Source organism: Bacteroidales bacterium (genome assembly GCA_016707785.1).
GTDB lineage: Bacteria > Bacteroidota > Bacteroidia > Bacteroidales > UBA4417 > UBA4417.
Window position 1 is genome coordinate 1 of the sequence record JADJGZ010000013.1, and the last position, 57,671, is coordinate 57,671.

Genomic DNA, 57,671 nt, shown 5'->3' on the forward strand with positions numbered 1-57,671 from the left:
TATGGTAATCTTACTCAACAATTGCAGATTATTCAGATGTCGCTGTAATCATATTGGTAGATGCATCTTTACACATCAGGATAAGAATTCCATTCCAGGGAATAACATCTGTTGCCTTGATATCGCCAAAGGTATGAAGGAGGTGCTCATCAATCCGAAGCGGATCAGTGGCATCATATACTTTCAATCCGGAGCCATCGCAGACAAAGTTTCTTATTATCGATACCTACTCCATGGGGCTCAGTCATCGCATAACTTTTCACCAGCTGAGGGCTTGTCATCACATGAAGGTCAACCACATCCATTGCATTCTGGAAGTTCCCGCAATTGTTGCCGGCCCTCATTGTAATATAAGCATAATGATCCTGCACCACCACCGGGTCGCAGCTCTGGAAGTGATTAAATTGGGTCACAAAGCCCGGATTGGCCGGGTTATCAAGGGAATAAACCAACATACCTGTCTGAGTGCCGATATAGAGGTTTGAACCTTCAATAAAAACAGTTTCCACCATTCTTTGCATTTCGATCTTGTTCCCAGCAACCGGTGCTGTAGGCTGGGTGATATCAATAACCTGCATGTCTGTCTGGTTTAATCCATAGAAATGATCCCCATAAATTATGAATCTCGCCAGGGATCCTCCAACGCCAATGGTTTGCATTCCTGAAGAACTTGCACCGATGCTTTCTGAAAATACATTTAGACCTTTATCATAATAGTAATAGCGATAACTGCCTCCTTCTGGTAATTCTTCGGTTACGGATTTAACCTCCCAACCGGTGATCACTCCTTTTTCCTCATCAATCCCATAAATAGGATAGCTGAAATCAACCTCCGGGATTGTATAAGGGAAAATATTCTCAATCCTTGCTATTTCAGTCGGATTATTGATATCCCTTATATTGATAACAACCAGGTCCACATAGCTGTCGGCATAAAGAAAACTGCCATTCACGGCCAGGTCCACATTTCCGGGAATATCAATAAATCCCAGGTTCTGGGGTGCTGATGGATTAGAATTGTCAAAAATATGTATGCCTTTATATTTCTCATTTACAAAGAGATACTGGTCTTTAATATATATTTTTCCAGGTACTGAAACCTCTGAAGCAGATTTGAGTTTTACGGCAGCCCTCATCTCTTCATAGGACATGTAGGTTGGAACGAATGCTGTATAGGTTCTTTTTCTACCATGGTATCCTTTGCAGGAAAGCAAGCCAGCAAGCATCATCAGGACTAAAGAAGCAAACAGCTGGAATCGGATGGTTTTCATGATATAAGTTGTTAGTATTGTTAAGGATTAAAAGAGGGGCCCTAAGGAGACGGTGATCCTGTTCAGACCATCAATTCTCTCATCAATCTGCGAATTATTGCCAGAATACCAATATTGATAAGTGGTAACAGTGCGAAGTTTCTGGTAACGGTATCCCACAGCAAAAATGAGGGAAATATGTTCGGAAATCGATTTTTGAATTCCCCCTCCTGCAGCAGCCAGAATGCCTCCTTTATATTCAACATGACTGTAGTCATTTACCTGGGCTTTAGAAAGCGGGAAACTGTAGCCAAAACGACCAAAAAGGTAAGGAGAGAAATTTCCCCTAAATATTTTATACCTGAAATCTCCATAAACAGGGAGAACCTGGTATTCAAAAAACTCTACTCCGGTGCCGACACCTGCGGAACCCCATGAACAAAACTTATAGGCAGAAGCGATCGTAAATCCTGCAGAATTATTACTGCCACCAAGAAAACTGATTTCAGTTACCAATTGTATAGGCAGCTTTGAAGGTTTCCCGGTTTTTTCAATCTTCAGAATTTCAGTCCTGGGGAAGACCAGTTGATTATTACCAATTATCTTAACCTTAATGGAGTTAGTTTCAGGCATATCGGTTACTTCTCCATATAATATGCTTCCATTCTTCAGATATACAATATCATTACCCTCAGCCTGCGCAAAAAGTAAGCATGGTGAAAGAAATAAGAATGAAGTGATGATAAAAAATAAAAGAGGTTTCATTTCCCGGGGTTAATTGATCATAGATCAATTAAAGATGGGGGAGGATTCAAAGAAAAGGTTGTATGTAAAGATTTTTTATTTTGCTTGTCAGGGTAAAACCGTTTAGGATTGTCTTATATATGAACCATTTTTCAGATAATTCAGCCGAAAATGTAGTCATATATTACTCATGTGAATTTATTTTGCTGAATATACTGATGGTGAGAGTGAAGGAAAAGTCTTGCTTTTGAATAAGATAGCAGGAAATTAAGATCAAGGTTGATTAATGTAAATGGCTTTACAAATAGATGTAAAGCCATTTTTTTTAAGAATAGAATTCACATAAACTGATTTATCATTATCTTTATATATACCGATGTTGTATTATTTTGCGAATCTTTTCCACCTGGATTCCCGGTATGACTGAACCTGCGAACAAATTGCGCTGGTCAAAGTCTTTTCCAAAGGACGCAGTCTGACCACTTATTGCATTTGTCAGGTGATTCTGTAAGAGTGAAGTAATCAGTGCATAATTCAATACTATTTAAGTTCGATTTTAATTAATAACCCTTTACCAGAGATCATTAGATACTTTTTATCTGCAAACTCAATTATTTACTAAGGATGCCAACTATTAAACCTGTCCCCGGAATTACAATAACCAAAAACTTCGCATTAAGGATAACGGTTATTTATATCATCCTTGGTGTGTTATGGATTGTTTTTTCCGACAAATTCATGTTTATACTTTTCGAAGATACACATACCCTGAACCTTGTTTCCACTTATAAAGGATGGTTTTATGTTCTTTTCACCGGCTGGCTTCTTTTCTTACTGATTCGACAGGAACTGAGAAAACGAAATGCCATCCAGAAGCAATTAACAGAGGCCAGGAACAAAGCAGAAGAGTCTGAAAAACTTAAAACGGCTTTTCTTAATAATATCTCCCATGAAGTAAGGACTCCTTTAAATGCGATCCTTGGATTTTCAGAGCTTATTGTAAATCCTGACCTTACTGATGATCAGAAAGAAGCCTTCTCCGGTTTTATTAAAAGAGGCACCTCTGACCTGGTAGATACCATTGAGGATATCCTTATTGTTTCCAGTATCCAGGTAGGACAAGTTAAAGTTGAAATAAGCAGGGATAATGTAAACCACCTGGCTCGGTCAATCATTGAATATCATGCGGCCCAGTTAAAGAATCAGAATAAAAAGAAGGATATCAAAATGCATTTCCATTCAGACCTTGAAGATGGAGATTCCTTTATAAAAACAGATTTCAGGCATCTGAAGCAAATTCTGAATAAGTTGATAGGGAATGCTATCAAGTTTACAGATAAAGGAAGTATAGAATTATTTATTAAAAGAAAATCTGAAACAGAATTACTTTTTGAGGTAAGTGATACCGGCTGTGGCATCCCTGTTTCAAAGAAAGATGTGGTATTCAATCCTTTCAGACAGGCTGAGGAGAATAGCCTGAACCGTAAAACAGGTGGATCCGGAATTGGGCTTTCTATTGCTAAGGGTTTGGTTGAACTGATGTCCGGACAGCTCTGGTTCGAATCAGAGGAAGGGAAAGGAAGCCGTTTTTATTTTACAATTAAAGAGAACTGAGTTTGAGGTGCTGAGTGCCCCGAAGGGGAGCCTTTGGCTCTGAGTGCCCCGAAGGGGAGTCTTTGGTTCTGGGGCCCGAAGGGGCCCGAGGGCCCCCGAAGGGGGTTTGGTTCTGAGTGCCCCGAATGGGAGCATTAGGCTCACTTGATCGATTGAGTAAATTTTCATTTAAATTGAAAAACTCCCTCGGTCTGACGGGTTTTTCATTTTTCATTTTTCATTTTGCATTTTTCATTTTTTTTGCATTCTTTCCCCAACTTTAGCTCACTCTAGTTCCATTTAAAGTGCCGGGCCCGCCTGACCGATAGAGTTTAGCTTAGAAGTGCAAAAATTGTATCAGTCGGGCAGGTGCCGGGTGCCCCGAAGGGGAGTCTTTGGTTCTGAGTGCCCCGAATGGGAGCATTAGGCTCACTTGATCGATTGAGTAAATTTTCATTTAAATTGAAAAACTCCCTCGGTCTGACGGGTTTTTCATTTTTCATTCTGCATTTTTCATTTTGCATTCTATTTTTTTCATTTTGCATTTTTTCCTCAACTTTAGCCACTCTAGTTCAATTTAAAGTGCCGGGTGCCCCGAAGTGGAGCCGTTGGCTTTGGGTGATGGGTATTAAATTCCAAATCTCAAGTCCCACCCGCCAGTTGGCGGACCAAAGTCAAAAATCTAAAATCCGAGCCAAAGGCTTCCCTTTGGGACAATCCGAAATCAAACATCAAACATCCGACATTCCCCATTCTAATGAGCTTCCAGCCAATTCACCCCGGTACTCATTTCTACCTCAATGGGAACTTCCATACTGAGCGCTGATGTCATCAGCTGATGAACAATAGGCTGAACGATTTCCACTTCAGTTTTATGTACATCGAAAACCAATTCGTCATGAACCTGCATAATCATCTTACTTTTCAGGTTCTTTCTGTTGAATTCATCAAAGATGCTGATCATGGCAATCTTGATCATATCCGCCGCTGATCCCTGAATAGGTGCATTAATAGCATTTCGTTCTGCAAACCCCCGCATCACCCCATTGCCGGAATTGATATCCCGGATATATCTCCTTCTGCCACATAATGTTTCAACATATTCCTTTTCCCTGGCCAGTTTGATGGTAGAATCCATATAGGTTTTAATCCCCGGAAATTTCAGGAAATACTGTTCGATGATTTCTGCTGCTTCTTTCCTTGGGATGCCAAGGTTTTCACTCAAACCAAAGGCTGAAATACCATAAATTATCCCGAAATTCACACTCTTTGCATTTCGCCTTTGATCCCGGCTCACTTCTTCGGGGCTGATTCCATAAATGTTAGCAGCAGTTGCTGTATGAATATCCATCCCTTTCCTGAACGCTTCAATCATGGCTTCATCTTTACTCATGGAGGCGATAATCCTAAGCTCGATTTGTGAATAGTCTGCCGATAGTAAAGTGTATTCCTCATTCCGTGGGACGAATGCTTTCCTGATTTCCCGGCCTCTTTCTGTCCGGATTGGGATATTCTGCAGGTTAGGATTATTGGAACTCAGTCGCTTGGTAGCTGCCACAGCCTGGTTGTATGAAGTGTGAACCCGGCCTGTCTTTGTATTCACCAGCGAGGGGAGGGAATCCACATAGGTAGATTTTAGTTTGGTAAGTGAACGATAATCAAGGACGGTCTGTACTATTGGGTGTTTATGAGCGAGTTTGGCTAAAACATCTTCTGCGGTTGAATATTGCTTGGTGGCAGTTTTTTTAGCATTCTCACTGATTTTTAAGCGATCAAAGAGTACCTCCCCCAATTGCCGGGGTGACTGGATATTAAAACTGCTTCCTGCCATTTCCCATATCTGGGTCTGGATTTCATTAATTTCAATACCAAGCTGGATCGAAAATTCAGCGAGCGCTGTTGAATCAAGCCTGACCCCTTCCTGTTCAATGGAAGCCAGAACAGGAACCAAAGGCATTTCGATCTCATCAAAAAGTTTCCTGGTAGAAGTGTTGTCAAGCCTGGGCTCAAAAACAGTTCGCAGTTGCAAGGTAATATCAGCATCTTCTGCAGCATACTCCTTAACCTGATCTATAGGTACCTGCCGCATATCCAGCTGTCCTTTCCCCTTTTTTCCAATAAGGGTTTCAATACTTACCGGTTTATATTTCAGGTAGGTTTCGGAAAGCAAATCCATATTATGACGCATATCCGGTTCAAGGAGGTAATGGGCAAGCATAGTGTCAAATAGTTTTCCCTTCACCTGAATGCCGTAATTAGCGAGCATCTGCATATCAAACTTCATATTCTGCCCAGGTCTTCCTAATATTTGCATCTTCAAAAACAGGTTTGAACTTATTTAAAAGATCAATGGCTTTATTTCGTTCTGATGGTACCGGGACATACCAGCCTTTTAGTGGATTCTGTCGAAAAGGAGAGCCCAACAATTTCTGAGTTGATAATATCAAGTCCTGTAGTCTCAGAGTCGAAGCAGAAGGAGGGAACAGATCGTAATGTATTTATAAGATTATCAATCTGTTCACCTGTTTCAGCCAGGATATATTCGTGCGGAGTACTCTCAATATTCTGATAGCCTGAAGACAGGCCTGCATCTTCAGGGTCCATCTCACTGAATAGATCTTGAGTGCCGGAAGAGGCCTGTGATTTAGCCGCAGTTTCTTTTTTCGGTGCAGGCAGAGCCCCACTCCCTCCCAGGGAAAGGTCGGTCAAGACTCTTTGTGCCAGCTGTCTGAATTCCAGTTCTTCAAACAAAACTTTCAATTCATCCACATTGGGAGGATCAAGATGAAGCTTTTCCTCATTAAATTCGATAGGTACATCCAGGATGATGGTTGCCAGCTCTTTCGACATTATTCCCTTATCTTTTCCGGCTTCAACTTTTGAGCGGATATTATCACTCTTGATTTTATCTACATTGGCAAGAACACCTTCCAGGGATTCGAATTCCTTGAGTAGATTCCTGGCACCCACTTCACCGATGCCAGGAATACCTGGGATATTGTCTGCGGAATCTCCCATAATTCCAAGCATATCAATGACCTGCAAAGGATTTTTGATGCCAAATTTCTCACAGACTTCTGCCGGTCCCATAATCACCGGTTTTTCACCACCTTTGGCAGGCTTATACATGAAGATATTCTCACTTACCAACTGCCCAAAATCCTTATCAGGAGTAACCATATATACTGTAAAACCGGCTTGTTCAGCTTCCTTGGCAAGTGTGCCAATTACATCATCAGCCTCATATCCGTCAACATAAAGAGTAGGGATATTAAAGCCATGGATTAGTTGCTTGATATAGGGAATAGAAAGGGCCAGGTCTTCAGGCATTTTTTCTCTGTTTGCTTTGTATTCAATATAACCTTCATGGCGTGCAGTTGGGGCAATGGTATCAAAGGCAACACCAATGTGGGTTGGTTTCTCGTTTTTCAACAATTCTAAAAGAGTGTTTGCAAATCCAAGGATGGCGGATGTATTAAGCCCTTCTTGAATTGAACGGGGAGTGCGTTGCATGGCAAAAAAGGCACGATATATCAATGCCATGCCATCAAGGAGGAATAATTTCTTCACGGTATTTACTTTAAAATAAAGGTTAAAAGTAGGCAAATCCGGGGGAACTCCGGTTTATAAAAGCCCACTCAACAGAACAAAGCAAGCTCTGCAAAGTTGATGACAACCTTAAAATCAAGGAAAGATACCCGGCAGGGTAGAAAGTTCAATGCATCAGTCCTTTCATTTAAGGCATAACTTCATCTTTATACCTCCATTTTACATATACAACTTAATAGAATATGGAGTATGTAAAGGAACATTTCCACATAATTCTTTGTATCTTTATACTAATTGAAGAGTTTATATAACCAAATCTATTGTTTTCAAAGAGGTCAATGCCGGAATATTATGTTTGCTTGGTATTTTAATAATAAATCCTAATGTGAATGCCTCCAGGAGTTTACTTTGTTCAAAAAATCTTAGTTTGGATTCATTTCTGCTTTGAAGTACAGATTTTTCCCCCGGCTGGCGGATTACAAATAAAGTAGAAATGGTATAACGTATTAATTTAGAGCAAAAAGATGAAAAAAGTTCTATGGTTATTAGTTTTAAGTTTCCCATTCCTCCTGCAAGCACAGTTTCTTCATGAAGCCCCGGTAGGTGTTGCTCTTTTTAATAATGCTACACTTCTACCCCCTGGTTCATTTACAGCGGTTTTTAATCAACCGATCCATCCGGGTATCTCTGTAAGTTATGAGTTCGGTTGGAAAAAGAAAGAATACAGCAAATGGTTCCAGGATGCATCCCTGGGATTTTTCAACCATCGGTATGCCTACAAGGCAATTCTCCTTGTTTCGAAAGCCGGTTATAGAAGAAATCTCGGGCACCTGTCCATGGAGGCATCTGTCCATGCCGGGTATATGCATATGATACTAAATACTGACCGACTGGTGAAAAACGATGACGGCACTTATGAAGCCAAAAAGGGATTTGGCCGGCCCCAGTTTGTGACCGGTGCCGGGCTGGGTCTCGGGTATAATATTGGTGACAGGGAGTTGGGCCGTCGTATTTTCCTTACCTATGATGTAAGGCTGCAAATGCCCTTTGTAAAAAGTTATGTTCCAATATTGCCTAATGGAATTGTTGCATTAGGGTATCAGTTCAGGATTGATTAATGAACCATTTAATTCAGATTAAGCGATGAATCGATTCAGTTTTATCATATTCATGTTGTTATTTGGCGCTTCTGTTGTTACTTCCTGCAGAAAGGATGAAGTGAAACGGCCCGCAACCATTGATTGCCCGATCCAGGATAACCCCGATTTCAAGACTAATCCGAAATCTGATCAGTACCAGGCTTTAATCGATGAATATGTCGGTAAAGGCCTGCCCGGAGTGATCCTTTTGATTAAGGACCCGGAAGGGTTCTATATTGGATCATCAGGAATGGCAGATATAAAAGAAGGAATAAAGATGCAACCCTGCCATGTCTCAAAGATTGCAAGCATCACTAAATTCATGATAGGGGTATCAATTATGAGGATGCAGGAAAAGGGCCAGTTGTCACTGGATGATCCTATAAGTAAATACATCCCTCAGAATACCCTTGATCAGATTGAAAACTGCGATCAGAACCTTACCATCCGTAATCTGATGAACCATACTTCCGGCATTTATGATGTGATCGACGATCAGGGCTTTTACCTCCAGGTACTGAATAATCCTTCCAGGCATTGGAAACAGGAGGATCTGTTAAAATATGTTTTTGGGAAGCCGGCTTTGTTTAGTTTCAATCCGGCCGATACCGCAGGATATTCGAATACTAATTATGTTTTGTTGAGTATGATTATGGAAGAAGCCTCCGGGAAAACTCATGATAAGGTACTACATGAAGAAGTGATCGATTTCCTTGGGCTGACAGATACCTATTATTTCTGGCACGATCCTTTGCCGGAAGACCGGATCGTACAGGGTTATTACGACCTTTATAATAACGGGAACCTCGAAAACCTGACCAATTGGAATACCGGAAGTGGCAATGCTTATGGCGGCGTTTATTCTACAGTTTGGGATATGTACCTGTTTGCAAATGCACTCTTTGTTCAGAAAAGCCTGTTAAATGATGAATCCCTTAACCAGATGCTGCAATTCCACCACACCATTGAATCGCGTAAACACCTTGGGGTGTCTTGCTATCAAGACTTTATCGACATTGGAGCAGCAAACGATTTCGCATGGGGCCATCGGGGCAGGGACTTAAGTTATAGTGCTGACCTGTTTTATTTCCCCCATCACGATGCTGTAATGTCACTGATTGTAAACTACGGAACGGATGGCGACACTCCCTTAAAGTCCGTTTTTAATGAAATGCGCGATAAAATAGCCGTGTTAATCACTCAGCCATAAAGTATTCTTCTTTCCTGCCTTTAAGTTAAGGAACCCTGTCGATTATTTTCGGGAGTTTAACTGAATGCTTAATATTAAACCATTCCCATGTTGATAGATTTTTCATTGCCCTTTGTTTACCTGTATCTCCCGGTGCTCTTAGGCATTGCAATTTTGATTATCAAGGCTGGCTTGCATTTGAAGTACCCAATAACTTCTGTGGCAACCATGGTAGTTTTTTTGATGACCCTGTTCATCATAGGACTGAAACTGTTTAGCTTCCCGATGAATGAATGGCTGGACATTATCCTGCATAAGGTGAATCCTGCGACACAAAAAATCTTTCTGCCCGGTGGTTTGCTATTTGCTGCGATAGGGTTATTGATCCTGAAAAACTACCTGAAACTGAAAGGTTCTATACTCGATACGGTCATATGGGGATTGCCACTATTGGGAATTGTACAGAGAACCGGCTGCCTGCTGAATGGCTGCTGCTATGGAATGCCAGCTAATCTGCCCTGGTCCGTTCATTACCCGGCATTATCTGAACCCTGGCATCATCATATCGAAAGTGGACTCATTCAGGCAGATGCGTCAGCTTCATTAGCAGTCCATCCAACCCAGCTGTACTACATTATTGGATATATCATAGTCCTTCTTTTGTTGTTAAAGATTGGGAAAAGCATCAAAAGGCCCGGGAATCTTGCACTTTCAGGATTTTTAATGTTAGGAATACTAAGGTTTGTCATTGAGTTTTTCAGGGAACCCAACACCGGGAAATGGTTTCACTTTATTTTCTTTGGCATCAATAGTATTCAATGGACAATTTTGCTGGTTTCTATTATCGCAGCCATTTACCTGTTCAAAAGAGAAAAACAGATACCTGCTTCGGTTCCCGGCTCATTACAGTTTAAGGATTTCCCTTTTCGAAGGAGCCTTCTGCTTCTGCTTTCAACTCTTTTAATCTGGAATGCCCGCGCTATCCTCATTTTCCCTGAGTACTTCCTGCTAGTGCTATTGTTGACCATTTGCCTGCTGATTTCTATTTGGGAAGTTTTACAAAAAGGGGTTCCTCTGAAGTTCCGCTACCCCGTCTTCATAGTCTTTTTCATAGCCGTTTTTACCATGAGTCAGACAATACCCGATACAACTCTTTTACTGACTCCCAAAAATGTTGTTAAAAAATGGATCAGTCTCGACGCCGGATTCAGCGGCGGGCAATATGACCGGATTAATTATAGTTGTAGTGGAAACGAAACAAGCAGGCAAAGTTCAGCTTATTCCAATTGGTCAACAGGGATTGGTTTTCATCATTCTGATTGGAAAGGCAATCATGTTCAGGCAGGGTTAAAATTTGCAAGGATGAATGATTATACCTTGCAAGGTGATCAGGTAAGATACCTCACAACAACCGTTGCTCCTTTTATTAAAGTTGATTTCAGGAAGATTGGATTTGGCGGGGGATATGCACTTCAATGGGGAGAGAACCGTGTAGGTTTGCCCATAATTATGTTAAGACTTGGAAACAAGGATAAGTTCTTCTTTGATGCGAATCTCATGGAAAACTATTCTTTATTGGGTGTCCCGGGAATCTGGCAAGTTGGATTCGGAAGCAGCTTTGGTCCTTCACATCAAAACCTTTTCCGGTTTGGGATCTCTTCAATTGAGGGAAAAACAATTGGATATGTTTCAGGTGCTTTCGATGTTACCAGGAACCTGGGAGTGGTCACAAACCTCGGACTGGGAAATACAATTCATGGTTCATTGGGATTGCAGTATCGGTTTAATTTGAAAAAAGAATAGACAGACTAGCTTTTAGGACTATTGATGGTTTATATGTAAAGCCCTCCGCTACTGAAGTATGATGGAATAACAGTGTTCACCGAACAATTCATTGCATAGCCCGTTGAAATAATAAAACTACATGGCAATAATACTGGTTACTGGTGCCAACAGGGGTATCGGGTTTGAAATTTGCCGGCAATTATCTGGCTTGGGTCATGATGTGATCATAAGTGCCCGTGATCCTGAAAAATGCAAGGCGGCAGCAGAGCAGCTTTCTGCTGAAGGTTTTGTTGTTACTCCTTTTGCACTGGATGTGAATAGCGAGGCGGATATTCAATCCCTTTTTAGCTGGATTAAAGAAAAATACGGCAAATTGGATGTACTGATCAACAATGCAGCCATCATGCTTAAACCTGACCATTCCCTGTTAAATAATGAAGATGCCTTGCTGTTACAGACCTTACAGACCAATGCACTTTCTCCCCTTGTGTTGTGTCGGAAATTAATACCCCTGATGCAAGCAGGTAGCAGGATCATCATGATGAGCAGTGGGGGAGGCAGTATGGTAGATCCTGTGGGGGGATGGTCACCCGCATATTGTGTTTCGAAATCATTATTGAACGCTATTACCAGGCAACTTGCATATGAGTTATCTGAAAAGAGAATACTCGTGAATGCCATGTGTCCCGGATGGGTTAAAACCGAAATGGGGGGACCTTCTGCCCCAAGAAGTGTTCAGAAAGGAGCTGAAACTGCTGTCTGGCTTTCAACAATTCAACACCTGGAAAGTGGGAAATTCTGGCGTGATATGAAAATCATCCCCTGGTGATCAAATTCCACACTTTTGATTATTCATATTCAACACGGGCCAGTTTCTTAATGAAATCCGGGGTCGTCGGTTCTCCGATGAAAAAATCTTTTTTATATCCCCTGGTAATAGCCCAGCGATGCAACCAGGAAATCCCATTGGATTTGTAATAAGTATCCTCCGACTGATAGGCAGGATCTTTCAGGATATCTTCCAGGCTTACAAAAGAATATTGGTTGCGAAGGAGCATAGCCGCAAGTTCATCCAGGTAATCCCCATTGAGAGCATTGGCATGGATGAGAAGGATGTGGCTGATGTTTCTGCCAAATAATTCCTGGCTCTGTTTTTCAAAGTGATGAAGTTTGGATTCCATATAATCCACATATTCCTTTCCAATGATTTCCATCAACCCTGTATTACCGGATAATTTAGCACTATCATAGGCAGAGGCAAAAATCCATTCTGAATTGTCGATCGTCACAGGAGCCTCAATTAACCCGATTGCTTTCAGGTGTCGTTCCAGTGAATCCACTTTAGACTTACTGTTACCCCTGTGCAGGTAAGGATGCCTGAAATACCTGACAGGCCGGTGGAACTGTGTACATAATTCATCAGTAATAATTTGCCCTTTGCTGATTTCTTCCTTAAAGACTTCAAAATTTACATTGTTGTAGTCGGGATGCGAATAAGTATGATTACCCAGTTCCATTCCATTCTCAAGCCATTGGACCAATAAATCCTTTCTGTTTTTGTCTGTTTGCTCATTCACCATGAGCTTATTCTCATTAACAAAGCCGATGGCCGGAATTTGATATTCTTTTAATGAAGATAGTATTCCTGTAGTGATTGATTTATGCTCATCAGGATTGTATTTACTTAATCGGGAGAGTGGAAGATCGTCGATGGTAAAGCAAATCTTATTGGTTTGCGCCTGCGACAAAAAGCCAAAACTGAGCAAAAAATAGAATAAGGTTAAACGATAGTTCATATCTCAATTTTCCTTGAGAAATAGGAAGAATAATCACGCATGCTTCGTTCATAAGGATGTTCCAATAAAGGAGAAGAGATGAGAAAGTCAGCTGTGGACCGGTTGCAGGCTGTCGGGATATTATAAAGCACGGAGATGCGCTCCAGGGCTTTTACATCAACTTCATGAGGATGAGGTTGCATGGGGTCCCAGAAGAAAATCAAAATATCCACTTTGCCTTCTGAAATCATTGCCCCTAACTGCTGATCTCCACCAAATGGCCCTGATTTGAGACGGAGAAGCCTGATCGGAAACCGAAGGCCTTTTTCATCATGTATTTTCTTCTTCAAAGTCTCTTCCACAAGGATGCCCGTAGTACCGGTGCAAATCAGTTCATGATTGATAAGTGACTCCCAGTTCCACTCCACCCATTCTACCATATCTTTTTTGCAATTATCATGAGCCACAAGGGCAATCCGTTTTGATGCTTTCATAATAACTTCTTTAGCAATAGATTAAATAAACTTTAGTATAGTGTTTTTATGAATCTTTTGGTTGGATCAAAGCGCTGTATTTCACCATTTCATCAATACAACAACCATTTTTTAAGCCTGCAAAGTTAGTCCATACTTATGAAACCCGACTCTTCGATTATTATCTTTCGATTTCCGGATTGAAAAGTTATTAACAGCCAATCTAGAATCAGCCTTCTTGAATTATTTTTGTATTCTTAATTATCATCTTTTCATATTAGATCTGTCCCTCATAGAAAGGAGGTGTCCGGGGTTCAGTAAACGGTTATTACAATTGAATATTTATGTTTTATTATTTAAAATTCATGTTTTATGAACACGTTACGTAACAATGTCAAATTGCTTGGCCGTTTAGGCCAGGATCCGGAAATCCGCATTTTGGAAAAAGGGAATAAAGTGGCTAATTTCTCGCTTGCCACAGGGGATAAATACAAGGACAAAGACGGAAATCAAAAAGATCAGACGGAATGGCACAATATTGTTGCCTGGGGTAACCTTGCTGAACGCTGCGAAAAATACCTCAAGAAAGGAAAGGAAGTCCTTATCGATGGACGTCTCACACATCGCAGCTGGGAAGATAAGAATGGTGTAAAACACCAGACAACAGAAGTCGTGGTGAATGAACTGTTGTTTATTGGCACCAAGCAGGAAGAAAAGCAATAGCCTTTCTTAGTTGTGACTGAACAGATTGTCTCAAAAGCAAGTGTTTTGACATTCAGCCATTTTACTGACCAACAAAGGAATAAGGTCATAGAAATAGCCGGGCAGCTTGAATATAGCACAAACTTTTGAGGCAGTCTTTTCATTTAATTGATCACTACCGGACGGCTGGCAACGACTAGTTGATGGCTGTCTTTCAGTTTTACATAATACACTCCTTTTGGGAATCCCTTAAATCTGAATCGCCAGTTAAGTGTTGTAACCATAGGCCTTTCAATGGTTTTATCCTCAAAAAATCTGCCGATAATTTCACCGGCTTCATTTTCCATTGAGAAGGAATAAGTCTCTTTCCCCTTATTCTCAAAAACAATCTCACCGGATACCATACCTTCTGCATATTCTATCCTGTGTGGTGCCGGGGGAATCTTTTTTCCGGTAAGTTTAGAAACCAGCTGCTGCAATTGATTAAATTCTTTATCATCGCCCGAATAGATACTTCCCAGGTCGTTATTATCCGTTATAACCCAAATGGCTTCCTGTCCGGCCAGCCCCTGGTAATGGTTCTTTCCTATAAAACGGGTGAGTTCCAATAAACTGCCATCTGCCATTTTACCAAAGGCTAAAAGAGATTCTTCTCCCGGTGACCGGTCATGCATCTGGGTACACATAGCATACACTTGTATTTCCTTCTTCTTACCCGGTAACAAGGTGATGAGTTCCTGCTGGGTAACTATCATCCGCTGTTCATTGGTATCCGCTGTTTCCAAAAATCTCCCATTCTCCAGTTCAAGATGCAACGTATTCCGACCTTTATTTTCCACCTGCATCAGTAAACAGGGTCCGTAATAACCACTGATAAAACGATTGGAATCCTTGTTGTTTCCCGAGAGTTGAACCTGTATCAGGCCTTTTTTACTGGCCTCAGCAATGCTGATATTTTCAGCCATACTTTGATGGATGAAGAACAGATTCGTAAAAATCAAGAACAGGAAAGAGTTTTTGTTCATAAATCATGGATTTGAAGTATAACGCTAACATTCTGTTTTTTATTGAATCAATAATTTCTTATATTTATGATCCATTCAATACTCCTATAATTATGTCCCGAATCTTCCTGTCATTATCGATTTTACTTTTTCTTCAATCCTGTTCCATGAATAAAAATACTCCAACCGTAGTTTCCTCAGTCGACCTCGAACGTTATGCCGGTAAATGGTATGAAATAGCCTCATACCCTGTCTCATTTCAAAAGGATTGTTATTGCATTCAGGCAGATTATACCCTTACTGACAAAGGATATGTCAGGGTGTTTAATTCCTGCAAAAAAGGCAGCATCAATGGGAAACCGGGTTCAATCAGTGGTAAGGCTTTCGTTGTAGAAGGAACGAATAATGCAAAACTAAAGGTCCAGTTTTTCTGGCCATTCAAAGCCCCATACTGGATCATCGGACTGGCAGATGATTATTCATGGGCAATTGTTTCCGGCCCCTCAAGGAAATATTTATGGATTTTAAGCAGAACCCCGCAAATGAACCCTGAAGTGTATGAAATGCTGTTGGAAAAATTAAAAAATGATGGTTTCGACCTTCAAAAACTCAAAAAAGGAGTGCAGGGTTGTGATTAAAATCTGACAGATCTTCATCAAAATAAAAATTTCTGCTTATTACCCCGGGAGTCAAAACTGATACCCATTCCGTCTCTTCATGTTCATAACTTTTTGATATTATTAACACCCCTTCAGGTGAATCGGGGTAAACAATATTTTATTTTGTACGTATCGATTGCCTTATCAGTATTATCCACTAAACTGTGCTCATATGCCCGTAAAAACTGTTTCAAAGGCCAAACAAAAAAAGATCTTTGTTCTCGATACCAGTGTTATATTATATAACCATAATGCTATCAATAGTTTCGATGATAACGATGTTGCTATCCCTATAACTGTTCTCGAGGAACTGGACAATTTCAAAAAAGGAAATGACAACATCAATTTTGAGGCCCGTGAATTCATCCGGATCATCGATAAATTATCGGATAAGAGAACATTAAGCCGCTGGATAGCCCTGCCCAAATCAAAAGGTGGCAAGTTCAGGGTGATTATGAATGAATCCAGCGAATTGGATGCCCGGGTAGTATTTGGGGATAACAAGCCTGATCACAGGATCCTGAATGCGGCACTTTCACTCTCAGTAGAACATAAGGACTGTAAAGTTATCCTTGTTTCAAAAGATGTGAACCTTCGGTTAAAGGCAAAGGCTCTGAATTTATCGGCTGAGGACTTCCTGACAGGTAAGATTAAAGATGTTGAAGGTCTTTATACTGGCAAAACAACAATTGAAGGGTTGCCTTCAAAAGTGATTGATTCCATTTATCAGAATGGCTGGTGTGAACCTTCGGAAATAGGAATCACACAACCGATAGCAAATCATTACTATATCCTAAAGAATACCAAGAATTCAGCTTTGGGATTCTATAACCAGGTTACCAACCGTATCGAAAGAATAGATAAAAAGCCCGCATACCGGATCATGCCCAGGAATGCTGAGCAGGTTTTTGCACTGCATGCCATTATGAATCCTGCAATTAAACTGGTGACCCTACAAGGGGTGGCCGGAACAGGAAAAACATTGCTGGCTTTGGCAGGTGCGATGGAGCAACGCAGAGATTTCAAACAGATCTATCTTGCCCGTCCCATCGTTCCTTTAAGTAATAAGGAGATAGGTTTCCTTCCGGGAGATATCAAGGAAAAGATTGGCCCCTATATGGAACCACTCTATGATAACCTGAAATTCATTCAAAGTCAGTATGGGGAGAAGGATAAAGAAGCCAAAGTGGTAACTGATTCCTTGCAAAATGAGAAACTCGTTGTAACTCCATTGGCTTATATCCGGGGCAGAAGCATTTCCAATGTATTTTTTATCGTGGATGAAGCCCAGAATCTGACCCCTCATGAGGTGAAAACAATCATAACACGTGCCGGGGAAAATACCAAAATTGTATTTACAGGTGACATCTACCAAATCGATACTCCATACCTCGATGCACAGAGTAATGGTTTATCCTATCTCATTGATAAGATCAAGCACCATCCTCTCTACGCCCACGTAAGACTGGAAAAAGGGGAGCGCTCTGAACTGGCGAACCTGGCGAATGATTTGCTGTAAGAGTTGCAGAATTGTTTAGGTGTGATTGTCGGATGTCGAATGTCGGATTGCAGATTGTTCTTAATTCTGAATTCGTTAATCTTCAATCGTTAATCAAGATTGCCCATGAATTTGGATTGTCGATTAACGAGTTTTGATTTTTGAAGTGAAAATAGCCACAAGTAGTGCAGTGTAAATCAGCGTAATGATCCGTTTTGTCCGCGTTCCATTTGCCGAACCAGAATAAAGTGTTGAGGGGTCGGGGGTGGGTTCACAGGGAAACATTCTCATCATATTACACTCAAACTCTCAACCCATACTCAAAACTGCAACAGAAATAACACTTTTAAATTGAGTATTTAGTGTTCAATATTGAGTGTTCCTCCTCACATGGAGCAGAATATATAACACTCAATAATAAATATTGAATTAATAAGTAGATCCTTACTTACCTATTGAGATAATGGTCTTGAAAATTAAAGATCCAGCACTCAGAGCCAACTACTCCCCTTCGGGGCACCCGGCACCCAGCACCCAGCACTCAGCACTCAGCACGGCACTCAGCACTCAGCACTATCTAGAACGGGCAGCACTCCATTTCCCTGACTCTTCCACCACGGTATCCCGGGTTGAAGCCGCCATTGGAGCTACCTCCAAACATGCTGAACTGGTCAAATTCCCATACGATACTGATCTCATGTGAAGAACGTGCAGCTGTCCGAAGCTCAGTAATGATATAATCATAACTGTACATGATCTTCATCCGGGTTTCACGATTGAAAGGGGCATTGATACCAATAGCAAAAACAGCATCATTAACATTGCCGAAATCGAAAGTTTGACTACGGAACCAGGCACCCAGGTAAACTGAGGATTTAAGGATATTCAAACCCATTGAGTAGGTAGAGAAATCAGCCTGTTTTTCATAGATGAATCCGGGATTGAACTTAAAAGACCCCGAGTTCCTGTAATTTCTGTAGGATGAAGATCTTCCGCGATCTACTTCAAGAACTAAGTCGCCATTGATCACCAATTTCCTTGGAAGACGGGCATCAAGGTTTAGGAATGATTCGTTGGGCTGAAATACGTGGTTCACGGCAACACCTACAGTACCCTGGATACCGGCAATACTTGTACCTGTTTCAGCAAAGCGGTAAACACCTCCCACTGAAAAGTCGGGATAGGTTACACGATTCTTATCAGGAATATCAAAGGCAGTAGGATAGATATTTCCATACCTCGGGTGAAGCTGATCAGGGAAAACCAATGCATCCCAGTTGATGGATTTCTGTACAAAAGAAACCATAAAACCTACCTGGGCTACCATGTTTTCCTGAAGTGGAACCCTTGCAGCTGTTCCAATTCCTACATTACTTGCCTTGATAAGGCCTGTACCTGCTTTATCGGATAAAACCAGTAATCCCAATCCACCGGAACCCGGCAGTGCCCTTTCAGCAACATCCAACGAGAAATTATAGGTCTTGAAATCTTCTGGTATACCAGTCCACTGGTCCCTGTAATTGAACCTGGCCCTGAAACCCGGATTAAGCCCTATATACCCTGGATTATAGTAGATTGGGTTGTTATAGAATTGGGAGAAAATGGGATCCTGAGCCTGGAGGGTTCCAATCCCTGATAGAGTTGTGAAGAGCAGTACAGCAAACAGAATGCTGTTTTTCTTGCTGGTAAAAGAATTCATTTCTTGCAGGTTTTTTGTTGCCTTACGCTAAAAACTGTTCGCTGAATGATAACCGATAAAGAAAACACGTCAGGATTTAGTCAATAAAAGTACAATAAAAATAATTCAATTGTACTCCTACCTAATTAAAGTTACTGTTCCCGTGAATGTCTGTGGCATGTTATCATTGTTTCCTACATTATGCCCATCCCAATAAGTGCCATCGCGGAAAATCGCTTTGGCTCTCCAGAGATAAACTCCAGTAGGGGCTAAAATATTGTTAATGGTTCCATCCCATCCTTCTGTAGGTGAGCCTTTCACATCAAGCTTATCCGACGACCAGAGGAGATTTCCCCAACGATCAAGAACTTCGATATAATACTTGCTGAGATTAATTCCGGATGGTTTGAAGAGGGTAACTCCTTCCTGTGTATTATCAGGGGCAAATGCATTAGGTACATACAGCCCTTTAAATACAAAGGAATAGTTCATGGTAGTGGTATCACCGCAATCCTGGCCGTTCCAGGAGATCAGCTTGATGGAGTATTCACCATCACGATCGAACTGAACAACAGGCTCTTCAGCATAGGAAGTATTTCCATTGCCAAAATCCCACAGGAATCCGGTTCCATTGATGGTTCCATTGTTCAACTTAATCTGACCCTGGACATTCTCATGGTTTTCAGTAATGCTGAACACAGCTACAGGACTCGAATTCACAGCAACCTGCTGTACCAGAGTGTCGGCACATCCATGCATGTCGGATACAATCATCTTTGCATTATAAATACCGGCATGACTGAAATCATAGGATGGATTTTTTTGAGTGGAAGCACCTAATGTAGCCTGGTCATCACTGAAATACCAGTTCCAGGTTGCAATTTGTGCTGAGGAAGTATCACTGATATCATTGAAGTATACTGGTTTTCCTTCGCAGCTGTTAGCCCAGGTAAAATTGGCCTGTGGAGGAGCAAAAATGGAAACCGACTTCATAATGGTATCATAACAACCTATCACATTGGAGCTCACAAGGTTTACCTGGTATTCTCCGGAAGTTCCATATTCATATTTTGGGTTCTTCAATGTGGATGAAGCTGCAGTATTCATAGGATCTCCGAATTTCCACTGATAATCTTTTACCAGGCTTCCATTTCCGGAAGTCATATTTGTGAATGGTGTCTCAAATCCTATACATACATCTTTCCAGGTGAAGTCTGTCTTTGGTGCTGGATTAACATTCACATCCTGCTCTGAGGTCGAGGTTACTGCACCTCCAACCATATTAGTGGCAACAGTCAGCTTTACCTTAAAGTTGCCTGCTTCGGTGTATGCATGAGTAACCATAGCCTGTGGCTGTGTGAAAGTCTTCACTGTATTGTCACCAAAATCCCATGTCCAGGATGCAATTGGTGCCTGGCAGGTACTATGATCCACAAAATGCATGGTCTTCTTTTGGCATAAGAGGGTGTCTACCGCATCAAATGTGCTTTGGATACAAGGAGTACGACGAATGGTATCGGTTATGGTGCTGATACAACCTGAAATACTGGTGGTTGTCAGGGTTACAAAGTATGCCCCGGGGAAAGGATAATTATGGCTGACATTTGGATTGCCTGGCAAAGTAATCGTGTCGGCAGTTCCATCACCATATTCCCAAATCCACTCATTGATTGTAGCATTACTGGTGAGATCGGTAAAGTTCACAAGGCTGTCGCATTGACCACCGCTAACTGAATATTTAGCCTTTGGAAGTGGTGCTATATCAATCATCTGGTAAACAGTGCTGCTGCAATTATGGATATCAGTAGCCTCAAGGGTTACCAAATATGGACCAGCCTTGGCATATTTATGCGATGGATTGCGCTCAAAGGAGAGATTGCTAAACCCTGATTCAGGATCACCAAAATTCCATTTGAAGGAAATCAGGGAATCACCGGCAGGAGTAACCACATTACTGGTAAACCAGGTGGTTTCTCCATGACAGGTCTCAGTGTTATTGATAGCGATTTCCATGCCTTCAGGGATATAGACAGCCTTGATTATGGTGTCAGTACAACCCGATGCATTGGTTACAATCAGTTTAACATTGTAAGTAGTGTCAGTATATCCATAAACATACACCGGATCACGGAGGGTAGAATAACTTCCCGGCCTGAATTCCCAGTACCAGCTGGTTACTGTGGATTGTGGACTGGTTGACAGATCCTGGAAGATGACAGAACCATTATGACAAGGTTCAGCAGTAAATTTGAATTCAGCCTGTGGAGCAGGAATTACCATTACCTGGATATTGGTGGTGGAACTGCAGCCATGGAATGAGGTTACTGTAAGACTTACATTATAGGTTCCGGCAGAACTGTAAGTGAATACCGGGTTCTGCAAATCGGAAGTGTCGCTTGTCATTGTTGCAACACCAAAATCCCAATGCCAGGAAATGAGGTCTGACCCGTCAGGACTAAAACTCATATCCGTAAAGCTGGTATTATTGCCGCTGCAAGCTACATCAGAGGTAAACTGAGCCACCGGCAAGGAGTGAATAGTCACTGTATGAGAAACTGAATTTTCGCATCCAGTGGTATTGGTGATGGTTAGCGTAACTGTATAATCACCTGCTGCAGCAAACAAATGGCTTGGGGAAGCAAAGGTAGAATGAGCTGTGCCATCGCCGAAATCCCAGTCATAGGCAGAAACAGTAGCTGGTATCACAACTGAAGGATCTGTATTGAAAGTGATGGCAGTTCCATCGCAACTGGGCTGTGAATATAGATATTCAACAGCAGGCGGAGGTGTGATGGTTATGGTTTGTATTGCAGTGTCAGCGCAGCCGTCACTATTGACTACGATCAGGCTGACAACATAATTGCCGGCTGTTTCATAGATGTGGAACGGGCTGGGAACTGCGGAGGTGTTATTGATTCCTGAATTAGGATCACCGAAATCCCATGACCAGCCACCAATGGTAGATCCACTGGATGCCTGTGAGAGATCAGTAAAGCTGGTGACTTGTTCGGAACAGGAGCCATCAACTTCGAATGATGCAAGTGGAGAAGCCTTTATTACAAGGTTGGCCGCATAAGTGTTCTCACAGCCGGTTGTTGTATGAATGGTAAGGCTTACAGTATAAATACCACTAACTGCGTAGGTATGTGTAACATCAGAATTGGTCGGGTCATTTACGGTAACCTGGATACCATCGCCGAAATTCCAGTTCCATGAATTAATGGTTCCGTTGTATGCTGTTGAAACATCGTTGAATGACACTTCTGAACCTGCACATGTGGGGGAACTTGTTAAGAAAAGAGCCACAGGAGCTGTGCTTACTTGTACCTGGTGATACATTGTACTAACACATCCATTGGTATTGGTGATAGTGAGCGATACATTGTAAGTTCCCGGAGCAGAATAGATATGGCCCGGATCAGCATCTGTTGAAGTGCTGTTATCTCCGAATTGCCATAACCAGGTGGTAATAGTGGCTAAACTGATATGACTTGTACTGTTGAACATGATGGTATCAGTTGCACAGCCATTGTTGTAACTAAAATCAACATAAGGGGCAGGATTTATACTCACTGTTTTAACCATTGTATTTGTACATCCATTTATAGCGCTCACCTGCAAGCTGACCTGGTAGTTACCTGCCTGGCTGTACGTATGTGTTGGATCCTGGAAGCTGGAGGTATTGGATGATCCTGAAAGTGGATCTCCGAAATTCCAGTTCCAGCTGGAAACAGCACCTTGTGACATATCTTCAAATTCAACGGCCATTCCTGCACAGGTTCCCTGAACACTGAAGTTCGAAACAGGGCTCTGGAGGATATTGATCGGAAGTACTTGTGAATTTGAACAACTGTCGTTGGTGTAAACCGTCAGGGTCACATTATAGGCGCCGTAATTGGCATAGGTGTGACTTACATCAGGATTGTTAGGGAATAGGATGGTTTGTGTGTTGCCATCTCCAAAATTCCATTCCCAGCGTACAAGGTATCCAACAGAAGCCGATGAATTCGTAGTAAACTGAATGTTGCTCTGCTGGCAGGTTGGCTGTGTGAAACCAAACACTACAGTGGGCTGTGGATAAACATTCACTGTGCGTGTGACTGAATTCTGGCACCCGGCAAGGTCAGTAATGGTAAGGGTTACCTGGTAATTTCCTGCGATATTGTAAATATGTGCCGGAGCCTGTAAAGTAGAGGTTAATCCGTCACCAAATTGCCAGAACCAACTGGCTACATTCGCTGTATTCACAATTGGAGCTGGATGGAACTGAACCGGTGAATTGGCACAATGGGCATCCGTGTAGAAGTCAACAGCCGGAAGTGCGTTGATGATAACAGTCTGTACACTTGTGCTTTCACATCCATTGGAAGTGGTAACTGTCAGGCTCACCTGGTAAGTTCCTGCTGTTGCATAGGTGTGAACAGGGTTCTGTAGGGGTGAGAAGTTGTTCCAGTTGGAAATTGGATCTCCAAAGTCCCAATGCCAGTTTGAAATAGCACCGGTTCCGCCGGTTTGAGAAAGGTCGGTGAACTGAACAGCACTGTTTATACAAGTGTTTTCAAATTCAAAGTTGGCCGTTGGGGCTGGTTCTATAACAATTGTCTGGGTTGTTACAGTTTCGCAACTGTCGCTTCCGGTAATGGTGAGGGTGATCGTATAGGTTCCTGAGATTGCATAAATATGCTCAGTATCTGGATTAGCCGGGAAATTGATGCTTTCCTGGTTGCCATCACCGAAATCCCATGTCCAGTTAGAAATGAAACCGGCATATGTTGTGGAAACATCATCAAATTCAACCGGAATACCCTTACAACGCTGTTGTGAGATGTTGAACATAGCAACAGGCGCAGGATTCACTACAACCGTTTTGGTTTTGCTGGATACGCAACCTGAAAGATCAGTTACAGTCAATGTTACCTGGTAGCTGCCAGCATTGAAATAAGTATGAACGGGAGATTGCAGGTAGCTGAAGCCACCATCTCCGAAATCCCAAACCCATGAATTGATATTTGCAACATTCACAACAGTTGTATCTGGTGCAAAATATGACAGGTCATTTACACAGGTGTGATGATGAATGAAATCAACAGCCAATCCTGGAAGTATAATAACATCCTTTACGATTGTATCAGTACAGTTATTGAAATTCCTGGCAACATGAGTAACCTGGTAGGTTCCCGGACCACTGAATTTATGTTCAGGATTTTCCTGGTTTGAGTAATTATCGATGCCAGTTGCCGGGTCACCAAAATCCCACCACCATGAAACTACATTACCCGCACCATTGGCATAGGACTGATCCTCGAACTGAGTATTCAGGCCATTGCAGGTATTGACATAGCTGAAGTTGGCTACTGGTGCAGGAATGATATCCACTGTTTGGGTAACTGAAGCAATACAACCAAAGGAATTGGTGATCACCAGGGTTACATTGAATTGCCCGGAAGTATCATATTGGTGTAAGGTATTCGGATTTTCAGGGAAATAGATAGTGTCATTGTCTGAGCCATCACCATAACTCCAAACCCATTGTGCAACATTTCCATACAAGGTATGCGAAAGGTCAGTAAAATGAACGGGTTCGTTGGAACAGACTGGTGAATTATAGGCAAAGAAAGCGGTTGGGGTCTGTGAAACATACACCTGGTGAATATTGGTAATTGAATTACCAAGAGTATCTATAGCAGTAAGGGTCACTGTATAATGCCCGATGGCTGCATACAAATGGGTGGGATTCATCTGGATGGATGTAGATCCATCACCAAAGTTCCACATCCAGCTTGCCATTGCTCCAATATTGGTAGCAATAGGATCAACTGCAAAGTTAACAGGCTGGCTTTCACAGGTTGGACCCCAGGTAAAATCAAGCCCTGGTGCAGCAGCGAAGGTTAATGTCATAGTATCAACAACTGATGCACAAGGAGTGTTTCCAAATGCAGTGAGTTGGAGTACAACATGTCCTAAGGAATAATCAAAGGCGCTTGGATAATATATCGGTGCCAGTAAGGTAGGATCATTGAAACTGCCGTTGCCGGAGGTACTCCACATCACTGAATTGGCATTAGGGGCTGAAGAACCAAGCACTGTGTAAGTACAGGTATTGCAAATTGTAGCACCCGGGCCGGCATCAACTGTTGGAGCAGGAATGATAGTAATGAGTTTGCTGTCGGAAACACTCGAACAAGGTGAATTGTAAGCCGTCAGTGTTAACGACACGGAACCATTTGCGATATCAGCTGCACTAGGTGTATAGGTTGTAAGAAGTGCAGTTGGATTACTGAAAACACCGCTTCCACTACTGGTCCAGAGAAGTGAATCCTGGTCAATGGAGGTAGCATCCGTAATTTCATAGGCATCAGTAGAACAAACGAGATCATCCGGACCGGCGGATACAACGGGTATCCTGCTAATGGTCAGAAGGGTCTGGTCAGAAACCAGTCCGCTGCATGGGGCAATTGGATTGGCTGAAAGGGTAAGGGTAACCAACCCTGAAGTAATATCGGCAACGCTCGGTGTGTAAGTAGGAGAAACAGTATTGCCATTGGCAAAAGTACCTGTTCCGGAAGTAGACCAGTTAATGGAAGAATAAGTTATAGCCGAAGCGCCGCCGATAGTGATATTGATGTCTTCACAAATTATGAGATCCGGACCGGCATCAACTACCGGCATAGAAATGAATGTGATGGTTTTGCTGTCAGAAACACTTCCACATCCTACGTTCGATGAGGTAAGTGTTAATATTACCGAGCCGGCAGTCAGATCAGCCGCACTAGGAGTATAACTTGGAGTCAATGTTGAAGCATTGATGAGGATTCCTGTCCCTGTTGTTGTCCAGACAAGGCTGGTATGATACAATGAAGTTGCATCTGTTACTGTATAAGTGGCACTCATACAGTTGTTGTCGTCAGCACCAGCTGATACAACAGGTGTTTGCTCTATGGTCAGGGTTACACTATCCACTGCTGCAGCCGGGCAAGGACTCAAAGGATTGCCTGTTAATGTGAGGATGGCAAATCCATTGGTGATATCCAGCGCTGAAGGAATATAAGTAGGGGTGAGGGTGTTGGCATTGGATAATACACCGCTCCCTGTTGCAACAGTCCAAAGTATAGAGGAAACATTGGCTGAACTGGTTCCGGTCAATGTGTAAGGACTTGAGCAGATATGTGTATCAACACCTGCATTCACTGCAGGCAACTGGGTAATACTCAGTGTCATGGCATCAGAAACACTGATGCAAGACGGTAATGCATTGGAAGTAAGGGTCAGGATTACTGATCCTGCCAGCATATCAGCCGTTGAAGGAATGTACACCGGATTAACAACTGCAGGATTGGTGAAACTTCCAGTCCCACTGCTTGTCCATAATACTGATGCAAAATTGCTGGCAGTAGCTGAACCAAGTGCAAAAGGAATATTGTTACAAATACTTGCATCAGGCCCTGCATAAGCTGTTGCTGCACCATTGATGGTAAGTACAAATGAGTCGGAAACACTGCCTGTGCATGGTGCATTGGCATCAACAGTCATAGTGAGAACAACACTTCCGGCCGCAATATCAGCAACACTTGGAGTGTAGGTTGCAAGCACCAGGTTACCATTGGTAAAACTACCTGTGCCTGAAGTGCTCCAAATAAGGTTTGAGAAATATGAGGCAGATGCACTCGCTGTGGAATAGGACATTCCTTCGCAAATCAGAGTATCAGGTCCGGCCGAAATTGCAGGTGCACGTGTAATGGTAACCAGTTTATCATCACTTAAAGGATAACAAGGTGTATTACCATTGATAGTCAAAGTAAGGGTTACAACTCCCGATAGGATATCTCCGGCTGAAGGAGTATAGGTTGGATTCAGAATTCCGGTATTTGAGAATGAACCGGTTCCTGAACTGGTCCAGAATAAACTGCTATAGGCTGAAGCAGAGGCATCCAGTAAAGAAACAACGGATCCTTCACATATGTTGACGTCAGCACCTGCAAATATTGCCGGGGCACTGGTAATGGTAAGGATTAGCGTATCTGAGATAACTACTGAACAAGGTGCAATTGGTTGAGCCGTCATCACCAGGTTCACAAATCCGGCTGTAATATCAAATGAGCTAGGATAATAGGTGGGATTTAAAGTGTTTCCACCGGTAAATGAACCTGAACCTGTTGTTGCCCAGCTGACAGATGAATAATTAGTTGCAGTCGCAGTGGATACAGTATAATTGCTGCCGGCACAAATGGTGTCATTTATTCCTGCACTGGCGGTCATATAAGCATGGAAGTTCATGGCAACCACATCGCTGATCACATTCATACAAGGTGAAATACCTGAAACAGTAAGGGTTAGGTTAACAGTTCCTGCTGTAAGATCAGCTGCTGAAGGGATATAAATGGTTGACAGGCTATTTGAAGCGGAGAAATTACCGGTACCGGATGTAGTCCAAAGCAAAGTAGCATAGTTTGACGCTGTGGCAGTGGTAATGGTAAAGTCGATGGGCTGACAAACATCAATATCAGATCCTGCGTTTACAGTGGGGGCAGAGGTAATTGTGATAAGCACAGTATCAGAAGTAAAAGATGCGCTGCATGCTCCACTTCCTGAAGCCTGAAGTACCAAAACAACAGAGCCGGATGCAACATCACCTGCGCCTAAAGTATAAGATGAACTCAGTAAGTTTGGATCACTGAAAGTGCCGTCACCAGAGCTAATCCATATAGTTGTGCCTGTGTTGGAAGAAGTTCCGATAAGTGCAACCGGAAGATCAGAACAAATGGATTGATCCATCCCGGCATTTACAGTTGGTAGATACTCAATATCAGCACTTCCTGACATCAGTATGCTACATCCTGTTACCTGGTCAGTTCCCAGGACTGTAAATAAACCTGGGGATTGTAATCCAAAACTGATGGCTGATCCGGTGCCTGATAGTATGATGCCAGTACTGCTGCCATCCTTGTATAAGGTATAGTCAATACCGTTTTCTGAACCATCAAGTCCTACGATAGCTGAAGCACAAAGTACTCCTGCCGGTGTTACATTGAATAAGGTTGGACTGGGTACCACTACACAACTATCCAACATTGTAATCTGGCAACTGTTAGCGCCGCCAACAGCCAGTATTGTATAAATGCCATTGGTAAATTGAGGGCCAAAGTTTAATACATTGCCTGTACCGGCAAGTGTATCAACATTTAAAATACCATCAATAACAAGAACATAATTCACGCCCAATTCAGATCCGTTTAAGGTGATATCTGCACCGGCACATTGTGTCCCTTGTGGGAATATGGTGAAACTGAGCGGAGAAGGCTGGATGTCAGCAACCCCATTCATGGTAGTTGGACAGCCATTGAGGGTACTGGTTGCAATAACTGTATAGTTACCCGGGATGGTAACAACACCAAAGCTAATGGCTGAACCGGTTCCCGGTACTGCTGCTCCAACATTCACAATACCATTCCTGATAAGTTGATAGTTAACGCCAGCTTCTGAATCATCAACACCGATTGAACTTCCAACACAATTGATACCGGCAGGTGTCAGGTTGTAAGCGATAGGTGCAGTCATTATTAGAGTGGTGCCATTCATATTGGATATACATCCGGCTGGAACGGAAACTGCGATAACTGTATAGTTACCAGCAATTAACGGTGCCCCGAATGAGATCATTGAACCTGTTCCCGAAACAGTATCCATTGGGAATAAGCCATCTCGCATCAGGATATAATCAACTCCTGTTTCAGAACCATTCAAAAGAAGTATGGTGCCCGGACATTGATTTCCGCCTGGCGTTAATGTAAATGCTATTGGAAGTGGCTGTAAGTCAACGTTTCCATTCATAACTGCAATACAGCCATTGCCATTGTCAGCTTCAACAGTGTAAATACCCGGTAAAGTCTGCACTCCAAAATCAATGGCTGCGCCTGTTCCGACTATCGGACTTCCTACATTGAAAATTCCATCACGACGTAATTGGTAGTTTACACCGATCTCAGTATTATCAACACCAATACTGGCTCCAACACAGGAAACACCAGCTGGTGTAATATTAAATACTATGGGTGCATCACCCAGGGTTGTAGTTCCATTCATGACTAACTGGCAATTGGTAATCACTGAATAAGCCAGTATGGTATAAGTTCCGGTTGTTAGCTGTGGTCCGAAATTGAGTGTCCCTCCGGTACCTGGAATGGTATCAATATAAAGGGTATTGTTAAGAACCAGCACATAATTTACATTGAGTTCTGAACCATTCAAACCAATTGATGAACCTGCACAATTGGCTCCTGTTGGAGTTATGGTAAATGCTATAGGTAATGGACTCAACACAACTGTTCCATTCATAAATGTGGAGCATCCATTGGAGGAGGTGGCCACAACTGTGTAGGTACCAGGTAATATTGGAATTCCAAAACTGATAGAGGAACCTGTCCCTGTTACAGGACTTCCAACATTCACTGAACCATTCAGTCGAAGTTGATAAGTAATACCTGTTTCGGAATCATCAAGCCCAAGAGCTGAACCCAGGCAAGCCACACCTGTTGGTGTCATTGTAAAGATTAGCGGATCAACTTTAATGATGGAAGTTCCATTCATAGTTGATTGGCAATTAGTTGAGGTATTGATGGCTACAATCGTATAAGTACCTGGCAGTGGCTGAGGACCAAAGCTGATAGCACTCCCGGTTCCGGAAATGGTGGCAATCGGCAGAGTACCATTCAGTAAAAGGGTATAATCAACTAAAAACTCTGAACCATTCAACCCGATTACTGTATTCACGCAATTGGATCCTGCAGGAGTGATGGTAAAAGCAATGGGCAATGAATAAACATCAATTGGTCCATTCATGATTGTTGTACAACCATTCAAAGAGGTGGCAACAATTGTATAATTACCTGTAAGAGTTTGAACACCAAATGTGATAGCTGAACCGGTGCCTGCAACTGGAGCACCTATATCGGTAATACCATCTAAACGGAGTTGGTAACTTACACCAACTTCTGAGTTATCTAATCCAATCGTTGTTCCAACACATGCAATGCCGGCAGGTGTCATATTGAAAGCGGTTGGTGCAGGATCAAGGATCAAACTGCCATTCATATTCGCCTGGCAGTTAGTCAGGACATTGTATGCATAAATAGTGTACGTTCCCGTAGTTGGTTGAACCCCAAAGCTAAACATACCACCTGGTCCCGAAATAGTGTCAAGATTTAGAACACCATTCAGTACCAATACATAATTAACTCCAATCTCAGAACCATTTAAGCCTATGGCAGTATTTGAACAGGCATTGCCAGTGGGGGTAATGGTATAGATTACTGGAAGCGGATTAACATCCACCGATCCGTTCATATTATTTGTGCAACCATTGGCTGCAGTAGCAATCACGGTATAGTTTCCGGTCAGGGTCTGTGCGCCGAAGGAAATGGCAGCACCTGTTCCTGCAACAGGGGTACCGATATTGGTGGTACCATTGAGACGAAGTTGGTAATCAACCCCAACTTCAGAGTTGTCAAGACCAAGAACAGCACCGATACAAGCCACACCTGCCGGGGTCATATTGTAGGCAGTAGGAGCAGGGACAAGAGTCACGCTTCCGTTCATGGTAGCCTGGCAATTGGTGGTGGTGTTATAAGCAATAATGGTATAAGTGCCGGTAGTAGGCTGGTTTCCGAAAGTAATCACTCCACCGGTTCCGGGGATAGTATCAAGATGTAAGGTTCCATTGAGGATCAGTACATAATTTACATTGATTTCTGAACCATTGAGTCCGATAGGTGAGTTTGTGCAACCATTGGCAGCAGGTGTCATGGTGAAAAGAACAGGCAATGGACTAACATCCACCGATCCGTTCATGTTATTGGTGCAACCATTGGCAGCAATAGCAATTACTGTATAGTTTCCAGTCAGTGCCTGTGCACCGAAGGAGATTGCAGCACCTGTACCTGCAACCGGTGTACCGATGTTGGTGGTACCATTGAGACGGAGTTGGTAATCAACGCCAACTTCAGAATTGTCAAGACCAAGAACAGCACCGATACAAGCCACACCGGCCGGGGTCATATTGTAGGCAGTAGGAGCAGGGACCAATGTCACGCTTCCGTTCATGGTAGCCTGGCAATTGGTGGCGGTGTTGTAAGCAATAACGGTATAGGTGCCGGTAGTAGGCTGGTTTCCGAAAGAAATCACACCGCCTGTACCTGGGATGGTATCGAGGTATAAGGTTCCGTTGAGAACCAGTACATAATTTACATTGATTTCTGAACCATTGAGTCCGATAGGTGAGTTGGTGCAACCATTGGCAGCAGGTGTCATGGTGAAAAGAACAGGCAATGGACTAACATCCACCGATCCGTTCATATTATTTGTGCAGCTATTGGCCGCAGTAGCAATCACGGTATAGTTTCCAGTCAGTGCCTGTGCACCGAAGGAGATTGCAGCACCTGTTCCTGCAACCGGGGTACCGATATTGGTGGTACCATTGAGACGGAGTTGGTAATCAACCCCAACTTCAGAATTGTCAAGACCAAGAACAGCACCGATACAAGCCACACCTGCCGGGGTCATATTGTAGGCAGTAGGAGCAGGGACAAGAGTCACGTTTCCATTCATTGTTGACTGACAATTAGTGGCGGTGTTGTAGGCAATAATAGTGTAGTTACCGGTAGTAGGCTGGTTTCCGAAAGTAATCACACCACCGGTTCCGGGGATGGTATCAATATGTAAGGTTCCATTGAGGATCAGTACATAATTTACATTGATTTCCGAACCATTGAGTCCGATAGGTGAGTTGGTGCAACCATTGGCAGCAGGTGTCATGGTGAAGAGAACCGGTAATGGACTAACATCCACCGATCCAGTCATATTATTTGTGCAACCATTTGCAGAGGTGGCAATTACTGTATAGTTTCCAGTCAGTGCCTGTGCTCCAAAAGAAATTGCAGCACCTGTTCCTGCAACCGAAGTACCGATATTGGTGGTACCATTGAGACGGAGTTGGTAATCAACCCCAACTTCTGAATTGTCAAGACCAAGAACAGCACCGATACAAGCTACACCAGCCGGGGTCATATTGTAGGCAGTAGGAGCAGGGACAAGAGTCACGCTTCCGTTCATAGTAGCCTGGCAATTGGTGGCAGTGTTGTAGGCAATAACGGTATAAGTGCCTGTAGTAGGCTGGTTTCCGAAAGAAATCACACCACCTGTACCTGGAATAGTATCGAGGTATAAGGTTCCGTTGAGAACCAGTACATAATTTACATTGATTTCAGAACCATTGAGTCCGATAGGTGAGTTGGTGCAACCATTGGCAGCAGGGGTCATGGTGAAAAGAACAGGCAATGGACTCACATCCACCGATCCGTTCATGTTATTTGTGCAACCATTGGCAGAAGTAGCAATTACTGTATAGTTTCCAGTCAGTGCCTGTGCACCAAAAGAAATAGCAGCACCTGTTCCTGCAACCGGGGTACCGATGTTGGTGGTACCATTGAGACGGAGTTGGTAATCAACCCCAACTTCAGAATTGTCAAGACCAAGAACAGCACCGATACAAGCCACACCGGCCGGGGTCATATTGTAAGCAGTAGGAGCCGGGACCAGTGTCACGTTTCCGTTCATGGTAGCCTGGCAATTGGTGGCTGTGTTGAAAGCAATAATGGTATAGTTTCCGGTAGTAGGCTGGTTTCCGAAAGAAATCACACCGCCTGTACCTGGGATAGTATCGAGATGTAAGGTTCCATTGAGAACCAGTACATAATTTACATTGATTTCCGAACCATTGAGTCCGATAGGTGAGTTTGTGCATCCATTGGCAGCAGGGGTCATGGTGAAAAGAACAGGCAATGGGCTTACCACCACTGATCCGTTCATATTATTTGTGCAACCATTGGCTGCAGTAGCAATCACGGTATAGTTTCCGGTCAGGGCCTGTGCACCGAAGGAAATAGCAGCACCTGTTCCTGCAACCGGGGTACCGATGTTGGTGGTACCATTGAGACGGAGTTGGTAATCAACCCCAACTTCAGAATTGTCAAGACCAAGAACAGCACCGATACAAGCCACACCGGCCGGGGTCATATTGTAAGCCGTAGGAGCCGGGACCAGTGTCACAGTTCCGTTCATGGTTGACTGGCAAAGTGTAAGTGTATTGAAGGCGATAATCGTATAGTTACCGGTAGTAGGCTGATTTCCGAAAGAAATCACACCGCCTGTACCCGGAATTGTATCGAGATGAATGGTTCCATTGAGAACCAGAACATAATTTACATTGATCTCTGAACCATTAAGGCCGATAGGTGAGTTTGTGCAACCATTGGCAGCAGGTGTCATGGTGAAAAGAACAGGCAATGGACTCACATCCACCGATCCGTTCATATTATTGGTGCAACCATTGGCGGCAATAGCAATTACTGTATAGTTTCCAGTCAGTGCCTGTGCACCAAAAGAAATAGCAGCACCTGTTCCTGCAACCAGGGTACCGATGTTGGTGGTACCATTGAGACGGAGTTGGTAATCAACCCCAACTTCAGAATTGTCAAGACCAAGAACAGCACCGATACAAGCCACACCAGCCGGGGTCATATTGTAGGCAGTAGGAGCAGGGACAAGAGTCACGCTTCCGTTCATGGTAGCCTGGCAATTGGTGGCGGTGTTGTAGGCAATAACGGTATAAGTGCCGGTAGTAGGCTGGTTTCCGAAAGTAATCACTCCACCTGTTCCGGGGATGGTATCAATATGTAAGGTTCCATTGAGGATCAGTACATAATTTACATTGATTTCTGAACCATTGAGCCCGATAGGTGAGTTGGTGCAGCCATTGGCAGCAGGTGTCATGGTGAAGAGAACAGGTAATGGGCTAACATCCACCGATCCGTTCATATTATTTGTGCAACCATTGGCAGCAGTGGCAATCACGGTATAGTTTCCGGTCAGTGCCTGCGCACCGAAGGAGATAGCAGCACCAGTTCCTGCAACCGAAGTACCGATGTTGGTGGTACCATTGAGACGAAGTTGGTAGTTGACACCTATTTCGGAATCATCAAGGCCAAGGTTTGCACCTATGCATGCAACTCCTGCTGGTATCATATTAAAGGCAGTGGGGGCAAGTTCCAGAATGACACTGCCATTCATAGTTTGTTCACAGAATGAACTGGTATGATAGGCAATGATTGTATAGGTTCCTGCTACTGACTGTGGACCGAAGTCAATCAAACCACCAGTTCCTGGAATGGTATCCAGGTGAACAACACCATTGAAAATCAGGATGTAGTTATAGTTGATGTTTGAACCATTTAATCCAACAGGCGTTCCGGCACAATGGTTTCCGGAAGGAGTTACTGTAAATGGAACTGGTAATGGATCCAATGTAGAGCTGCCATTCATCAGGGAATAACAGTTTGTTAAGTCATTCACAGCCCTTACGGTATATATTCCAATTGCATTTTGAGGGCCAAAGGAAATAGATAATCCGGTTCCGGCAACAGGTGAACCTACGAGTAAGGTGCCATCAAGTATGAGCTGGTATGAAACGCCAGGTTGTGAACCAGCTAATCCAATACTCGTTCCCATGCAGAGAATACCTGCAGGGACTATATCATATTGTATAGGACTATCATTGAAGATAGCCGATCCATTCATTTGAGTTATACAATAAGAGGTTTGGCTGATGGCTATAATGGTATAGGTGCCTGCTGTAGGCTGAGACCCGAAGTTGATAGCTGAGCCTGTTCCATGGATGGTGTCAAGATGAATAGCGTTGTCGAGTATAAGAACGTAATCTACTCCCATTTCCGAACCGTTCAGGCTGATTTCGTCGCCTTCACATGCTGTACCATTGGGAACAATAGTGAAAATAATTGGGTCAGGATAAAGAGTTGCACTATCCTGCATGAAGGAAACACAATTTGTTGTGTCATCAATGGCAATAGCTGAGTAAATACCGGGTAATCCTCCAACGCCAAGGTTGATAGGCCCACCGGTACCAGGTACTGGTGCTCCCAGGTCGAAAGTTCCATTCCATCTTAACTGGTAACTTACCCCAAGCTCTGAACCTGTAAGGCCAATAGTTTGTCCGGGACAAAGAATGCCTGCTGGTATTACACTGAAAATTTGTGGTGCAATGTTGATATATACACTTCCGTTCATCATCGCCTGGCAACCGGTAGTCATGTTGACAGCAAGAATGGTGTAGGTGCCATTGATGGTTTGTGGTCCGAAATCAAGGAAACCAATTAATCCTGTTCCCTGGATTGAATCCAGCACAATATTATTCATGAGTAAGTAGTACATTACTCCCGCATCAGATCCATTTAACCTGATAATAGTTCCCGGGCACTGTGAGCCCAAAGGATTCATGGTGAAAATGGTTGGTAATGGATTTACTACAATCGTAGCTTGTCCGTTCATCATCTGACTTCCGCCATTGGTGGGGTTCACCGCACGGACTTCAAACAGACCGGCAAATGTGTAAGGCCCCCAACTGATCTGAAGTCCGTTTCCTATTACAATCGGGCCATATGGAAAGCCATTATAAATTAGCTGATATTCAATTCCAACTTCGGAACCTGTCAGTGACACCAATAATCCGGGTTCTCCCTGGCAAATTTCTCCACCACCTATTACGCCATACGCATTGGGTAAAGGAAGGATTGTAATGCTAACACTGCCATTCATGTTGGTTGAGCATCCTGAAGCTATGTCAGTAGCAACAACCGTATAAGTACCGGCTTGAGTCTGTAAACCAAAATCTATGCTGATGCTGCTTCCGGTAACCGGTGCTCCAATTGGAACATTGTTGCAGGATAACTGATAACTTACTCCGGGATCTCCATAGGACAATCCAACTGTAACACCTATGCCACCTGAAGGATATGAGCCTCCTCCTGTTACTAAATAAGCATTAGGCGGAGGTAAAATGTTGATACTTGCACTTCCGCTCATCATATTGATGCAGCCCGTGCTATTATTGGTTGCTAAAACGGTATAGGCAAATGCAGCTGTCCTGTCGCCAAAACTGATCGGGCTTCCGGTTCCTGTTACAGGAGGTCCATCAGGTAATCCACCTCTCAGAAGTTGATAGTTGACGCCTGGTTCTGAACCACTCAATCCGATAGCAACACCAGTACCTGCAAAGCAATAGGACCCACCACCGGTTACATTATAAACCAGTGGTAAAGGATGAACTACTACTGTTACTGAGGAGGTTGCTGTGTTGAATCCATCATTGGCCACTACAGTATATGTTGTTGTTACATCTGGAGAAACCATGGGATTCTGTAGCATCGATGACCATACAGGAATTCCCGGGGGATTGCTTGTCCAGGAATAGGAATATGTGCCTGAACCACCTGTTACAGTTGCATTTAATTGGGATTGACTTGTATCGGCACAGATTTCATCAGGAACAGCTGTTGCAGTAACCGCAATCGCACTGCCACTTAGCAGCACGGTCATTTGATCAGTTCCAACACATCCTTTACTATCTGTAACCTGGAAATTGAAAGTTGTACTTGAATATAAATTTGTTGTAACCGGAGTTGTAGAATTAGCTCCACCTGCTAAATAAACAAGAGGTGTCCAGGCATAACTCATAGGTCCGATACCTCCGGATACTGAACCATTTAAAGTGGTACTGATACCAAAAGGAATGGTCTGGTCGATACCGGCATTTGCTACTGGTAATGTGTTAATACCTACAGTCACTGAACTTGCCATAAGTGTATTACATCCTGTTGCTGTCCTGGTTCCGTCAGCTGTATAAGTTCCTGCCAGTGTCTGGTTGCCAAAACTAATAGCCCCACCTGTGCCTGCTATTGGAAGCCCGACTGGAGTACCATTGTTATAAAGTTGGTAATTTACTCCCGATTGAGAACCGGCAAGCCCAACAATAACACCTGAACCTCCAATACAGTATTCACCCCCGCCGGTCAGAAGATATTGAACAGGTAAAAGATTTACTGTTACTGAAACCGAGGATGTTGCAATATTGAATCCATCATCTACTACAACAGTATATACGGTATTAACAATTGGTGAAACACTTACTGTTGATAAAGATGAAGTAAATCCGGCAGGTGAAGATGTCCAGGAATAGGTATAGGTGCCTGATCCTCCTGATGCATTTGCATTGAGTATTGTGCTTTGTCCCACACAAATGGATGCTGGTGTGGCAGTTGGGGATACAGTTATTGGACCTCCTGTAATAAATACAGTCATCTGGTCGGAGTTTGCACAGGTAGCTGCATCTGTAATCGTCAGAGTATAAGTCCTGTCTGCATTAAGATTGATCGTCTGAGGAGCTGGAGTATTTGCACCTGAAGCAATATAGGCATTGGGTGTCCAGGTGTAGGATAATAATCCTGTGCCACCACTGGCTGTACCGGTAATCACCGTGCTGGTTCCGTAGGGTATGGTCAGGTCTGATCCTGCATTTACAGTTGGCAATGCCCTTACCGTAACAACAAGGTTTTCAGGTGTTCCGGCACATAGCGTAGGCGCTTGTCCATAAGGTTGTAAAACATAAGTTACTGCAATATCAGAGCCAGTCAGATTAATAAGCGTTTCATTAATGCTGGCTGAAGTCCCTGAAGATGGCGAATTAGAAATTCCCGGGACAGCTGCCCTGGTCCAGTTAAAGGTAGTACCTACCAGGTTTGAAGTAATCAGGTAATTGAAATTCTGTCCGCTGCAAACAGCTCCGGTTAGTGCACTGGTTACAACTGGAATTGGATTGATTGTGGTAACATAGTTTGCAGAAATGCCAGTACAAGCCGGACCAAAATTAGAGGTTGGAGTCACCAGGTAAGTTACAGTCCCGGAAGTAGTTGAGCTATTATTTATTGTTTGTGATGGGATAGTATTGGCTCCGGAAGGCTGATAACCGGTTATACTGCCTGAAGAAGGCGTTGCTAACCAGGTAAAAGTAGTTCCGGCAACATTGGAACTAAGATTGACATTGGAAGTGGAGGTCCCTGAACAAATAGATTGACTCATACTTGCATTGGTCACAAGTGGCAAAGGATTTATAGTAACAACATGACTCTTGCTTACTCCTGTACATCCTGAATTTGTTGGTATTACAGTGTAGGTTACGGTTCCCTGGATACTTAAGGAACTGTTAATGGTTTGAAAAGGAATGTTTCCTGAACCGGAGCCGGTGTACCCTGTGATTCCTCCTGCCGAAGGGGATGCTGTCCATGTAAAGGTGGTACCTGCAACACTTGACGAAAGTGCCACCGGAGTGGTATTGGTTGCACTGCAGATTGCCTGGCTGGCCAAACTTAAGTTCACATCCGGAATTGGATTTACAGTTACAACAAAATTGACAGCAGTACCGGGACATCCATTGGCTGTTGGTATAATATTAAAAGTAACAGTTCCAGGAGCAGTTCCTGAATTGATAAAAGTTTGGTTGATTGTATTTCCACTGCCATTGGCATATCCGCTAATACCCGGAGTGCCATTGGCTGTATAGGTAAAGGTAGTACCGGCAACATTTGAAGTCAGGGATTGCACAAATGCAGCACCTGAACAACGTGTAGCTGTTAAAGGTGAATTGGTAACTGCAGGAGTGGGGTATACCGTTACTGTGATATTGTCCGGACCAACAGTACAACCATTGATCGTCATCATAACAGCATAGATCACATTCCGTGGGATATTGTCATTATTAACCAACGTCTGTGAAATAGTTGAACCGGTTCCATTGCTGTATCCTGTAACACTTCCCATCGCTGATGCAGTCCAGGCAAAAGTTACACCTGGCAAACTTGCTGTGAGATTTATAACTATAGGAATATTTGAACAGGTGGATTGTGATAAAGGACTCACAGTTAATACCGGTGCAGGAACTACTGTTACCACTACCGTTATGTCGTTACCTGTACATCCATTGGCTGTCGGGGTAATTACATAAGTCACATCATGGGGAGCCATCGATGTATTAAATAGAGTCTGAGAAATCACATTTCCCGTTCCTGCTGAGAACCCTGTAATAGAACTGGGAGCAGAAGCCGTCCATGTAAAGGTGGTATTGGCAACTCCGGAACTAAGTGCAATCCCGGTTGTCATGCCTGAACACATTGTTTGTGAACCAGGGGTTGCAACGGCAACAGGAATGGGGTTGACATATACATAATAGTTACTGGGAATCCCAACACATCCGTTGATATTTCCACTGGGTTGAATAACATACGTTACTACTCCCTGGGAGGTGGTGGGATTATTGATGGTCTGAACAGGTAATGAATTTGTTCCACTGGCCGAATACCCTGTCATACTAATAGGAACGGCTGTTGCCGCCCATGTAAAGTTCGTGCCTATTACATTGGAAGTGAAAACAACTGAACTTGTAGCATCCCCTGAACAAATACTTTGATCCATCGGACTATTGGTAACGGTCGGTGATGGATTCACAGTAATAACATAATTTGAAGGAGCCCCGGAACAGAATCCGGGAGCTGGTCCGGTTGGAGTTACCGTATAGGTCACAGTTCCAATTCCCATTAGGGTACTGAAAATCTGCATAGCTGGCAGATTGCCTGTTCCATTTGCTGTATAACCTGAGATTCCGGGAGTGGCAACAGCTGTCCATGCATAAGTACTGCCAGGAACATTGGAAGTAAATGCAACAGGTGTTGTTGTAGTACCTGCGCAAATTTCCTGCGACATAGGAGTATTGGTCACAATTGAGGTAGGAAGTATTGTTACAACTAAATCCGAAGGAATTCCCGGACAAAATGTAGTTGCTGGTCCGGTGGGTGTAATAGTATAGGTTATAGTGGCAATTGAAGTGCTCCCAGCCGGTACTGATAATACAGTATTTATATTGCCGGTTCCACTGGGCACCATTCCTAATACTGTGCCTGAAGTGAAAGTAACAGCCCATGTAAAGGTTGATCCTGCTACATTTGAAGTAGGAGTATAGTTTACGCTTGTGCCAGAGCAAATGGTTTTATTAAAAACACTTGTAATGATAGGGGTTGGTATAACCGTGATCTGAACTACATTGGAATACATATCAGGACAAGGTGGAGCAGATACTCTTCTTCTAAACCATGTATTGATTGAAATGGGACCCGGCTGATAATCCAGTCCGGTAGCACCTGGAATGGTAGAGAACCCGGAGGCCGCACCGGTTGTACTGATTTCCCAATGGTAAGTGAATGAATTATTACTTCCTGATGCAGGAGTGCCAGTAATGAGCCCCGGAGTGCCTCCAACACAAACTGTATCATTTGGTGAAATATTCCCTGGTAAAATTGGGGGTACCACAGGAATAGTGACCATACTCGTATTCGCACAAGTTGTAATCTGATCTACACCAACAACCTGGAAAGTAGTCGTTACATTTAAGGTAACAGAATAAGGATTGGTTGTCTGGCCTAACATTCCTGCTGGCTGTAACCAAACCCATTGTACATTGGGCCCTGAAGTAATATTAAAAGTAACTACTTGTCCATTACAAACACTATCTCCAACTGAGGTTGAAATATTGATAATTGGTAAAGGCTTCATCACTACAGTAATAGGATTAGAAGGAATAGCACATCCGCCAACCATCACAGTAACAATCCCATCTGTCTTAGCATAGAAAGTACTATGGGTTGCCCCTGGTATGGGACTTCCATCAAGATACCATTGCCAGGTTGTACCCGTTGACGGACTACAACTCATGGTTATAGAATCACCCATACACACACTCGCACTCGGCGGGTTGGCCGTGATCAATGGAGGACACTGGGCTAACGCCGAAAATCCAGCAAGGATGAAAAAAGTAAATAAAAGAACGATGTATTTAGTAAAAAATCGTCTACCGAGCTCTAGTAAAGTAGGTCTCATATCTAGCCGTGTTAGAGTTAATGTAGTAGTTTACAGCCAATTAGGTTATTTGGACTTTCGTTGCCGAGTATTCTTATCCAGAAAATTAATCACTTTTCCTGCAGTAGGTAATACCTTTCCAGCAACTTTATTTGAGAATTAAATCTTTGAAAAGGTGTTGTTTAGACTTTGGTATCTTAAAATCAACAGATGGTATATCCAATTGTCTATTTCATGCCTAAAAAGATTATTTTTGTGGATATTCAAAAGGATTCACAGAAATTATGGTTGATAACATGGATGGACATAATTCAAAACCTGTAATAGAGTCAACCCGGCTGGCTCGCTTGAAAATAATTCTTGGGCTTCTGGATCTCACAACCCTCGAGGGGACTGACCATGATCAACGTGTTAAAGAGTTGTGTGAAAAAGCAATTGCCATCAAAAAGGTGAGTGGAATTTCTCCTGCTGCAATATGTGTTTATCCTGTGTTTGTGCGAACAGCAAAAAGAAGTCTGGGGGAATCAGGGATTGCCGTTGCTTCTGTGGCAGGGGCTTTTCCTTCCGGACAATCCCCCTTGTCAATCAGGGTGGCTGAAGTTGAATATGCTGTAAATGAAGGCGCTGACGAAATTGATATGGTGATATCAAGAGGTAGATTTCTATCCGGAGATTTTGATTTTATCTCGGAAGAAGTGGCGGCAATCAAAAAGGCCTGTAATAAAGCTCATCTGAAAGTGATACTTGAGACCGGGGAACTGATTACTCCTGAAAATATAAGAAAAGCCAGTGAATTAGCGGTTCTTGCCGGTGCCGACTTTATTAAAACATCAACCGGGAAAGTACAACCTGCTGCAACATTAGAAGCTATGTCGGTGATGCTGGAAGTTATAAAAGAGCATCATCAGGCTTCTGGAAAGTTGATAGGTATTAAACCTGCTGGTGGCATCTCTACCCCTGATCAGGCATTGCAATACTTTGATCTTGTTGAAACAAAACTGGGTGCAGAATGGCTCAAACCAGCACTCTTCAGGATCGGGGCAAGCCGTTTAGCCGATGGAATCCTTGCAGAACTTAACGTCCAACTTTAATAACCAGGGTTAATTTCAATACTCTTTATGTCTCGTTTTCCCTTGATTGCTTTTTTATTGCTGTCTTTTTCAATGTCTTGGGCACAAACTAGCCTTGATACAGCAGTAAATTTTACTGTTAAGGATGTTCACGGACAAACTCATAATCTTTTCCAATACCTGGAGGATGACAAAATTGTTGTACTCGATTTTTTTACAGTAACCTGCGGACCATGTGCAACTTACGCATCAGAAATCAGCAGTTCATATCGTAACTTCGGCTGCAATTCCGGGAATGTGGTTGTTTAGGTATCAACTGGGGAGCAGATAATTCGCAGGTGATTGATTTTGGTACTGAAAACGGAGCTGAGTACCCTGAAGTAAGTGGCACCGAAGGAAATGGAAACCATGTTGTTTCCGATTATAATGTTCTGTCCTATCCCTCAGTAATCCTGATTCTCCCTAACCATACAATACCGGAACCCTATATCTGGCCTCCATCTGCATCACACCTGGATAGTATCATCAGCCAATATGGAGGATTAACAACTGTTTGTACTACTACAATTGAGGATAAATTGCTGGCTCAGCAAGCAATCACCATTTCTCCAAACCCTGCAATGGAAACTTGTACAATTGCCTGGAAGGGAATAAAAGGAGTAAGCAGTATCCGCTTAATTTCCTTGCAAGGACTTGCCTTACTAAACTGGAAAGAGGGGTTTTCATCAGCAGATGCACACAATGTGCAAATTGACCTCACATCAATATGTCCGGGATATTATTTTATCCAGTTACTTTCAGGAGAAACAGTTATTAAAAGCCGTGCCCTTATTGTAAATTGAGGGGATTTATTTGGTCGTCCTATCGAAGTCAATGATATATTTTTGCAGTTTTGTGAAATGAATATTTAACTTTGTCAGGTTCTTTTTATTCGGTGATCCATGAAAAAGTACTCTTTTCTCCTCTTTGCCTTTTTGACTTTAGCAATATCAGGTTTATTTGTTTCCTGTGAGTCAGACACTTTTTACGATAATGACCCTCAGATAACAGGAATGAATATGTCGGGGTATGGAGATTTACTGAAAGCGGAAAACAGAAAAGTGGGCTGTCACAAAGTTATATTGTTTCCATTTCAAAGGATGCTTCCAATAGTAGCCAGGTGCTGCTGGATAATTTCGGAAATCCCGGGAATTCTGATAACACCGTTATTGGTATCGTTACCATTAATCAAATTGTTGTCTCCGCCCAAACACTGACCAATGGCTGGGTTGTTGAAGGAACAGGCAAGAAGGACGGACAGGGTAATATGGAATGGAACTATTCCATTATAGCCGGTGGCGATAAAGACTATTATACTGCAACCGCAGTAAAGCAATAAAACTAAAATTATTGAGCGGGATTTTTGACTTTTACCGCAGGAGGTGTCTTGACCTGGTTCTTTGCTGTGTCAGGCTTTAAAACTTTGTCATCTTTCTTTTCAGTTCCCTGTAACTCCGATTCCATCTCTGTCAGTCGGTCAATTACACTGGTATAAATCTCATCCAGGAGACTGACTCTCTCAGTATAATACTTCATGCTTTTCTGGAAATCATCAGGCTTGACATCATGCTCCTTGAATACTTCAGCAAATTGCGACTTTTGGTAAATGGAATCAGCAACAGAAACATGCTGGATATTTCCTACTCTTAAAGCAGATTCAGCCAAATGAATATCAACCAGTAAATCAACCATCTCCGATTTACTTAATACCCCCCTGGGCAGATTACTGAATAACCCATTTCCATTCTCACAGGAAAGAGCCACGAAGATCAGGAGTATAAACAGTAAATTTCTCACGAAAAGTGCTCAGAATAAATTGTCATTGAACCCCGGCTATTTTTCGGGATGCTGCTTCTTATACTCAGCATTGAGTTCCTTAATTACATCATTGGTAATATCAAGGGTGTCGTTTGCATAAAGAATGTTTCCTCCCTTTGTAAAACCAAGAATGTAATCAAACTTGTACTTGGTATTGTAACGTTGCAGGAAATTCATCACCGAATCCAGTAAGGCAATATTCATCTCTACCTCGCTCTGTTGCAATTCCGTAGCATAACGGTCACGCAATTCATTAATTTTTTGCTGGTTTTCCATGAGACTGCCATAGATCTCCTGGGCACTCTGCTCAGAGATGGTCTTATTTTGAACCTGTTCCTGGAAATAGGCTGCATCCTTGTCGAAAGTGGCCTGCTTATTGGCAACCTCAGCAGAAAGCCTGTCACCTTTTGCCTGTAATTGTACCTTCAGCTTCTTTACAAGTTCATAATTTTCAAGGATACTGTCGTTATTCACAAAAGCAACAGCTATGTTCCCACTATTCGCTTTCACAAGGGTTTGAGCCATTCCGTCATCTGAACTTCCACTTTTGTTTGTCAGGTAAAGGATGAATAGTACAATCATCCCAACAGCCAGAACAACATTAAGGATGATGAGCCAGGAAGGGATTTTTGAACTATTGGCAAATTACCAGGCTCCTTTATTGGGGCTTCAGGTTGATTCATCGCTGGAACGCTTGATTCTACCGGCAATTCACCGGGAGTATTATTCAATTCGTCGGACATAATTTCTGTTATATTTCTTTATAATGAGGGTACTGAAATGACATAAAAACTAATTTCCTACCTCAGACATGAATTTTATCCTCATCAAACGGATCTCTTCTTCAGAAAATTCATTTTCACCGAGTTCCTTTAATGCATCATGAACGGAATCCGTTTCTGCCTCTCCAAAGTAATCAAGGATCTCTTCCTGGTGATAAGGATCTATGGTCTCATCAATATAATAGTTCAGGTCGATCTTGGTGCCGGAAGCAACAATATGCTCAATTTCTGAAAGCAATTCATCAGCTGTCAGGTTCTTGGCTATTGCAATATCCTCTAAAGAGATCTTTCGGTCGATGTTCTGAATGATATAAACCTTTAACCCTGACTTATTTACCACCGATTTTACCACCATATCCATAGGGCGAATGATCTCATTCTCCTCTACATAATTGGCTATTAATTCAAGGAAGGGTTTGCCGTATTTCTGAGCTTTCCCGGCTCCAACACCGGTAATCCTCTGCAATTCATCCTGGGTAATAGGATACTGAATGGCCATATCCTCCAACGAAGGATCCTGGAAAATCACAAAAGGAGGTAAATTCTCTTTACGGGCAATCTCTTTCCTCAAATCCTTTAATAAGGAAAATAAAGTCTTGTCAGTAGTACTCGTCCGGGCACCTCCTCCGGCTAATAATTCTTCATCCTCCGATTCTTCAGGATCAGTATCGCTCGCTACGAGAATGGAATAAGGCTTTTTCAGAAATTTCTGCCCTTCAGCGGTGATCTTTAGAATTCCGTAATTCTCGATATCCTTTGCAACCAGGCGCTCTATAAGCATCTGACGCAAAACGCCATCCCAGAATCGTTCACTGAATTCCATCCCTTTCCCGAACATCTCAAGCTCATTATGCTTATATGATTTGATGTTCGAAGTAATCTTGCCAATTAATATATTGACAATATGTTTGGCTTTAGATAACTGCTTGACTGCCAATATGGTCTCCAATGCAAGATCCACTTGCTCCCTTCCGTCAATTTTTGTCTTTGGATGCAGGCAATTATCACAATTTCCACAGTTTTCTTCAGGGTAGATTTCACCAAAATAATGAAGCAGCTGTTTTCTCCTGCACATCGATGATTCAGCAAATGAAACCACTTCCATTAAAAGCTGATTCGCTATCTCCTGCTCAGCAACGCCTTTGTTCTTACTGAATTTCTCCAGTTTCTCAATATCTTCATAGGCATAGAAGGCCAGGCAAATACCTTCACCATCATCACGCCCCGAACGGCCGGTCTCCTGGTAATAGCCTTCAAGGCTCTTGGGCATATCATAATGGATCACATACCTTACATCAGGTTTGTCAATACCCATCCCAAAGGCAATGGTGGCAACAATTACATCCGCTTCCTCCATCAGGAATTTATCCTGATTTGTTACCCGGATAGGTCCATCCAAACCGGCATGATAAGGTAATGCCTTAATGCCATTTACCTGCAGCGTTTCTGCCAGTTCTTCTACCTGCTTGCGGGATAAACAATAAATGATCCCTGACTTGCCTAAATGGGCTTTAATAAATTTAATAACCTCCTTATTAACATCATCCTGCTTGGTCCGTACCTCATAATAAAGGTTCGGCCTGTTGAAAGATGATTTGTAAAGAGCAGCATCCTGCATGCCAAGGTTTTTAAGGATATCCTGTTGAACCTTTGGCGTGGCTGTCGCTGTTAATGCCATCACAGGCACTTTCTGCCCAATGGATTCAATGATGGGACGCAAGCGCCGGTATTCAGGACGGAAGTCATGACCCCACTCCGAAATACAGTGTGCCTCATCAATGGCAAAAAAAGAAATATTGATATCCCTGAAAAAATTGACATTCTCTTCTTTAGTCAGGGATTCCGGTGCAACATACAGTAACTTGGTTGCACCTGTAGTTAGATCATTCTTAACATCTGCAATCTCATTCTTGCTGAGCGAAGAATTCAGGAAATGTGCAATGCCTTTCTTGGAATCAAATTGCCGGATAGCATCCACCTGGTTCTTCATCAGGGAAATCAAGGGAGATATGATAATTGCCGTACCCGGTAAAATCATGGCAGGAAGCTGATAACACATCGATTTACCTCCGCCTGTTGGCATGATAACAAATGTGTCATTACCCGATAATACATTGCGTATTATGAGCTCCTGGTTGTCCTTGAAATTTTCGAATCCGAAAATTTTCTTAAGCAAGTCTTGAAGTGGATAATCCTTGTATTCCTCAGTTTTCTTCGTTCCGCGCATAATTCTGCTGTTTTCGCGACCCTCACTCGAGGTATTTCTTCTGTTAAATTCGTTAGTTTTTTTACTAATGTGAAAGCCTATTGCAAATATAATTACAAAGGATTGATTTTAAAAATGGTTAAAACAACCCCATTACTTATTCATGCATTCATATTTCCATCTATTACAAAGTTTATGTCGGTTTCACGCTTTACACAAACCCAGAAATAAAGATAACCATTAAATCCCGTATTTGGTAATCATTTTTTATTGATTGATAATTAATTCCGGTTTATGGTAAAAGTAAGCTATTCTTTACCGGTTTTTATAACAACCGATTTATTATGCTATACTTAACGTATCTGGGAACAAATTATTGACCGGGTAATGAAATCCTTTCAATACCATCGCCCTTTTTCTCCTCCTGTAAAAAAGCGTGCAAAAGTATTACGAAAATTCAAATAATCAACACTTTAAAAAAAAATCACAGAATGATACACTAACTATACCAAATCTAAATAGGAATACCTCTTGAGGAATCCATAGCCTGAAGCAATTTCCTTCTGTTCTGCGCAGGTTATGATCGCTTGTGCTGAATTCCTTATCTTTGTTCTTTGGTAAAAATTTCAAGACAATTGAAAACAGCACAGGAAATTAAAGAAATCGCTATTCAGACGATCCTCGATGAAGCTTCAGCAATCTCGAAACTGAAAAACTCCATTAACGACGATTTTGTTCAATGCGTGGAGTGGATTATTGAATCCAAAGGAAGAGTGGTCGTCACAGGAATTGGGAAAAGTGCGAACATCGGTCTGAAAATGGTTTCTACCTTCAATTCCACTGGAACACCAGCGAGTTTCATGCATGCTGCCGACGCAGTTCATGGCGATTTAGGCATGATACGCCAGGATGACATCATTCTTTGCCTGTCGAAAAGCGGAAATACCCCGGAAATAAAAGTATTGCTTCCTCTTCTTCGACTTATGGGGAATAAACTGGTTGCAGTTGTCGGGAATACTGATTCTTATCTCGCCAAACAGGCCGATCTTGTGCTTGATACAACGGTGCAGAGGGAAGCCTGCCCCAATAACCTGGCTCCCACTTCCAGCACTACCGCTCAAATGGTGATGGGTGACGCTCTTGCTGTGGCACTGCTTGAATGCAGGGGCTTTACTTCAGGAGACTTTGCAAGGTACCATCCCGGCGGGGCCCTGGGGAAAAGATTGTATCTAAGGGTGTCCGATCTCTATATACATAATGAGAAACCTACGGTTCACCCCAATGACGATATCAAAAAAGTCCTTCTTGAAATCTCTTCCAAACGACTCGGCGTAGCTGCCGTCATGGATAAAGATGCTCTACTCGGCATTATCACGGATGGTGACCTTCGGAGAATGCTTCAGAACCATGCTTCCATCGAAGGCCTCATTGCCTCCTCCATTATGACTCTTAACCCACGCACTATTGAGGCAGATTCATTGGTTTCTGATGCTCTCGACATCATGAGGTCAAACAACATTACTCAATTACTTGTTATTCAAAAGAAGAGGTATGTTGGCGTTATCCACCTTCACGATATCCTCAGGGAAGGAATAATCTAACCTTATACTTTTTAACTATGGGCCAGAAACTGAAAGAATTTAATGAATATCGGGCTAGGATGAATGAAAGAATCCTGGATGTAGATAGTAAAGTCATCCGCCGGATTTTTAATGTAGATACAAATGCCTATACTGAAGGAGCCCTGCCAGTTAAAACAAAAGAACTGCTGGGCTTGGTCTCATCACTGGTGCTCCGATGTGACGATTGTGTCAGGTATCACCTGATTAAATGCTATGAAAACAATGTCTCGGAAGAAGAACTTTTCGAAACTTTAGGCATCGCAACCCTGGTAGGCGGCACTATCGTCGTGCCACACATGAGAAGAGCCGTCGAATTCTGGGACGATCTGAAAGAACAATAAAATTATAGTTTCAGGCTTTGGCATAAGCTTTGATTAAGACCGCCGCATGATCAATAAATATACCCATCGATTGACATTTTTATTCATTTCAGGCATTTCTATGATCTGCCTGCTCTTGAATATGTCAGTTTATGCACAGGAGATCACAAAAGTGATGGGTGTAGTGAAAGATGCCAGAACAGGAGAACCTTTGCCTTTCGTAAATGTCTATTTCAAAGGAACCAATGCAGGCGCTACTTCTGATTTCTCCGGGCATTATTCCCTTGAATCACGGAAAGCAATCGATACCATCATCGCTTCCTATGTCGGATATATGACAGAAAGAAAAGCCATTCAACCTAACCATTTCCAGGTGGTTGATTTTGCTCTTCAATTGGAAAATATCGAGCTTTCAGAAGTGGTTATTCGCCCGGGAGAAAACCCGGCTGAAGTCCTTCTGAAAAAAATTATCGATCATAAAGACCTGAACGATCCCGATAAAAAGGAGACTTACCATTGCGAGGTTTACACAAAAATGCAGTTCGACGCCAATAATATCTCTGAAAAGCTAAAAAACAGGAGAGTGCTGGAACCTTTCAAATTTGTATTTGAGCATATGGATACCAGTACAGTTAACGGCAAGGCCTACCTTCCTGTCATGCTGAGCGAGTCCTTTTCAGATATATACTACCGGAAATCTCCAAGAGCCAGGAAAGAATTTATTTCAGCTACCCAGATCTCAGGTATCGAAAATGCCAGCATAGCCCAGTTTGCCGGAAATCTTGCCCAGAACATCAATATCTATGATAACTACATCGACCTTTTTCAGAAGAATTTCCCCAGCCCTGTTTCTTCCCTGGGCCTCCTATATTATAAGTATTACCTGATCGATTCAACTAACCTCGACGGAAAATGGTGCTATAACATAATGTTCAAGCCCCGTCGGAAACAGGAATATGCCTTTACCGGGAATTTCTGGGTGAACGATACTTCCTTCGCCATTAAAAAGGTGGAGATGAGAATGGTGGAGGATGCAAATATGAATTTCATCAACGATATGCTGATCTCCCAGGAATTTGACGTCATGGAAAATGAGCATTGGATGCTTACCCGGGATCATATCGTAGCAGATTTCAATATTGTAGAAGATGCTAAAGTGACGATGGGGTTCTACGGTACCCGGACTGCCATCTTCAGCAAGTATAGCTTCCAGCCTGTTAAGGATGAGAAAATCTTCTCTACCCCCAATAATATTATCGTGATGGATAATGCCATCAGAAGGGAGAAGGAATTCTGGAATCATTCACGCCCTGAAGAACTTACTTATAGAGAAGCTTCCGTTTACCGCCTGGCTGATACATTGAAAAAAATGCCGATTTTTAATACCTATTACGATATCATTGAAACTGTTTTCACCGGGTATTATATTCACGGCAACTTTGAATGGGGCCCTTATGCTTCACTCTATAGTTTTAACTCCATCGAAGGAAACCGCTTCAGGGTTGGAGGCCGTACAAGTAACGATTTCAGTACCAGGGTGATGTTTGATGGTTATGCTGCAATAGGTACCCGTGATAAGGAACTGAAATATAAAGCCGGCCTGATTTATATGATCGGAAAGACCCCTGACCGGGTATTTACTTCTTCCTATAAACATGACCTGGAACAATTAGGAGTAGGAGATGATGCCTTTCGTGAAGATTTCTTCTTTAACTCTCTCTTCCGAAGAAATCCCCAGGATAAACTATCCATGGTGGACGAAATTAAATGGGCCTATAAGCATGAATGGTTTACAGGCTTCTCAAACACACTGGGAATGAGTAACAGGAGAATCTATTCCCTGAATAAGGAAGGGATAAGATTATATGACTCCGAATTGGATAAATACCTCTCAAGGAACCAGATTACGACAACTGAAGTCACTCTAGACCTGCATTATGGGTATAGGGAAAAGGTCCTGACCGGAGAATTTGAAAGGGTAGTGGTGAGTTCACCCTATCCGGTACTGGACTTCCAATACACCTATGGCATACCAAACCTTGTCAATAGCGACTTTGAATACCACAAGGCAAAAATCAGGGTTTCTCAATGGTTCAATTCAATGAGTGCCGGCTGGTCTAAATACTATGTGGAAGCAGGTAAAAGCTGGGGAAGAATGCCTTTCCCACTCATGAAAATCCATAGCGGTAACGAAACATTCTGGTATGATGAATCTGCTTTTAACCTGATGAATTATTATGAATTTGTCAGCGATGAATATGTAAATTTCCTTTTTACCCACCATTTCGAAGGTTTCTTCCTCAACAGAATTCCAGCAATCCGAAAACTTAAATGGCGGGAAGTTGCTCAGGTCAGGGGCGTAGTTGGTCACACAAGCCTGCAAAACCTTCAATATAACTTTTTTCCGGAAGGTACCTATTCATTAGGGAAACCTTATTTTGAAGCAGGGATCGGGATTGAAAATATCTTCCGGTTTATCAGGGTCGACGGTATCTGGCGCCTTTCCTACAACGACCATCCTAACGCCAATCGATTTGGAGTGATGGTTTCCATGAATTTCAATTTCTGAAAGCCCTTACTTCGTAGTTTTACTTCCGATTTGCAGACCTAATTTTTCGTATTCAGGGTCGTTCGGTTCCCAAAGTTCTATTTTATTGCCTTCCAGGTCCATAATATGGACGAACTTGCCATAATCATAGGTTTCAATCGTGTCGGTAATGGTTACCCCTTCCTTCGTAAGCGCTGCCACCAGTGCTTCCAGGTCATCTACACGGTAGTTAATCATAAAATCCTTGGTTGAAGGCTCAAAATATGTTGTTTTCTCATTAAAAGGGCTCCATTGTGTAAATCCTTTTTTGGTGCTGTCAGCTCCCTGCCACCATTCAAATACACTCCCATATGGATTCGTGTTCAACCCCAGGTGCTCCTGGTACCACTCACGCACTGCTTTGGGGTTCTTGCACTTAAAAAAGATACCTCCAATACCTGTCACTCTTTTCATCGGAGGGTTGTCATTGGTAGTCATCATCGATTTTAAAGCGAAACCCAGGGAAAAAGTTGTCGCAAGCACCAGCGTCATTAATATCGTTTTTTTCATGATGGTTAGATTAGTAAATGATCTTCCTTTGACCAGCAAAGGGTGTTTTACGCGTATTCCTGGCAGTTTTACCAGATGAGATTCAGATATGGATTGAGGAGTAATTTTGAGTCAAATGACTGATCACAAACCTATTCTGCATCGGTTTACTTCATCATGGCCCACTCCAGGACTTCCATATTGCCGTTATCAGCATTCCTCTTCATTTTTACCCATCCAAAACGGGATTCTTTGCGAATCCCAAGGTAATGTTCAGTGAATCCGAGGAAATTTCCGGTTAGAGTATAATGATTAAAACCGCTTAATTCCAATCCGTGCAGGATCCGATTCTCCTTGCTCGTATCTGACCAATTACTGGCATTACTGATTTCATTTCCGTATTCCAATGTATCAGGATACACGTTTACACTGGAAAGTATTACCTGCAACTCGTTCCTGCCTGCAATACGGGTTTCTGCTGCGAACCCGGTCTCGGCAGGTACAAGGGTTTGAAAAATTAGCAGATCATAGCTGAGATCACCTTCTAAGTCAATAGAATCAGGATGGCCGTAAGCGATTTGCATGGGTGGGTTTAATGTATGGATGTTCACATTTTCATTAGTTACCCCTACCAGCAGCGATTGTTCATTTTCATTATCACCACAAGCTGCACAGAACAATAATGCAACGATCATTGGCATAATAAGTTTTTTCATAGCAGAAATTATTTGGTTAAATGTTGTTGAATAAATATATAAAGTGTGCTCTAATCACACATCATTACATTCTGTGGAAACAAAGATAAGGTAGCTGCTTCTGGAATGATGCCTGTTCTGTTTAATCAATGACTAATTTCCTGGTTATTCTGTTATTATCCAAAGTGATTTCAAGGAAATAGAATCCACTTTCAAGGTGGCTAATATTCAGGCATTTGAATGAAGGTCCCGTAATTTTGATCTCCTTTCCGGACATTTTAAGTACCCTGAAATGTATTGTGTTATCTTTTTCATGGGATGATAGGTGTATTCTGATACGATTGCGGTTCAGTTAACGTTCCCTGCCTGGGCGCCGGGCTTTGTGTGGCAGGCCACTGCATGTGGACAAGCCCTGGCAGCTTAAGTCCATGTTAGGGGACAAGTAGATTATTTTTCTTTGATGTTATAAATAGTCCTCTATTTTCCCAATTGACTCAATAAGTTTTTCAGTTTTCAAGTATAGTAAATCTTTTTTAAGTGTATGGATAGTAACATTTGGCATTGCTTCAACTAAGTCATTTAGTTTGATTGGTTGGTTTTTCTCAATAAAGTCTTTTATTTTTTTTGCCTTTCATTAAGGTATCCACCTTTAGATTTAAACACGTCATATTTTTGTTCAAGTCTTTGAATCAATGTTTGTAATGAATCCAAGAAGTACAAAACCCAAGAATTTATTCTCTCAGAATCTGAATATCTATCTTTTTGTCCATCCATTAGGGCTTCATAATAAGATTTTTTCTTTTGCTCTATCAAATTCTCAAATGAAACATATTGAATGAATTGATAATCATTTTTAAGCAGAAGAAGATTTGTCAACAATCGGGATAGCCTGCCATTTCCATCTTGAAAAGGATGAATAGAAAGGAATTCATATATAAAAACCGCAATAATAACCAGTGGATGCATTTCTCTGATTGCTAATTGCTGATTTGTCCAGGCAATTAGTTCATTTATCTCCTTTTCAACTAGATGTGGTTCAGTTGTATTGAATATTATTTTCTGTGTACCATCAGGATAATTTGCAACTACTTTATTAGAAAGGTTTTTATATTTACCTCTATGTCTATCGTCTTTGATACTGTACTTTAATAGTCTATGATGTAAAAACAAGATATCGTTGGTTGATATTTTTATTTGAGGATAACTTTCATAGATAAGCTCTAGAACATCATAATACCCGACTACTTCTTGCTGATCTCTGGTCTTTAATTTTGTAATCTCCATATTATTGAGAAGCTCTTTAATCTCCTCATTTGTCATCTGAGCACCTTCAATTCTCGTTGATGATCCTATTGATTCAATTGTTGCTATTTTTCTGAGTTCTTTCAGATAAACATTTTCTCTTTGTTCAACAATATTCCATTTGCCTTTAAATGAATCAATAAAGCCAATTAGTTTGATAATCTGTTGATTGTATTTAAAATCGAAGTTTAATTTATTTTGGAAGTTATCCATAAGTTATCTATTAATTATCCATTCAAAGATAATCCAATCTTATCAAATATCCATATCTTATCCATAAATTATCTATTAACAGGGGTGTTATCGTATTTGCCGCCAACGCGTGTGTATCCTCATTGCATGATGTTTTTTCCTCAAATATTCAGCATTGCACAAGTAGAACTAATCATATTTTAATGTCAACAATCAAAATGCAGATAAATTACCCCGGCAGAAACTCCAATATATAATCACGAATGTAAATACCTGATCCTTCTATAGTCAAACAAGAAGTCAAATATAAATAAATTGGCACGATAACACTAATAGTTTATGCTTGTATGACTTCACATAATAATAATGGTGGGCAGGCTTTTCACCGGGAAATTTATTTAAGCAAATTCCAGGTTCTGAATATAAGGCTTCACATCCTGGATATTTCTGTCCCGGGTCTGAAGTATGCATCGGAAAGACCTGGCCATTCAGGAATTTATTCCACAAAAAGTATGACCATTCGGGAATGAATTCCATAATGGACATAACCATTCGGGAATTGGACTTGTTTGCCAATTACCTTCCTTCAGAAGGAATCTGCGAAACGAAATTAAAAAAAGCCGGGAAATCCACTCCTACAACAATGCGATTAGGATTGCCATTTTGGGCCGGTTTTTTCTTACCTTTATTTCAGAATTCTGCATATGAACCATTTTCTATCGGTTAAAATTGCAACCGTACTGCTATTCAGTGTTTTATTATCTGCCCCAAATGAGGTATCTGCCCAGTCAGGGAAATCTTCCTGCGATACAGCTATGTACAAACGTATCCTTTTGGAGGCCTCAGCTGCCTCATCGGATTCTGCCATAAAGCTGTATGAAGAAGCCATCCGGAGCATCGGAAATTGTATTTCAAAGTCGGACAGAAAGTCAAAGAGAACCTTGCAAAAGCAATTGATGAAGTCCTATTCCGGACTGGGAATGGTATATTTTCAGGATCTCCGTTATGATAAAGCAAGGCAGAACTTTGACCCGGCCTACAATCTTTCCAAAGAGCTCAGTTCGCCTGTGGATATGGCCGATTGCCTCTTTAACCTGGCTGAACTCTGTCTCGAACAAAGCCAGTTCAGGGAAGCAACCCGCTATTATACTGAATCCATGGACCAGTATAAAATAGCGGGAGATGCCTCCGGGCAGTTCTGGTGCTATACCGGGATGGGCATCGTTCAAAAGCAGATGGGAAACCTGGGAGATGCAGTGGTATGCTATAATAAAGCATTGGATGTCACCCAAAAGGCTGGTTTAAAGAATGAAGCCGCTAGTTGTTACAATAACCTGGGGAATGTTTACCGCAAAAAAGGTGACTTTTCACGGGCGATGGAATCCTACGAAAAGGCCATCAATCAATTTAAAGCTCTGAAGAATGATATGATGGTGTCGGATTGCCAGAACAATATTGGTAATCTGTATCTCGATCATGGCGATCCCTTCCGTGCCCTTGATTACTACAACCAGTCACTGAAAATCGTTAAAGCGCTGAATGATGAATATCGGCTGATCATTCGTTATAAAAACATTGCAGATGCCTATACGGATCTGAAGGATTATGAAAATGCAGGCCAGTTTCTCAACGATGCCATGAAACTTGCACAGAAATCAGGCGATAAATCATTCCTGGCATCCTGCTATATGCAGTTGGGTAAACTCCAAAGCCTGAGGAAAGAGCCTGAGATTGCCCTGGCGTATTATGAAAAAGCCTTATCGCTATTTGAAACAATCGGTTCGAAAGCTGATGTAGCTGAAGCATTGGTAGAAATTGCTCAAATTGAATTAGTCCGTGGGAATATAAATGAATCTATAAAGTATGCAGAAAATGCGGTGAAACAGTCTGCTATTTCAGGGAGTCTGAAGATACGACTGGATGCTACCCTCTGTCTTTCAAACGGATATGAGCAAAAAGGAGATGAAAAGCTTGCATTGGAGTGGATGAAAAAAGCTGTCCGGTTAAAGGATAGTATTTATAACGCCGATAAATACAGGACCATTGAAGAAATAGAAGCAGGCTTTGTGCAGAATAGTCTTACGGAAGAAAATAAAATTCTCACGGAGAACAGTCAACTTCAGAAAAATGCCATCAGAACCAGGAATATTCTTGTAATCTTAATGGCTCTGTGCCTCATCCTGAGTGCGGTTATTATCTGGTTGGTTTATAAGCGTCAGAAAGAAGCAAAGAAGGAAACAGCGAAAGTGCAGCAACTCAGTGAAGAGAAAATAGGGAAACTTAATGAGGATCTATCCGTAAAAGAAAGGGAATTAACTTCCAAGACTATTTTCATCAATCAGAAAAACCAACTTCTCGAAAAACTGATCAAAGACCTGGAAGAGTTGAAACAGTCAGGTGGAGCTGCTGCTGCAATTCATGGATTGCAATCCACGCTTAAGCAGGAACTATCCCCCAATAACTGGAAAGAGTTCGAATTGCAGTTTAATGATGTGCACCCCGGTTTTCAAAATCGCCTGCTTGAGCAGTACCCTGAGCTTTCCCCCTCAGAACGGCGGCTCTGTTCTTTCATCCGTCTTGATATGAATACCCGTGAAATATCCTCTCTCAGTGGACAGTCAATAAAAAGTATTGAAGTCGCCCGTACACGTATACGGAAAAAGCTCAATGTCCCCCATGAGCATAACCTGGCTAATTTTATTGCGAAGCTCTGAGTCCAGCGTATTCCAGGGTGCTGGGTGCTGGGTGCTGGGTGCTGGGCGCTGTCTGCCCCGAAGGGGAGCTTTTGGCTCTGAGTGCCCCGAAAGGTAGCCTTTGGCTCTGGAAGCAAAATTATCCTAATGCTCGGTGATTGGAACACGCCTGCCTGCCGGCGAGGCAGGGATGACGCGGATTATTGCGCGGATCCGTCAGCTGACGGACGGATTTAAATTCATTCGTGAAAATTCGTGTCCGTCAGCTGACGGATCCATGTAATTCGTATTCTATCAGTTACATATAAAGTTCAATTATCAAGTATTAACACAAACTATCCCCTTCGTGGCAACTTCTAATCTCCTATTCTCCACATCTTCTCATATTCAAATTGTCGAATTGTCGAATTGTCAAATTGTCGAATTGTCGAATTTTCAAGCCAAAACCTCCCCTCCAAAGCAATCCTACATTCCACATTCCACATCCAACATCCCACATCCGACATTAGACATCCGACATTAGACATCCGACATCCCACATCCGACATTATGAGTGTTTTTGTAGGGTGTCCTGAACGTATTTGTAGGGCATCATTTCTTGCAGTAACTTCCTGCCTGATATAGCTTTGTCCGGTCTTGTAAATGCATGGTCATAACCTAAAAATTGACTCAAATGAAACTGTTTCAATTATTTCAATTATCATGCTTAATACTGTTAGTAGGGACTTCTTGCGAAAAGGAAGGACCGCCTACCCAACCCGAGAAGGAAACAGGTATTGCCTTCTGTGCCGGAAGCTATACAAATGATAAAGGACTCTCGGTTCCCTGTTATTGGTCGGGGACTAAACGTGTCGAATTGACAGGAGAGGGATTGTTGGCAGGAATGGTAAATGCCATTTATGTGAAAGATGGGGTGGTTTATTGCGCCGGGACTTACTCAACTGCTATTAAAAGTGGGATTCCCTGTTATTGGGAGGGCAAAGAGCTACATGTTCTTGACATTAACGGGCC

At 42.4% G+C, this 57,671-nt stretch carries 34 protein-coding genes and 1 pseudogene (1 of these 35 running past the window's edge); 19 read left to right on the top strand and 16 right to left on the bottom strand.

Going from position 1 to position 57,671, the window contains the following annotated elements; all coding sequences use genetic code 11:
* Positions 1-28 precede the first annotated feature (28 nt).
* From IPH84_08715 to IPH84_08725, 3 genes are read right to left on the bottom strand one after another with little or no spacing between them, the layout of a single operon-like run.
* Positions 29-187: a hypothetical protein gene (locus tag IPH84_08715; protein ID MBK7173303.1), complete on the bottom strand. Its 159-nt coding sequence runs from the start codon at positions 185-187 to the stop codon at positions 29-31.
* Positions 174-1,271, bottom strand: a complete 1,098-nt coding sequence (locus tag IPH84_08720) for a hypothetical protein (protein ID MBK7173304.1) — start codon at positions 1,269-1,271, stop codon at positions 174-176. Before IPH84_08720 ends, IPH84_08715 begins: the two co-directional genes overlap by 14 nt.
* 27 nt (positions 1,272-1,298) lie before the next feature.
* Positions 1,299-2,015 carry a hypothetical protein gene (locus tag IPH84_08725; protein MBK7173305.1) on the bottom strand — a complete coding sequence of 239 codons (717 nt, stop codon included), beginning with the start codon at positions 2,013-2,015 and terminating at the stop codon, positions 1,299-1,301.
* A 603-nt stretch (positions 2,016-2,618) separates the two neighbouring features.
* Between IPH84_08725 and IPH84_08730 the strand changes: the two genes are divergently transcribed.
* A complete protein-coding gene (locus tag IPH84_08730; protein MBK7173306.1) occupies positions 2,619-3,608 on the top strand; it encodes a hypothetical protein in 990 nt (329 codons plus the stop codon).
* 733 nt (positions 3,609-4,341) lie between these two features.
* On the opposite strand, the pseudogene polA reads toward IPH84_08730, so the two are convergent.
* Positions 4,342-7,130 (bottom strand): annotated as a pseudogene (gene polA, locus IPH84_08735) (DNA polymerase I).
* A 530-nt stretch (positions 7,131-7,660) separates the two neighbouring features.
* Between polA and IPH84_08740 the strand changes: the two are divergent.
* From IPH84_08740 to IPH84_08755, 4 genes are all read left to right on the top strand, one after another.
* Positions 7,661-8,254 (top strand): hypothetical protein, encoded by a 594-nt coding sequence (locus IPH84_08740; GenBank protein ID MBK7173307.1) that lies wholly within the window; start codon positions 7,661-7,663, stop codon positions 8,252-8,254.
* 25 nt (positions 8,255-8,279) lie between these two features.
* Complete coding sequence (locus tag IPH84_08745) at positions 8,280-9,485, top strand: serine hydrolase (protein MBK7173308.1); 1,206 nt, start codon at positions 8,280-8,282, stop codon at positions 9,483-9,485.
* A gap of 222 nt (positions 9,486-9,707) precedes the next feature.
* On the top strand, positions 9,708-11,267 hold the full coding sequence (locus IPH84_08750; GenBank protein MBK7173309.1) for a prolipoprotein diacylglyceryl transferase: 1,560 nt from the start codon (positions 9,708-9,710) through the stop codon (positions 11,265-11,267).
* A 121-nt stretch (positions 11,268-11,388) separates the two neighbouring features.
* A complete protein-coding gene (locus IPH84_08755) occupies positions 11,389-12,078 on the top strand; it encodes an SDR family oxidoreductase (protein MBK7173310.1) in 690 nt (229 codons plus the stop codon).
* A 19-nt stretch (positions 12,079-12,097) separates the two neighbouring features.
* Here the strand turns inward: IPH84_08755 and IPH84_08760 are convergent, their stop codons facing one another.
* Positions 12,098-13,045, bottom strand: a complete 948-nt coding sequence (locus IPH84_08760) for a polysaccharide deacetylase family protein (GenBank protein MBK7173311.1) — start codon at positions 13,043-13,045, stop codon at positions 12,098-12,100.
* Positions 13,042-13,518: a methylglyoxal synthase gene (locus IPH84_08765; GenBank protein ID MBK7173312.1), complete on the bottom strand. Its 477-nt coding sequence runs from the start codon at positions 13,516-13,518 to the stop codon at positions 13,042-13,044. Before IPH84_08765 ends, IPH84_08760 begins: the two co-directional genes overlap by 4 nt.
* A gap of 351 nt (positions 13,519-13,869) precedes the next feature.
* Here IPH84_08765 and ssb point away from each other — a divergent pair, with 351 nt between their 5' ends.
* Entirely contained in the window at positions 13,870-14,220 is a 351-nt protein-coding gene (gene ssb / locus IPH84_08770) for a single-stranded DNA-binding protein (GenBank protein ID MBK7173313.1), read from the top strand.
* Between the two features lie 143 nt (positions 14,221-14,363).
* On the opposite strand, the gene IPH84_08775 is transcribed toward ssb, so the two are convergent.
* Entirely contained in the window at positions 14,364-15,224 is an 861-nt protein-coding gene (locus IPH84_08775) for a hypothetical protein (protein MBK7173314.1), read from the bottom strand.
* Between the two features lie 146 nt (positions 15,225-15,370).
* Here IPH84_08775 and IPH84_08780 point away from each other — a divergent pair, with 146 nt between their 5' ends.
* Positions 15,371-15,841: a lipocalin family protein gene (locus IPH84_08780; protein MBK7173315.1), complete on the top strand. Its 471-nt coding sequence runs from the start codon at positions 15,371-15,373 to the stop codon at positions 15,839-15,841.
* 193 nt (positions 15,842-16,034) lie between these two features.
* Entirely contained in the window at positions 16,035-17,381 is a 1,347-nt protein-coding gene (locus IPH84_08785; protein ID MBK7173316.1) for a PhoH family protein, read from the top strand.
* A 556-nt stretch (positions 17,382-17,937) separates the two neighbouring features.
* On the opposite strand, the gene IPH84_08790 is transcribed toward IPH84_08785, so the two are convergent.
* Positions 17,938-19,059 (bottom strand): PorP/SprF family type IX secretion system membrane protein, encoded by a 1,122-nt coding sequence (locus IPH84_08790; protein MBK7173317.1) that lies wholly within the window; start codon positions 19,057-19,059, stop codon positions 17,938-17,940.
* Positions 19,060-19,176: 117 nt separating this feature from the next.
* On the bottom strand, positions 19,177-40,719 hold the full coding sequence (locus tag IPH84_08795; protein ID MBK7173318.1) for a PKD domain-containing protein: 21,543 nt from the start codon (positions 40,717-40,719) through the stop codon (positions 19,177-19,179).
* A 410-nt stretch (positions 40,720-41,129) separates the two neighbouring features.
* Between IPH84_08795 and deoC the strand changes: the two genes are divergently transcribed.
* The 4 genes from deoC (at position 41,130) to IPH84_08815 (ending at position 43,293) form a co-directional block, all read left to right on the top strand.
* Positions 41,130-41,936: a deoxyribose-phosphate aldolase gene (gene deoC, locus IPH84_08800; protein MBK7173319.1), complete on the top strand. Its 807-nt coding sequence runs from the start codon at positions 41,130-41,132 to the stop codon at positions 41,934-41,936.
* Positions 41,937-42,008: 72 nt separating this feature from the next.
* Positions 42,009-42,224, top strand: a complete 216-nt coding sequence (locus tag IPH84_08805; GenBank protein ID MBK7173320.1) for a redoxin domain-containing protein — start codon at positions 42,009-42,011, stop codon at positions 42,222-42,224.
* Positions 42,225-42,253: 29 nt separating this feature from the next.
* Complete coding sequence (locus IPH84_08810) at positions 42,254-42,757, top strand: T9SS type A sorting domain-containing protein (GenBank protein ID MBK7173321.1); 504 nt, start codon at positions 42,254-42,256, stop codon at positions 42,755-42,757.
* A 317-nt stretch (positions 42,758-43,074) separates the two neighbouring features.
* Positions 43,075-43,293 carry a hypothetical protein gene (locus IPH84_08815; protein ID MBK7173322.1) on the top strand — a complete coding sequence of 73 codons (219 nt, stop codon included), beginning with the start codon at positions 43,075-43,077 and terminating at the stop codon, positions 43,291-43,293.
* A gap of 8 nt (positions 43,294-43,301) precedes the next feature.
* Here IPH84_08815 and IPH84_08820 read toward each other — a convergent pair whose 3' ends face one another.
* Both IPH84_08820 and IPH84_08825 read right to left on the bottom strand, forming a co-directional pair.
* Entirely contained in the window at positions 43,302-43,751 is a 450-nt protein-coding gene (locus IPH84_08820; protein ID MBK7173323.1) for a DUF4296 domain-containing protein, read from the bottom strand.
* Positions 43,752-43,787: 36 nt separating this feature from the next.
* Positions 43,788-44,354: an OmpH family outer membrane protein gene (locus tag IPH84_08825; GenBank protein MBK7173324.1), complete on the bottom strand. Its 567-nt coding sequence runs from the start codon at positions 44,352-44,354 to the stop codon at positions 43,788-43,790.
* Between IPH84_08825 and IPH84_08830 the strand changes: the two genes are divergently transcribed.
* Positions 44,338-44,517 carry a hypothetical protein gene (locus IPH84_08830; GenBank protein MBK7173325.1) on the top strand — a complete coding sequence of 60 codons (180 nt, stop codon included), beginning with the start codon at positions 44,338-44,340 and terminating at the stop codon, positions 44,515-44,517. The genes IPH84_08825 and IPH84_08830 overlap by 17 nt on opposite strands.
* A 47-nt stretch (positions 44,518-44,564) precedes the next feature.
* Here the strand turns inward: IPH84_08830 and recQ are convergent, their stop codons facing one another.
* Positions 44,565-46,781: a DNA helicase RecQ gene (gene recQ, locus IPH84_08835; GenBank protein ID MBK7173326.1), complete on the bottom strand. Its 2,217-nt coding sequence runs from the start codon at positions 46,779-46,781 to the stop codon at positions 44,565-44,567.
* 614 nt (positions 46,782-47,395) lie between these two features.
* Here recQ and IPH84_08840 point away from each other — a divergent pair.
* The 3 genes from IPH84_08840 to IPH84_08850 all read left to right on the top strand — a co-directional run bounded on the left by IPH84_08840 (position 47,396) and on the right by IPH84_08850 (position 51,271).
* Positions 47,396-48,361 carry a KpsF/GutQ family sugar-phosphate isomerase gene (locus IPH84_08840; GenBank protein ID MBK7173327.1) on the top strand — a complete coding sequence of 322 codons (966 nt, stop codon included), beginning with the start codon at positions 47,396-47,398 and terminating at the stop codon, positions 48,359-48,361.
* Positions 48,362-48,378: 17 nt separating this feature from the next.
* A complete protein-coding gene (locus IPH84_08845) occupies positions 48,379-48,723 on the top strand; it encodes a carboxymuconolactone decarboxylase family protein (GenBank protein ID MBK7173328.1) in 345 nt (114 codons plus the stop codon).
* Positions 48,724-48,823: 100 nt separating this feature from the next.
* Positions 48,824-51,271, top strand: coding sequence for a carboxypeptidase-like regulatory domain-containing protein (locus tag IPH84_08850; protein ID MBK7173329.1), 2,448 nt, complete (start codon positions 48,824-48,826; stop codon positions 51,269-51,271).
* A gap of 6 nt (positions 51,272-51,277) precedes the next feature.
* Here IPH84_08850 and IPH84_08855 read toward each other — a convergent pair whose 3' ends face one another.
* The 4 genes from IPH84_08855 to IPH84_08870 form a co-directional block, all read right to left on the bottom strand.
* Positions 51,278-51,703: a VOC family protein gene (locus IPH84_08855; protein ID MBK7173330.1), complete on the bottom strand. Its 426-nt coding sequence runs from the start codon at positions 51,701-51,703 to the stop codon at positions 51,278-51,280.
* Positions 51,704-51,945: 242 nt separating this feature from the next.
* Positions 51,946-52,494, bottom strand: a complete 549-nt coding sequence (locus IPH84_08860) for a hypothetical protein (GenBank protein MBK7173331.1) — start codon at positions 52,492-52,494, stop codon at positions 51,946-51,948.
* Between the two features lie 121 nt (positions 52,495-52,615).
* Positions 52,616-52,750, bottom strand: a complete 135-nt coding sequence (locus tag IPH84_08865) for a T9SS type A sorting domain-containing protein (GenBank protein ID MBK7173332.1) — start codon at positions 52,748-52,750, stop codon at positions 52,616-52,618.
* Positions 52,751-53,088: 338 nt separating this feature from the next.
* Entirely contained in the window at positions 53,089-53,988 is a 900-nt protein-coding gene (locus tag IPH84_08870) for a Fic family protein (protein ID MBK7173333.1), read from the bottom strand.
* Between the two features lie 505 nt (positions 53,989-54,493).
* Between IPH84_08870 and IPH84_08875 the strand changes: the two genes are divergently transcribed.
* The 3 genes from IPH84_08875 to IPH84_08885 all read left to right on the top strand — a co-directional run.
* Positions 54,494-54,694, top strand: a complete 201-nt coding sequence (locus IPH84_08875; GenBank protein ID MBK7173334.1) for a hypothetical protein — start codon at positions 54,494-54,496, stop codon at positions 54,692-54,694.
* Positions 54,672-56,681: a tetratricopeptide repeat protein gene (locus tag IPH84_08880; protein MBK7173335.1), complete on the top strand. Its 2,010-nt coding sequence runs from the start codon at positions 54,672-54,674 to the stop codon at positions 56,679-56,681. The genes IPH84_08875 and IPH84_08880 overlap by 23 nt, the downstream gene beginning before the upstream one ends.
* Positions 56,682-57,333: 652 nt before the next feature.
* Positions 57,334-57,671 carry the 5' portion of a hypothetical protein gene (locus IPH84_08885; protein ID MBK7173336.1) on the top strand. It continues 733 nt past the right edge of the window, so 338 of the gene's 1,071 nt are visible here — the first part of the coding sequence; the start codon lies at positions 57,334-57,336; its stop codon lies beyond the right edge, outside the window.

What these genes read in the sequence shown, in the direction of transcription:
- IPH84_08870 (MBK7173333.1), bottom strand. Translation starts at nt 53,988, where the DNA reads ATGGATAACTTCCAAAATAAATTAAACTTCGATTTTAAATACAATCAA.
- deoC (MBK7173319.1), top strand. Translation starts at nt 41,130, where the DNA reads ATGGTTGATAACATGGATGGACATAATTCAAAACCTGTAATAGAGTCA.
- IPH84_08825 (MBK7173324.1), bottom strand. Translation starts at nt 44,354, where the DNA reads ATGATTGTACTATTCATCCTTTACCTGACAAACAAAAGTGGAAGTTCA.
- IPH84_08745 (MBK7173308.1), top strand. Translation starts at nt 8,280, where the DNA reads ATGAATCGATTCAGTTTTATCATATTCATGTTGTTATTTGGCGCTTCT.
- IPH84_08725 (MBK7173305.1), bottom strand. Translation starts at nt 2,015, where the DNA reads ATGAAACCTCTTTTATTTTTTATCATCACTTCATTCTTATTTCTTTCA.
- IPH84_08785 (MBK7173316.1), top strand. Translation starts at nt 16,035, where the DNA reads ATGCCCGTAAAAACTGTTTCAAAGGCCAAACAAAAAAAGATCTTTGTT.
- IPH84_08860 (MBK7173331.1), bottom strand. Translation starts at nt 52,494, where the DNA reads ATGAAAAAACTTATTATGCCAATGATCGTTGCATTATTGTTCTGTGCA.
- IPH84_08790 (MBK7173317.1), bottom strand. Translation starts at nt 19,059, where the DNA reads ATGAATTCTTTTACCAGCAAGAAAAACAGCATTCTGTTTGCTGTACTG.
- IPH84_08775 (MBK7173314.1), bottom strand. Translation starts at nt 15,224, where the DNA reads ATGAACAAAAACTCTTTCCTGTTCTTGATTTTTACGAATCTGTTCTTC.
- recQ (MBK7173326.1), bottom strand. Translation starts at nt 46,781, where the DNA reads ATGCGCGGAACGAAGAAAACTGAGGAATACAAGGATTATCCACTTCAA.
- IPH84_08730 (MBK7173306.1), top strand. Translation starts at nt 2,619, where the DNA reads ATGCCAACTATTAAACCTGTCCCCGGAATTACAATAACCAAAAACTTC.
- IPH84_08740 (MBK7173307.1), top strand. Translation starts at nt 7,661, where the DNA reads ATGAAAAAAGTTCTATGGTTATTAGTTTTAAGTTTCCCATTCCTCCTG.
- IPH84_08830 (MBK7173325.1), top strand. Translation starts at nt 44,338, where the DNA reads ATGAATAGTACAATCATCCCAACAGCCAGAACAACATTAAGGATGATG.
- IPH84_08720 (MBK7173304.1), bottom strand. Translation starts at nt 1,271, where the DNA reads ATGAAAACCATCCGATTCCAGCTGTTTGCTTCTTTAGTCCTGATGATG.
- IPH84_08875 (MBK7173334.1), top strand. Translation starts at nt 54,494, where the DNA reads ATGAATTCCATAATGGACATAACCATTCGGGAATTGGACTTGTTTGCC.
- IPH84_08805 (MBK7173320.1), top strand. Translation starts at nt 42,009, where the DNA reads ATGTCTTGGGCACAAACTAGCCTTGATACAGCAGTAAATTTTACTGTT.
- IPH84_08765 (MBK7173312.1), bottom strand. Translation starts at nt 13,518, where the DNA reads ATGAAAGCATCAAAACGGATTGCCCTTGTGGCTCATGATAATTGCAAA.
- IPH84_08780 (MBK7173315.1), top strand. Translation starts at nt 15,371, where the DNA reads ATGAATAAAAATACTCCAACCGTAGTTTCCTCAGTCGACCTCGAACGT.
- IPH84_08795 (MBK7173318.1), bottom strand. Translation starts at nt 40,719, where the DNA reads ATGGGTGATTCTATAACCATGAGTTGTAGTCCGTCAACGGGTACAACC.
- IPH84_08880 (MBK7173335.1), top strand. Translation starts at nt 54,672, where the DNA reads ATGAACCATTTTCTATCGGTTAAAATTGCAACCGTACTGCTATTCAGT.
- IPH84_08855 (MBK7173330.1), bottom strand. Translation starts at nt 51,703, where the DNA reads ATGAAAAGAGTGACAGGTATTGGAGGTATCTTTTTTAAGTGCAAGAAC.
- ssb (MBK7173313.1), top strand. Translation starts at nt 13,870, where the DNA reads ATGAACACGTTACGTAACAATGTCAAATTGCTTGGCCGTTTAGGCCAG.
- IPH84_08850 (MBK7173329.1), top strand. Translation starts at nt 48,824, where the DNA reads ATGATCTGCCTGCTCTTGAATATGTCAGTTTATGCACAGGAGATCACA.
- IPH84_08750 (MBK7173309.1), top strand. Translation starts at nt 9,708, where the DNA reads ATGACCCTGTTCATCATAGGACTGAAACTGTTTAGCTTCCCGATGAAT.
- IPH84_08760 (MBK7173311.1), bottom strand. Translation starts at nt 13,045, where the DNA reads ATGAACTATCGTTTAACCTTATTCTATTTTTTGCTCAGTTTTGGCTTT.
- IPH84_08755 (MBK7173310.1), top strand. Translation starts at nt 11,389, where the DNA reads ATGGCAATAATACTGGTTACTGGTGCCAACAGGGGTATCGGGTTTGAA.
- IPH84_08845 (MBK7173328.1), top strand. Translation starts at nt 48,379, where the DNA reads ATGGGCCAGAAACTGAAAGAATTTAATGAATATCGGGCTAGGATGAAT.
- IPH84_08865 (MBK7173332.1), bottom strand. Translation starts at nt 52,750, where the DNA reads ATGTCCGGAAAGGAGATCAAAATTACGGGACCTTCATTCAAATGCCTG.